Annotated in this window: 41 protein-coding genes; 24 read left to right on the top strand and 17 right to left on the bottom strand. The window is 50.5% G+C overall.

Features of this window, described 5'->3' with window-relative positions:
- The 11 genes from AC6R1O_RS13510 to AC6R1O_RS13460 all read left to right on the top strand — a co-directional run.
- Positions 1-755, top strand: a 755-nt coding sequence (locus tag AC6R1O_RS13510; protein WP_500657204.1) for an ABC transporter permease, incomplete at its 5' end; no start/stop codon positions are given.
- A gap of 296 nt (positions 756-1051) precedes the next feature.
- Complete coding sequence (locus tag AC6R1O_RS13505) at positions 1052-2128, top strand: BMP family ABC transporter substrate-binding protein (RefSeq protein WP_334551951.1); 1077 nt, start codon at positions 1052-1054, stop codon at positions 2126-2128.
- Between the two features lie 93 nt (positions 2129-2221).
- Positions 2222-3634 carry a xanthine dehydrogenase small subunit gene (locus AC6R1O_RS13500; protein ID WP_500657203.1) on the top strand — a complete coding sequence of 471 codons (1413 nt, stop codon included), beginning with the start codon at positions 2222-2224 and terminating at the stop codon, positions 3632-3634.
- Positions 3627-5987, top strand: a complete 2361-nt coding sequence (gene xdhB, locus AC6R1O_RS13495) for a xanthine dehydrogenase molybdopterin binding subunit (RefSeq protein ID WP_500657202.1) — start codon at positions 3627-3629, stop codon at positions 5985-5987. The genes AC6R1O_RS13500 and xdhB overlap by 8 nt, the downstream gene beginning before the upstream one ends.
- Complete coding sequence (gene xdhC / locus AC6R1O_RS13490; protein WP_500657201.1) at positions 5980-6882, top strand: xanthine dehydrogenase accessory protein XdhC; 903 nt, start codon at positions 5980-5982, stop codon at positions 6880-6882. Before xdhB ends, xdhC begins: the two co-directional genes overlap by 8 nt.
- Positions 6869-7387, top strand: a complete 519-nt coding sequence (locus AC6R1O_RS13485) for a 2-oxo-4-hydroxy-4-carboxy-5-ureidoimidazoline decarboxylase (protein WP_500657200.1) — start codon at positions 6869-6871, stop codon at positions 7385-7387. Before xdhC ends, AC6R1O_RS13485 begins: the two co-directional genes overlap by 14 nt.
- Positions 7384-7707, top strand: coding sequence for a hydroxyisourate hydrolase (uraH, locus tag AC6R1O_RS13480; protein WP_500657199.1), 324 nt, complete (start codon positions 7384-7386; stop codon positions 7705-7707). The genes AC6R1O_RS13485 and uraH overlap by 4 nt, the downstream gene beginning before the upstream one ends.
- A gap of 2 nt (positions 7708-7709) precedes the next feature.
- Positions 7710-9077: a guanine deaminase gene (guaD, locus tag AC6R1O_RS13475; protein WP_500637529.1), complete on the top strand. Its 1368-nt coding sequence runs from the start codon at positions 7710-7712 to the stop codon at positions 9075-9077.
- On the top strand, positions 9023-10324 hold the full coding sequence (locus AC6R1O_RS13470; protein ID WP_500657198.1) for a urate hydroxylase PuuD: 1302 nt from the start codon (positions 9023-9025) through the stop codon (positions 10322-10324). Before guaD ends, AC6R1O_RS13470 begins: the two co-directional genes overlap by 55 nt.
- A gap of 129 nt (positions 10325-10453) precedes the next feature.
- Positions 10454-10714: an EF-hand domain-containing protein gene (locus AC6R1O_RS13465; protein ID WP_500657196.1), complete on the top strand. Its 261-nt coding sequence runs from the start codon at positions 10454-10456 to the stop codon at positions 10712-10714.
- 116 nt (positions 10715-10830) lie between these two features.
- Positions 10831-11109, top strand: coding sequence for a putative quinol monooxygenase (locus AC6R1O_RS13460; RefSeq protein ID WP_500657195.1), 279 nt, complete (start codon positions 10831-10833; stop codon positions 11107-11109).
- Positions 11110-11119: 10 nt separating this feature from the next.
- On the opposite strand, the gene AC6R1O_RS13455 is transcribed toward AC6R1O_RS13460, so the two are convergent.
- The 5 genes from AC6R1O_RS13455 to AC6R1O_RS13435 are packed head-to-tail and all read right to left on the bottom strand — an operon-like array spanning position 11120 to position 17432.
- Positions 11120-12385 (bottom strand): allantoate amidohydrolase, encoded by a 1266-nt coding sequence (locus AC6R1O_RS13455; RefSeq protein WP_500657194.1) that lies wholly within the window; start codon positions 12383-12385, stop codon positions 11120-11122.
- 9 nt (positions 12386-12394) lie between these two features.
- Positions 12395-13645, bottom strand: a complete 1251-nt coding sequence (locus AC6R1O_RS13450) for a pyridoxal-phosphate-dependent aminotransferase family protein (protein WP_500657193.1) — start codon at positions 13643-13645, stop codon at positions 12395-12397.
- Positions 13645-15213 carry a gamma-glutamyltransferase family protein gene (locus AC6R1O_RS13445; protein WP_500657192.1) on the bottom strand — a complete coding sequence of 523 codons (1569 nt, stop codon included), beginning with the start codon at positions 15211-15213 and terminating at the stop codon, positions 13645-13647. The genes AC6R1O_RS13450 and AC6R1O_RS13445 overlap by 1 nt, the downstream gene beginning before the upstream one ends.
- Positions 15176-16399: an amidase gene (locus AC6R1O_RS13440; RefSeq protein WP_500657191.1), complete on the bottom strand. Its 1224-nt coding sequence runs from the start codon at positions 16397-16399 to the stop codon at positions 15176-15178. Before AC6R1O_RS13440 ends, AC6R1O_RS13445 begins: the two co-directional genes overlap by 38 nt.
- Before the next feature lie 34 nt (positions 16400-16433).
- Positions 16434-17432, bottom strand: coding sequence for a bile acid:sodium symporter family protein (locus AC6R1O_RS13435; RefSeq protein ID WP_334551965.1), 999 nt, complete (start codon positions 17430-17432; stop codon positions 16434-16436).
- 269 nt (positions 17433-17701) lie between these two features.
- Between AC6R1O_RS13435 and AC6R1O_RS13430 the strand changes: the two genes are divergently transcribed.
- The 4 genes from AC6R1O_RS13430 to AC6R1O_RS13415 all read left to right on the top strand — a co-directional run bounded on the left by AC6R1O_RS13430 (position 17702) and on the right by AC6R1O_RS13415 (position 21667).
- Positions 17702-18376, top strand: coding sequence for a GntR family transcriptional regulator (locus tag AC6R1O_RS13430; protein ID WP_487901424.1), 675 nt, complete (start codon positions 17702-17704; stop codon positions 18374-18376).
- Positions 18377-18385: 9 nt separating this feature from the next.
- Complete coding sequence (locus AC6R1O_RS13425) at positions 18386-19117, top strand: aspartate/glutamate racemase family protein (protein WP_500657190.1); 732 nt, start codon at positions 18386-18388, stop codon at positions 19115-19117.
- Positions 19118-19135: 18 nt separating this feature from the next.
- Positions 19136-20065 carry an allantoinase PuuE gene (gene puuE / locus AC6R1O_RS13420; protein ID WP_500657189.1) on the top strand — a complete coding sequence of 310 codons (930 nt, stop codon included), beginning with the start codon at positions 19136-19138 and terminating at the stop codon, positions 20063-20065.
- A 225-nt stretch (positions 20066-20290) separates the two neighbouring features.
- A complete protein-coding gene (locus tag AC6R1O_RS13415; RefSeq protein WP_500657188.1) occupies positions 20291-21667 on the top strand; it encodes a nucleobase:cation symporter-2 family protein in 1377 nt (458 codons plus the stop codon).
- Positions 21668-21782: 115 nt separating this feature from the next.
- Here AC6R1O_RS13415 and AC6R1O_RS13410 read toward each other — a convergent pair whose 3' ends face one another.
- Positions 21783-24581: an EAL domain-containing protein gene (locus tag AC6R1O_RS13410; RefSeq protein ID WP_500657187.1), complete on the bottom strand. Its 2799-nt coding sequence runs from the start codon at positions 24579-24581 to the stop codon at positions 21783-21785.
- 256 nt (positions 24582-24837) lie between these two features.
- Between AC6R1O_RS13410 and AC6R1O_RS13405 the strand changes: the two genes are divergently transcribed.
- Positions 24838-25023, top strand: a complete 186-nt coding sequence (locus AC6R1O_RS13405; RefSeq protein WP_500629469.1) for a hypothetical protein — start codon at positions 24838-24840, stop codon at positions 25021-25023.
- A gap of 135 nt (positions 25024-25158) precedes the next feature.
- Positions 25159-26958, top strand: a complete 1800-nt coding sequence (locus tag AC6R1O_RS13400) for a choice-of-anchor I family protein (RefSeq protein WP_500637516.1) — start codon at positions 25159-25161, stop codon at positions 26956-26958.
- A 58-nt stretch (positions 26959-27016) separates the two neighbouring features.
- On the opposite strand, the gene AC6R1O_RS13395 is transcribed toward AC6R1O_RS13400, so the two are convergent.
- The 4 genes from AC6R1O_RS13395 to AC6R1O_RS13380 form a co-directional block, all read right to left on the bottom strand.
- A complete protein-coding gene (locus AC6R1O_RS13395; RefSeq protein ID WP_500657186.1) occupies positions 27017-27721 on the bottom strand; it encodes an aspartate/glutamate racemase family protein in 705 nt (234 codons plus the stop codon).
- 169 nt (positions 27722-27890) lie between these two features.
- Positions 27891-30950, bottom strand: coding sequence for an efflux RND transporter permease subunit (locus AC6R1O_RS13390; RefSeq protein ID WP_500657185.1), 3060 nt, complete (start codon positions 30948-30950; stop codon positions 27891-27893).
- Positions 30947-32002 (bottom strand): efflux RND transporter periplasmic adaptor subunit, encoded by a 1056-nt coding sequence (locus tag AC6R1O_RS13385; RefSeq protein WP_500630784.1) that lies wholly within the window; start codon positions 32000-32002, stop codon positions 30947-30949. The genes AC6R1O_RS13390 and AC6R1O_RS13385 overlap by 4 nt, the downstream gene beginning before the upstream one ends.
- The gene (locus AC6R1O_RS13380) at positions 32002-33078 is read right to left on the bottom strand and encodes an efflux RND transporter periplasmic adaptor subunit (RefSeq protein ID WP_500657184.1); all 1077 of its coding nucleotides are present in this window, start codon (positions 33076-33078) and stop codon (positions 32002-32004) included. Before AC6R1O_RS13380 ends, AC6R1O_RS13385 begins: the two co-directional genes overlap by 1 nt.
- Positions 33079-33262: 184 nt before the next feature.
- Between AC6R1O_RS13380 and AC6R1O_RS13375 the strand changes: the two genes are divergently transcribed.
- Positions 33263-33967: a TetR/AcrR family transcriptional regulator gene (locus tag AC6R1O_RS13375; RefSeq protein ID WP_487901414.1), complete on the top strand. Its 705-nt coding sequence runs from the start codon at positions 33263-33265 to the stop codon at positions 33965-33967.
- 118 nt (positions 33968-34085) lie between these two features.
- Here the strand turns inward: AC6R1O_RS13375 and fusA are convergent, their stop codons facing one another.
- Positions 34086-36104: an elongation factor G gene (gene fusA, locus AC6R1O_RS13370; protein ID WP_500657183.1), complete on the bottom strand. Its 2019-nt coding sequence runs from the start codon at positions 36102-36104 to the stop codon at positions 34086-34088.
- Positions 36105-36406: 302 nt separating this feature from the next.
- On the opposite strand from fusA, the gene AC6R1O_RS13365 reads away from it, so the two are divergent.
- The 4 genes from AC6R1O_RS13365 to cqsA all read left to right on the top strand — a co-directional run bounded on the left by AC6R1O_RS13365 (position 36407) and on the right by cqsA (position 41681).
- Positions 36407-37945, top strand: coding sequence for a GNAT family N-acetyltransferase (locus AC6R1O_RS13365; protein WP_487901412.1), 1539 nt, complete (start codon positions 36407-36409; stop codon positions 37943-37945).
- A 200-nt stretch (positions 37946-38145) separates the two neighbouring features.
- On the top strand, positions 38146-38712 hold the full coding sequence (locus AC6R1O_RS13360; protein WP_500629476.1) for a mechanosensitive ion channel domain-containing protein: 567 nt from the start codon (positions 38146-38148) through the stop codon (positions 38710-38712).
- Between the two features lie 591 nt (positions 38713-39303).
- Positions 39304-40266 carry a TDT family transporter gene (locus tag AC6R1O_RS13355; RefSeq protein ID WP_500657182.1) on the top strand — a complete coding sequence of 321 codons (963 nt, stop codon included), beginning with the start codon at positions 39304-39306 and terminating at the stop codon, positions 40264-40266.
- Between the two features lie 233 nt (positions 40267-40499).
- Positions 40500-41681 (top strand): alpha-hydroxyketone-type quorum-sensing autoinducer synthase, encoded by a 1182-nt coding sequence (gene cqsA / locus AC6R1O_RS13350; protein ID WP_500657181.1) that lies wholly within the window; start codon positions 40500-40502, stop codon positions 41679-41681.
- Between the two features lie 80 nt (positions 41682-41761).
- Here cqsA and AC6R1O_RS13345 read toward each other — a convergent pair whose 3' ends face one another.
- The 4 genes from AC6R1O_RS13345 to AC6R1O_RS13330 form a co-directional block, all read right to left on the bottom strand.
- A complete protein-coding gene (locus tag AC6R1O_RS13345; RefSeq protein WP_500657180.1) occupies positions 41762-43804 on the bottom strand; it encodes an ATP-binding response regulator in 2043 nt (680 codons plus the stop codon).
- Between the two features lie 151 nt (positions 43805-43955).
- On the bottom strand, positions 43956-47006 hold the full coding sequence (locus tag AC6R1O_RS13340; RefSeq protein WP_500657179.1) for an AAA family ATPase: 3051 nt from the start codon (positions 47004-47006) through the stop codon (positions 43956-43958).
- A 9-nt stretch (positions 47007-47015) separates the two neighbouring features.
- A complete protein-coding gene (locus AC6R1O_RS13335; protein ID WP_500657178.1) occupies positions 47016-48191 on the bottom strand; it encodes an exonuclease SbcCD subunit D in 1176 nt (391 codons plus the stop codon).
- A gap of 138 nt (positions 48192-48329) precedes the next feature.
- Positions 48330-49415, bottom strand: coding sequence for a ketoacyl-ACP synthase III (locus AC6R1O_RS13330; RefSeq protein WP_500629489.1), 1086 nt, complete (start codon positions 49413-49415; stop codon positions 48330-48332).
- Between the two features lie 95 nt (positions 49416-49510).
- On the opposite strand from AC6R1O_RS13330, the gene trxC reads away from it, so the two are divergent.
- Positions 49511-49945: a thioredoxin TrxC gene (trxC, locus tag AC6R1O_RS13325; RefSeq protein WP_500657177.1), complete on the top strand. Its 435-nt coding sequence runs from the start codon at positions 49511-49513 to the stop codon at positions 49943-49945.
- A gap of 167 nt (positions 49946-50112) precedes the next feature.
- The gene (locus AC6R1O_RS13320) at positions 50113-51273 is read left to right on the top strand and encodes an MFS transporter (RefSeq protein WP_500657176.1); all 1161 of its coding nucleotides are present in this window, start codon (positions 50113-50115) and stop codon (positions 51271-51273) included.
- A 119-nt stretch (positions 51274-51392) separates the two neighbouring features.
- Here the strand turns inward: AC6R1O_RS13320 and nirD are convergent, their stop codons facing one another.
- Together nirD and nirB are read right to left on the bottom strand one after the other, a co-directional pair.
- Positions 51393-51734 carry a nitrite reductase small subunit NirD gene (gene nirD, locus AC6R1O_RS13315; protein WP_500657175.1) on the bottom strand — a complete coding sequence of 114 codons (342 nt, stop codon included), beginning with the start codon at positions 51732-51734 and terminating at the stop codon, positions 51393-51395.
- On the bottom strand, positions 51734-53135 hold a 1402-nt coding region (gene nirB / locus AC6R1O_RS13310; protein ID WP_500657174.1), incomplete at its 5' end, for a nitrite reductase large subunit NirB. The genes nirB and nirD, both read right to left, overlap by 1 nt.

Raw genomic sequence — 53135 nt, 5'->3', positions numbered from 1 at the left:
GCAGCCTCGCGATGGGCGTTCTCCTCGCTATGGTCGCAGGTATGACAATGGCCTTTATTTTTGGTGTACTGACACTCAGCCTGAGTGCCAACCAAGTCGCGACAGGCTTAGCGCTGACCATTTTTGGTACTGGTTTGAGCGCCTTCCTCGGCGGCAGTTTAGTGGGTTCCACCCTTGAAGGCTTTCAACCGATAGCAATTCCGCTGCTTAGCGATCTGCCTTTTCTTGGGCCGCTGCTTTTTCAACATGATCTATTGGTTTACGCCAGCTTTGTTCTGGTCGGTGTTAGTGCTTGGGTGCTCAGTCGGACGCGCGCTGGGTTGGTGATCCGCGCTGTCGGTGAGAACCCGCATTCGGCCAATGCCCTTGGCATTGAAGTGATCAAAGTACGCTACCTTGTCACGCTACTGGGCGGCGCACTTGCAGGACTGGCGGGCGCCTACATGTCTTTAGCCTATACCCCAATGTGGATGGAGAACATGACAGCAGGTCGAGGCTGGATTGCGCTAGCTCTGGTAGTCTTCGCTTCATGGAAAGTGGGCCGCTTGATGCTTGGTGCCTACTTGTTCGGCTTGACGTCGATTATGCACTTAATGATGCAAGGGGTCGGCTTGGACATCTCGCCCAACTTATTAGCCATGACCCCCTACGTCGCCACTATCGTTGTGATGGTATTACTCAGTTCCAACGAGTTACGCCAAAAATTGGCAACGCCAATGAGCCTTGGTAAACCGTTTGATCCTAAACGCCATTGATTGTTTTTATGTTTGTGGTAATAGCGTCCGTGCATTAAAACGGTGCACGGGCACTATTATTTCGCACAACAATGAATCACACCACCCTCATCCACCACGCGCATCACTCACATCCCTCGAAACTAAGAAGCACGTAAACCTCACCCCACACCAGATTTGACGGGCGTTGCGCGATTATTTTCACCCTTAGGCTAAAAATACGACCAATTGGTCAAGTTTTTGCTATGCAGATAAATAAGAATCAGTTTCAGCTTAGGTTCTTACTACTCAAACCAAAAATGAAAACGGAGAATTTCATGAAAATGAATCAGTGGATGACAGCGGTGGCCTTGTCAGTGACCTCGTTGCTCTCAGCTTCAACGCTTGCAGAAGATGAAGTCAAAGTCGGCTTCGTCTATGTGGGTCCCGTCGGCGATCATGGCTGGAGCTATGAGCACGACCAAGGCCGCATTGAGATGGAAAAACATTTCGCTGGAAAGGTGAAAACCACCTTTGTCGAAAACGTACCCGAAGGGGCTGACGCTGAGCGCGTGATCACTCAGTTGGCGAAATCAGGTAACGATGTCATCTTTACCACCTCGTTTGGCTTTATGAACCCAACACTGAAAGTCGCCAAACGTTTCCCAAACATCACCTTTGAACACGCCACGGGCTACAAAATGGCGAAAAACCTTGGCACCTACACTCTTCGTACCTATGAAGGCCGTTATGTATCTGGCGTTGCTGCGGGCATGGCGACAAAGAGCAATACCCTTGGTTACATCGCGTCTTTCCCTATTCCGGAAGTGATCCGCGACATTAACTCGGTCTATCTTGGTGCGAAAAGTGTCAACCCCGATGTGAAACTGAAAATTGTTTGGGTCAACACTTGGTACGATCCGGGCAAAGAGTCTGACGCCGCGAACGCGCTCATCGACCAAGGCGTAGACATCATTATTCAACACACCGACAGCCCGGCGCCTCTGATTGCTGCGGAAAAACGCGGTGTGATGGGGATTGGACAAGCTTCCGACATGAGCCACTTCGCGCCGAAAGCCCACATGTTCTCGGTACGAGATAACTGGGCACCACATTACATTAAAACGGTACAGGGAACGATGGATGGCACTTGGGCACCACAAGACTATTGGGGTGGTCTAAAAGATGAGTTGCTGCAAATTGTCTCGATCAATCCAGACCTGCCAGCTGAGATCAAAGACGCCATTGCCGAAACCGAGGCGAAGATCAAATCAGGTGAGTTCCATCCGTTTACCGGCCCGATGAAAGATAACCAAGGCAACGAAGTCATTGCAGCGGGATACACACTCAATGACAAAGAGCTTGCGGGCGTGAACTGGTACGTCGAAGGTATCGACGCAAAAATTCCTAACTAAACCTATATAGGCTCGCATCTCGCTCACGGGTGCGAGCCTTTTTTTACCTAAATAGTTGACCAGTTGGACAAGATAATAAGAACAGAGGAAGTTATGTTGGAGCTCATGATCAATCGTGAGGTTGTTAAGATTGCGTCCCTCGACGCCGACACCATGTTGCTTAACTACCTACGCGAACACAAACAACTGACCGGCTCAAAAGAGGGCTGTGCCAGCGGTGATTGCGGCGCATGCACTGTTGTAATGGTGGAATCAGACCCAAACGGCGAACTGAGCTACAAACAAATCAATGCCTGTATCACCCCCGTTCACGCGCTGCATGGTAAGCAAATCATTACCGTCGAGCACCTCAAACAAGCGCAAGCCTTGCATCCGGTGCAACAAGCGGTGGTCGACAAAAATGGCACCCAGTGCGGTTTTTGCACGCCTGGGATTGTGATGTCCCTTTACGCACTATCAAAGCAAAAACAGACAGTGTCACACCCGAGTGACTACCTCGCAGGAAATTTGTGTCGCTGTACTGGCTACGGCCCGTTGATCGAGGTCGCCAACACCATCGCAAGCCAGTCAATCGACGATCCGCTGGAGCAAGACACCAGCGCAGTGAAAACCTGGATCGCCAGTGTCGATGACGCCGCTTGCCACCACTACGCTAGACCCAAAACGCGCCTTGAACTGGCGCAAGCCAAATCCCAAATGGTGAGCGCTAAACTGATTGCTGGTGGCACAGACCTCTCATTGGAAGTCACCCAACAAGGTCGCTCACTACCTGAACTGATCGACATCTCTAATGTCGATGATCTTCTCACCATCACCGAGACCACCTCTGGTTGGCGTATCGGTGCTGCGGTGCCGATGGACCGTGTACACGCCTTTGTACGCGAGCATTTCCCCAGTGCCGATGAGGTGATTGAAAGACTGGGCAGTTTAACCATTCGCCACCGCGCAACGCTTGGCGGTAGCTTAGGCCACGCCTCACCGATTGGCGATATTGCTCCTCTGTTGATGAGCCTCAACGGACGTATCGAAGTGGATGATGGCGTCACGAAAACGCTGTTCGCCCCCGAGGACTACATCACGGGCTACCGTGAAACCTTATTGCGTGGCCATCAATGGATCAGTGCGTTTCACCTACCCAGACTCGCGCCCAATCAACATCACGCGATATACAAGATAAGCAAACGCTATGAAGACGACATCGCCACGGTCACCCTAGGCATCAATATGACGATAGATAGCGACCAGCGTGTCAAGAATTGCATCATTTCCGCTGGCGGAGTCGCCGCAAAATCGGTGCGCCTCAACGAACTTGAGAAAGTCTTTGTCGGGCGTCCTCTGAGCCTGCCCATCGTCCATGCGGCGCAAGACAAGGTTCCTGAGGTTATTCAGCCGCTGTCCGATGTCCGTGGCAGCGCGCAATATCGAGTTAAGTTAGTGCAAAACCTGCTCAAACGTTTCTATCTGCAAACAGAGCACATTGATGTGAGGTTGGTGCACCATGCGTAAATTAACCGTACTTGAAGAGGCTCAAAACAGACAGCCATCCAAGATTGTTGGCCGCTCCGTCAAGCATGAAAGCGCCGACCGACAAGTCAGCGGCGAGGCCCGTTTCGTCGACGACTACCCCACGCCAACGGGTTGCTTGCATGCGGCGGTGATCACCAGTCGCGTCAGCAAAGGCCGAATCACACGGTTGGACGTTGAGCGCGTTCGCGCGGCAGATGGTGTCGTCGCTGTGCTGAGTGAGTGCGACCTCCCTGCGCATAAAGACATCGGTGCGATTTTTCCCGGCGATCCACTGCTGACGATCGACCAACACATTCATTTCCACGGCCAGCCCATCGCATTAGTGCTGGCACGTAGCCACCAGCAAGCATGGCGCGCCGCTTCACTCGCTGAGGTGGAGTATGAGGTCGATGACCGAGTGATACTCCACCATCAAGACGCAGTTGGCCAAGCGCCACTTCTGCCACCGCACCAAATGGGCTCAAGCAAAGCGCGCGACTGGCAGCAAGGCGCGGATGTGGTGATTAATGGCGAACTGCATGTGGGCGGCCAAGAGCATTTTTACCTTGAAGGTCAAGTCAGCTTGGCGCACCTGACTGAAGAGGGTGGCATTTTTGTTCAATGTTCCACTCAACACCCCTCTGAAGTGCAAAAGCTCATTGCCGAAGTGCTCGGTCTCGATTTCAACCGCGTCACCGTTGATATGCGCCGCATGGGCGGTGGATTTGGCGGTAAGGAGAGCCAAGCGGCGCAATGGGCATGCTTAGCGTCATTGGGTGCGTACTACACTCGACAAGCGGTCAAGCTGCGCTTGCCGCGCGCGCTCGATATGACGGCAACAGGCAAACGCCACCCTTTCTATCAAAGCTATCAACTGAGTGCCGACCGCAACGGTATCATTCAAGGCGCCAATATTGCCATTCATGGCCTATGCGGCCACTCACCGGATCTCTCTGATGCGATTGTCGACCGCGCGATGTTTCATGCCGACAACGCCTATTCACTCGGTGAAGCGACCATCGTGGGTCATCGCTTAAAAACCGACACTGTGTCTCATACGGCGTTTCGTGGTTTCGGTGGCCCGCAAGGGATGATAGTCATAGAAAAAGCGATGCAAGAGTTAGCGATTGCCACCGGCCAAGACCCGCTCGATGTGCGTCTTAACAATCTCTATAACGAGAATAAGCACACCACGCCTTACGGCATGGAAGTGTCTCAACACCAAGAGATGCGAGAGCTGATAACATCGCTCGAAGATCGCTGTGATTATCGTCAGCGCCGAGAAGCGATTGCGCAATGGAACCTCACTCATCCATATCTGAAAAAAGGTTTGGCGCTTACCCCGGTGAAGTTTGGAATTTCATTTACTGCCAAGCACCTCAATCAAGCTGGCGCCTTGATTCATGTCTACACCGACGGTTCGGTACAGGTCTCACACGGCGGCACCGAGATGGGCCAAGGTTTACACACCAAAGTGGGACAAATCGTCGCGCAAACCCTGGGCGTCTCACTTGATGCCATACTGGTCACCTCAACACGCACCGATAAAGTGCCCAATACCTCACCGACCGCCGCCTCTTCGGGCGCCGATCTCAACGGCATGGCGGCGCACAACGCGGCGGCAGAGATCAAACAAAGGCTGATTGAGTTTGCTAAAAGCCATTATCAAGTCGCAGAGATCGATATCGAAGGCGGTCAATTGATCGGTACCACAACGCCAGTCAGTTGGGCGGAACTGGTACAAGCGGCGTATATGAACCGCGTTTCCCTCTCCGCGACCGGCTTCTATCAAACGCCGAAAATCGGCTATGACAGAGCCAGCGCGAGCGGTCGACCGTTTTACTACTTTGCCCTTGGCGCCTCGTGTTCTGAAGTGATGATCGACACGCTAACCGGTGAAATGACCGTCGAGCGCGTCGACATCCTCCACGATGTTGGCAACAGCTTAAATCCGGCCATCGATAAAGGCCAAATTGAGGGCGCCTTTATCCAAGGTTTAGGCTGGTTAACCTGTGAAGAATTGGTCTGGGCAGACGATGGGCGTTTACTCAGTAACAGTCCAATGAACTACAAAATCCCCACCATTGGTGATTACCCCAAACAGTTTCACATCGATTTGTTCGACAAACCCAACCCAGAAACCAGCATCTATCGCTCTAAAGCGGTGGGTGAACCGCCATTTATGCACGGCATCAGCGCTTGGTGCGCCATTTTTGATGCGATCTCGTCCATTAGCGAACACCAACACGCCGCCTTGCTGCATGCGCCTGCGACCAGCGAGGCGATTCTCTCTGCATGCGAAGACCAACTGACCTGGCTCGAGCAACGAGCGAAGGAGCACAGCCATGACTAATTCGCCATTTCTCCATTCCCGCTCACTCTCATGGCTCAGTGCCTGTCAGCAGCTGGAGACACAAGGTGTGGCTTACTGCATCGCTACCGTGATTGCCAGTGTCGGCTCGGTACCTCGTAATCAAGGCGCTAAGATGGTGATCACCGAGAGCGCCCAGTTTGACACGCTTGGTGGTGGAAACTTGGAATACCAAGTGATTGAAAAAGCGCGTCAAGGGCTCGCAACATCCCAATCGACTCTTACCATCGAACGCTTTTCTCTCGCCGCCGATCTTGGCCAGTGTTGCGGCGGCGGTGTGCAAGTGATGTTGGAGTATTTCCTTACCCAAACACCACACGTCGTCGTGTTTGGGGCTGGGCATGTCAGCCAAGCGCTGTGTCGGATCTTAACTGAGCTGCCCTGCCAGTTGCATGTTGCCGATACCCGCAGTGAGTGGTTAGCTCCGCTCAAAGATGCCCACATTCATACCCATCTAATCGAGGATGTCACGCAAACCCTTACATCGCTACCTAGCCATGCTTACATCGTGGTGATGACGCAAGATCACGCCCTCGATTTCGACATTACTCGCCAAGCCTTGGATGCCAACAGGTTTGCTTTCGTTGGTTTAATCGGTTCAGAGGGGAAAAAGCAGCGCTTTAGCTATCGCCTGAAAGAGCAACTGGCCGACCCGGCCACGCTTGAGCACCTCACCTGCCCGATTGGGCATCCTAATGTCAAAGGCAAACTGCCGATGCAAGTGGCTATTTCGGTCGCAGCGCAGCTCAATGCTTACTTTGCCAGCCACACATCCTCGCCGATAGAAACGAGCCCAGAATCGCTTTGGCGCGAGGCCAACGACGCTCGTCAACTCGTGACCTCCCAACTCAAAAGGAATGCGCATGACCACAGCTAAAACCACAAGTGATACCTCACGTAAACGCCCGATTGCACAGCTCGATGGCTTCGCGCTCAGTCAGATTTGCGCCAGTTTGCGCTGGCAAGCCTTGGTGATGGAATCGGCACCCTTTCAAGACGGTGAAGCACTGCGCCATAGCGCAAGCCGTGCCTTCCAGCAGCTTGAAGAGAAAGATTGGCTTGAGGCCTTTGCCGGGCATCCAATGATCGGCGATCTCGCCAGTCTAGAAAAGAAATACGCGCAAGGCCGAGCACTCAGTGAAAAAGAGCAGAGCCACGTGGCCAGCGCCGATAGAGAGACCCTAGAGCGATTGCTCACGCTCAATCAGCGCTACCGAGAGAAATTCGGCTTCATCTTCATCGTCTGCGCGACCAACAAAAGTGCCAAAGAGATGCTTGCACTGCTTGAATCGCGGATTGGTCGAAGCCGAGAAGTGGAACTGCGCGAAGCCGCGCAAGAACAGATCAAAATCAGTCAAATTAGAATGGAAGCTTATTTATGAACACGCTCAGTTGCCATATCCTCGACACCGCCAGTGGTCACCCCGCAGCAAACATTGAAGTGGCACTCTATCCACTTGGCGCACAGGATCCCATCGCCCGCATGCACACCGACGATGATGGCCGCGCCCGTTTTGAAAACACCACAATAGCAGCAGGCAGTTATACCCTGCGATTTTTAGTCGCCCCCTACTGCCAACGCGTATTTTCCAACGCCTTTTTCCCCTACGTGGACGTGCACTTTAGCGTTTCAGACACGCGTCATATCCACATTCCTCTGCTGCTCTCTCCTTACGCTTACTCCAGTTATCGAGGCAGTTAATCATGGCTAAACAGATTCACCGTGGCGCCTTGTTGCACTTTCCAACAGCGACATCTGAGCCCCAAAAGCACTATGAGTATTGGCGCGATGGCGTATTGGTCATCGAAGAGGGCAAAATCGTTCATGTGGGTGATGCCAACGCCTTCTTCGCCCACTCTGCCAACCAAGATCTCCTCACACAGGGACGAGTCAAGGTTCACTCCGGTTTATTGATTCCTGGCATGATTGACTCTCATGTTCATTTCCCGCAGATTGAGATCATCGCCAGTTATGGAAAACAGCTGTTAGATTGGCTCAACACCTACACCTTTCCCACTGAGCTTCGTTTTAGCGATGCCCATTACGCCAAGCAGCAAGCCGACTTTTTTCTGCAACAGTTGTTTGCCCACGGCACCACCACAGCCAGTGTCTATGCCACAGTGCATCCGCAGTCGGTCAACGCATTTTTCAGCGCCGCGCAAGACTACGATGCGCGCATGGTCTGTGGCAAGGTGATGATGGACCGATTCTGTCCTGACGCACTGCAAGACACGCCTGAGACCAGCTATCGTGATAGCAAAGCCTTGATTGAGCGCTGGCACAAAAATGGCCGTGCTCTTTATGCCATCACGCCGCGTTTTGCGCCGACCAGCACACCGGAGCAGTTAGCGAAGGCGGGACAACTGGCCAATGAGCACCCCGATACCTTCATTCAAACTCATTTAAGCGAAAACATTAACGAAGTCGCTTGGGTTCAATCGCTTTACCCAGACGACAGCGATTACCTTAGCGTCTATGAGCGCAACCATTTGGTTCGTGATAGAGCCCTATTTGGTCACGCGATTCATCTTAGCGAGCGGGAACAACACGCGCTGGCGAGCAGTGGCGCGTCAATCTCATTTTGTCCATCATCGAACCTGTTTTTGGGCAGCGGTTTGTTTCCCTATCAGCAAGCAAAAGAGGCAGGTATTCCTATTTCGATTGCCAGTGATGTTGGCGGCGGCACCAGTTTGAGCTTGCTTAAAAACCAAAGTGACGCCTACAAAATCTGTCAATTACAAGGCATCAGTCTCGATGCATTTGAGTCCTTATATTTGTGTACTCAAGGCGCCGCCGTCGCGATGGGGCTGGATCACTGTATTGGCAACTTCAATGTCGGCACGGAAGCCGATTTTGTTGAGTTAGATCTCAACGCGTTTCCCATGCTCAAGCAGCGTACAGCGCGCTGTCAGGATTTGAATGAGCAACTCTTCGCCCTTGTCACCCTAGGCGATGAGCGTGTCATCGAACGCACTTATGTTCACGGAAATTTAGTTTATCAAAAGGATGTATCAGTATGTGGCCACAACTCTACGAATGGTTTGCGCTCTTTATCAAATGGTTTCATGTAATCTGTGGGGTGGCCTGGATTGGCGCCAGTTTCTATTTCACTTGGCTTGACAATAGCCTAGAAAATCCACCGCAATGGAAGAAAGATAAAGGTATCAAAGGCGACTTATGGGCCGTGCATGGTGGCGGTTTTTACGAAGTAGCAAAATACCAGGTTGGACCTCAAAGCATGCCGACCAACTTGCACTGGTTTAAATGGGAAGCCTACACGACATGGATCACTGGCACCGCGTTAATGATTTGGATGTACTATTTTAACGCCGCCGCCTACCTCATTGATCCCAGAGTCATGAGTTTAACTAGCCTCCAAGCCGTGAGTTTGGGCTTGGGTGGCATTGCACTCGGCGTTGTTGTCTATGAAGCATTGATGCGCTCCCCCCTCTCGCGTCACGCTGGGCTATTTTGCGGCGCACTTATCGCGCTTGGTGCGCTATTCTTCTATGGCTTTACCCACATCTTTAGTGGTCGGGGTGCCTTTATCCATATGGGTGCATTGATGGGTACCATCATGGTCAACAACGTGTTCCATAAAATCATTCCCGGCCAGCGTAAAATGGTGGCGCAAGTAGCGGCGGGTGAAGCGGTCGATCCGGCTCCCGGACTGGAGGGTAAACGCCGCTCTATCCATAATAACTATTTCACCCTGCCCGTGATTTTTCTCATGATCAGTAATCACTACCCGATGATCTACCAACACTCGCTGAGTTGGTTAGTGGGGATGCTGATTTTGGTGATCAGCGCGTATTTACGCCATTACTTTAACCTTAAGCATGCGGGAAAATCGAAGCCAAGCGTACTCATTTCAAGCTCGATAGCCATGCTGCTTCTCGCGGTTTTCGTCAGTTGGGGATCCGTTCAAGCGAATAAAGCCTCGCGCGCAACGGCAACCGCAAGCAGTGTGGCCACGCAAACGACCACTTCCCAGGACTCAGCCCTGCATCAACAGAGCGCGTCGGAAGGAGACACTTCCGGCCTTGCTGATGATATCAATCGTACTCACTATATCGAAATAGCGACGCAGATCATTGAGCAGCGCTGCACTCAATGTCACAGCGCCACACCGACTGACGATGTGTTCACCGTCGCACCTAGTGGCGCAATCTTCGACTCTTGGCAAGATATTGAGCGCTGGAGCCCGCGGATTCTAGCGCGTACGGTCGAGTCGACCGATATGCCCTTTCTCAACAAAACCAATATGACAGACCAAGAACGTCAGCAACTTAAAGAGGCCCTTAGTCACAGCCATTAAGCTTCCCCCCCCCTCCCGCCAGTTCACACTGGTGGGAGCGTCAAATGTAAGAAAATGTAAAGCCACGAACCAAATCCCACTCAACGGCTCCAATGCTGTGTGTCAATCATTGTTAACAAGGAAAATACGATGAAAACTCTCACCATTGGTACCGCGCTACTCGGCGCTCTGTTAATCACCACCGCTTGTGCAAATGACGAGGATCGCAAGGGCCCGCCGCCAAGTTTTAGCGATATCGATTCAAATAGCGATGGCTACATCACCACTGATGAAGCCAAAGGGCCGTTAGCCCGTGATTTTAGCTCTATTGATGCCGATGGCGATGGAAAAGTCACCGAGGCGGAACTCTCGCAATTTATGAGTGAGCACCGTCCACCGGCTCGCGACTAACGAACTTAACGCCCACTTAAGACGCGCTCTTACTGGGCGTTTTTTTATCGCTATCATCCCTATGATTTCACCTATGGGCACGGTATGCTGAAGGCACTTTCGACCAAGGACGCACAATGAACAAAGTCACACTCTCCGGCCATATCATTATTCCCTTCGAAGATCGTAGTATCGTACTGGCCGAACTGGAGACACACCGTAGACTCACTCGAAATGAGCCCGGCTGCCTGTGCTTTGAGGTCACGCAAAATCCTAACGACATCCATCGATTTGATGTGTATGAAGAGTTTGTCGATTATGAAGCATTTCTGCAGCATCAACGACGAGTGCAAGAATCACAGTGGGGAAAAGTGACTCAGAATGTCGCAAGATATTACGACATCACTGAATCCTAGTTAGAGGGCGTTAAGGCGACTTTGCCTTGAGGTTCATTGAGTCAATCATGCCTATCAAGCACTCCAGTGCCACCGCGACATCGTCTTGATTCACTTGTTCTTTAGGATGGTGGCTAATGCCTTTCTCACAGCGGACAAACAACATCGCGATGTCGGTCACTTTCGCCATCACCATGGCATCATGGCCTGCGCCACTCGGTAAACAGCGCGCCGTTTGACCGGTCACCGACTCAACGACTGAGGCCCATTGCTGCTGCAAGGCGGCATCACAGAGGACCGCTTTCGCTTGATATATCTTGTCGCTGTCGAAATGTAGGCGACGTTTTTTCGCAATCAAGTTCAACTCGTTGATCACTACCTCACAACACGCCTCCAGCGTCGGCTGATTGAGCGAGCGAATGTCCAAAGTAAACTCGACTGCACCTGGGATCACGTTCACCGCACCCGGTGCGACGGATAGTTTACCCACCGTCGCGACAATCTCTTGCTCTCTAGCAAAACGTTCAATAAAACTCACCATTTCAGCCGCGCCGCACAGTGCATCCTGACGCAAATCTATCGGCACTGTGCCTGCGTGTCCCGCCATGCCCTCTACCTTGCAGGTAAAACGTTTTGCCCCAGCAATACCGGTCACGATACCAACGGGCAATGACTCCGCTTCTAGCACTGGGCCTTGCTCAATATGCACTTCCAAGTAGGCAAGCAGATCGTTACGCGCATCATTTCCTGCGAGACTCGGTGCTAGTCCAAACTGGCGCATGGCGTCTGCCATGGTCATACCATCGGCGTCCGCGATATCGAGCCAGTTGGGATCAAATTGCCCTGCGACACTGCTCGATCCAATGAGCGTGGTGTTAAAACGCATCCCTTCTTCGTCTGCAAATGCCACCACATCGATGTGGAACGGAAAGCGGCACTCTTTTAGTTGCGACAGTGCTTCTATCGCGAGAATAATACCGAGGTTGCCATCGTATTTACCTGCATTTCTGACCGTGTCACTGTGAGAGCCCAGCACCAATGCTTTCGCCTCAGGATCGCTGCCTACTTTGCGCCCCCACTGGTTGCCTACACTGTCTTGCCAGGTTTCTAGTCCCGCATCGCGCATCCATTTCGCGATCAGATCGTGGGCACTTCGATGCTCTTTGGTCAGGTATCCGCGTGTCAGCGCACCCCGTTCCTCGCTGCATTGAGCGAGTTGGTCGGCTTGAACCATAATGCGCTCAGCACCGATGCTCATCGCTTGGTGCCTCTTATCATCCACTGTATCTACACTCATGGCTGCTCCTTATTGATAATGCGCCATAGCCGCCAGAACTGCCTGACCGGGAATGATGTCCGCTTGGTGTTTGATCAGTACCGCTTCCAGCGCCGCCAAGGTGGTCAATACGCACTCTTGTCTCGCGTTGAACCCCATAGTACCGATGCGCCAGATCTTGCCATGCAGTGGGCCAAACGAGGTACCAATCTCGATACCAAACCGGTGCAGCAGCTCAAGACGCACCGCATCGCCATCGACCGTACCCGCCGCTTTTTTAACGCTCGGTATTGCCACACCGACCACGTTATTCATTTTGTAATTTTGATTGCCAAATAGCTCTAGCCCCATCGCGCGAAGCCCCGATGCCATCGCGTCTCCCGCTTGCTTGTGACGCGCGATGACCTGCTCTGGGCCTTCTTCAAGGAACAGTCTTGCACACTCGCGTGCGGCATAAAGCATGCTGGTGGCTTCAGTATGATGGTTAAGGCGCTCTGGCCCCCAATAATCCATCACCATGGCTAAATCAAAGTAGTTCGATTGGATTGGTGCTTCTTCACCATCAACGTGGTGAGCGGCACGAATGCCCGCTTCGACATGTTTACGACTGTTGATTAGCGCAGCGCAGCGCTCGCTCAGCGTAATCGGCGCTGAGCCCGAAGGCCCGCCTAAACATTTCTGCAGCCCTGCTGACACCGCATCAAGATACCAATCATCGACATACAATTCATTACCGGCAATCGATGCAGTGGCATCACAATAGAACAGCACACCATAGCGCTGACACAGCTCGCCCATCTCAGCCAACGGTTGGTTCATGGTCGTGGAGGTGTCTCCTTGAACAGTGGCGAGCAATGTTGGCTGAAAGGTTTTGATCGCCTGTTCAATTTGCTCTGGCGCGCACACTTCACCCCACTCAACATCGATGGTTTTCACTACAGCGCCAACCCGCGTAGCAATTTCGCACAATAAGTGACCAAATCGGCCAATGACGGGGATCAGCACTTTGTCGCCCGGTTTTAACACCGACACTAACACCGCTTCAATCCCCGCGCGCGCAGTGCCATCCACGAGCATCGTCTGCGGGTTTTGGGTGTGAAAAACGCCGCGATAGAGTGACTGTACTTGGTTCATGTAACCGGTCATCACAGGGTCATACTGACCAATCAGTGACTGGGCGATGGCCTGATGCACGCGAGGATAAGCGTTGATTGGCCCCGGCCCCATCAAAAGGCGTTGCGGTGGGTTAAGTGTTTCAAATAGCTCGTTGGCCTGTGACATTATTGTTCTCCTACAAAACTGCGGCCATCGCTACGCGGATCGCTACTGGCGATGGCTCTTCCTTGTTCATCCAGCACAATGGCGCCAGCATGGCCCATCAGCTCGTTATTATCGTCGACGGTGGTAACGTCGTGACCGAGCGCCACCAACTCAGCGCCGCAGCGTTGGTTAAGTGAGCGCTCTAAGCGTAAGTTGTGTGTGGCATCGCCCCACGTGCGCCCCAACAGCCAGCGAGGCTCTGAGATCGCCTTATCCAAGGGATAAGATTGATAGTGGTAGCGGCTAAATAGACACGCTTGCGTTTGGGGCTGACCTTCACCGCCCATCGTGCCGTAGCTCATTCTGCGGCCATCACTGAGCTCAGCATAAGCAGGGTTGAGGGTATGGAAAGGCTTCTTGTTGGGTGCCAATACATTGTGATGCTTTGCATCCAGAGAAAAACTCTTGGAGCGGATATTCCATAGCACTCCGGTCTTTGGCAGCACAACACCGGACCCAAACTCCCAGTAAATGCTTTGAATAAAGCTGACCATGGTGCCGTATTGATCACTGGCCCCCATCCAGATCGTATCGCCGGGTTTGGCTTGGTGAGGCCAAGCTAGGGCGCGGTTAGGATTCACGGCAGCAGTACATTTAGCCACCTCGTCGTCACTGAGCCAATGCTGCAAAGGCTCTCGCAATGACGCCTCATCACACACCTCGCGATCACGAATCAAAAACGCTTGTTTAGTGGCTTCAACAAGGCAGTGAATGTGCTCCACTTCGGTCTGAGCGTTGACCGCTATACGATCGTAGATAGCCAAAATCAGCAGTGACGCCACCCCTTGGGTTGGCGCACCAAAGTTATACAGTGTGCCTTTAGAGGTCGTGACATGCAGTGGCTGCATCACTTTAGCGCGAAATTGATGAAAATCTTCAAGACGGATTGGGCTACCCATCGCGGCTAGATCATCAGCCATCGACTGCGCCAAATCACCGCGATAAAAATCCTCTAGTCCCTTTTCTGCCAGCATCGATAGAGTATCGGCCAGCGCCGGATTCCGGATACGATCGCCGACCTTGAGCGTCTCACCTTGATTGAGATAAATATCGGCAAACCCGTCTAGTGAAGCCAGTCGCTGATAGGTTTTTTCACTGGCATTGACCAAGCTCTGCGTCGCGGTGATCCCCTCGCGCGCGGCATGGATCGCGGGGGTAAGTAATCTATCCAGTGTCATATTGCCATGATCATACTCAAGCGCTGCTTGCCAACCTGCGACCGTGCCCGCCATCGTGATGGCCGAAAGCGCGCCATGATCGGGCAGTTCATCACCCAGAGATCGGTAGGCGTTAACATCCACCTGCGCCGCCGCATCGCCGCTACCATCAATCGCGACTGGGGCTTGGCCTTGTTTCGCAATCAACCAAAATCCATCCCCTCCGATGCTATTCATATGGGGGTATTGGACTGAGATCATCGCAGCGGCAGCGACCATCGCTTCACTAGCCGTGCCACCGGCGTCTAAAATCGCTTGGCCAACTTCGGCTGCTTTATGATGTGGGGCGGTAAACGCGGTTTGATGCTTCATCGGCCACTCCTTGGCTCGTGTCTAGGTTGAGTTGCATGGCAGTCTGGATAAGGGCACGTTCACTGTGCGCACTGCCAAGAAAAGAGAGTCCGCACGGCATCGCTGCTGCGGCGTTAGGGAGATGCAATTGCGGTAAGCCAGAGAGCCCAGCAAGACTCGTCAGACCCATAAGCTGGCTGCGATAAACGGCCAATTCATTAGCTGGCATGGTCAGTTTCGGTGCACCGGCGGGCGTAGTTGGCAGTAGCCACCATAACGCATGCTCTTCCATATGCTCCACTAACGCCTGTTTGAATCGCTGTTGCTCATCACAAGCCGCTGTATACTGTGACTCGGTCAAGGTTCTTGCCCACTCGACGCGCGTTGCAATCGCCGGGTCCAAGCTCTCCCCATAGCGTTCTAACCACTCACCGTGTTGGCGAATGATCTCGAAACCTTGCAGGGTACGAAACAGGTGACTTAACTGATCGAGCGTCCATCCCGCACGCGCAAGATAGTCACCTTGTTGAATCTTTACACCCGACGCTTTGAGGCGCGTTAACTGCTCGGTGTGATCGGCACTCATAAGAGCACGGCACTGCTCATCAAGATAGAAGGACCATTGGAGAGGTGCTGCACCGTGGTCAGTCGACAAGCTCCTCCATACTCGCTCCATCATCGCCAAATCTCTGGTGAAAATACCGGCAGTGTCAAAGCGAGCCGCCAGTTCGAAGCAGTGTTGAAGGCTCAACGCACCATGCGTCGGCCTCAACCCATACAGCCCACAATAACTGGCCGGGACACGTACTGAACCACCGGTATCCGTACCGATTGAAAAATCGCAATCGTCACTTGCCACCGCCACCGCACTGCCGCTCGATGAGCCACCTGGAATCGCGTCAGGCGTTTTGGGGTTCACTGGCGTGCCGTAATGGATATTTTGACCGTTTAAGCTGTACGCCAGCTCATCGGTCTGTACTCGCCCAACACACTCTGCACCACTCTCAAGCAAAGTGGTAATGAGCGGCGATGTCTGGCTAGCAACATCATGAGTGGCTAACCACTGTGGATTGCCTGCCCCTGTTCGGTAGCCTTTTACATCAAACAGATCTTTAAAGACAAACCGAGTGCCACTCAGTCGGCCTTTTTTTGTCGGCGCCAAAGAGTGTGGCCCTTGCGCGCAATAAATTCGAGTATCCTTACTCATCATCTTTCCTTAATGGTTGCACCGATTAGCGCGCTTAAAGCGCGGCGGCTTTTACCCCTTCGCTCTGCTTGGCGTAACGGTTAGCCAGCACGGCGCAATAGAAAATCTGGATTGGGTGATACAACATGATCGGCAATAACAACATACCGAGCGTTGGATCGGTTCCAAAAATGACTTTCGCCATCGGGATCCCGGCCGCTAATGTCTTTTTGGTACCACAAAACACCGCCGCCACTTCATCAGGAAGATCGAAACCGGCTTTTCTTGCACCCCACTGAATGGAGTGGACCATCACCAACAAAATCACCACACACAGCGCAATCGCCGTCAACAGCAACCCCGCAGAGAACTCACTCCAGATACCGTTAATAACAGAATCACAAAAGGCGTTGTAAACGATCAAAAGAATCACATACTTGTCGACTTTATTGACTACCGCTTTGTGTTTCTCCGTCCAAGCCAGCAGGTAAGGACGAAGAAGCTGGCCTAAAATCATCGGAACCAAAAGTAACTTAGCGATCGACAACACGGAGTCGAGCAGATTGAGTGACACCCCTTCAAACCCCATAAAGAGCTGAATCAAAGCTGGGGTGATCACCACACCAATAATGCTCGATAGCGACGCGTTAAAGATCGCCCCTGGCACGTTTCCCTTACCGACACTCGTCATCGCAACCGATGACGAGATGGTGCTCGGCAGAACCAAGAGATAACAAAACCCAAACGCTAGAGCCGCTGGCATGGTTGCGATAAAGAGATCGCCAAACACTACCCATAAAATTGGGTATGCCACAAACGTCGCCACCTGGATGTAAATATGCAGACGCCAATTGGTCAACCCCGCTTTAATCGCTTGTGGCGATAACCCCAGGCCATGAAGAAAGAAGACAATGGCAACCCCCACCGCCGTCAATTGGTCCAAGTGAATCGGCCCGCCGGAGCGTCCAATCTCTGCCGTGATCGTCGCAAGCGCTATCGCGACCACCATGCCGACCAAAAACCACTCTTTCTTAAGTTTTGCTAATAGATTCATTTTGTTTGTTGAGCTCTCAATCAAAGTTAAATAATCATTGTATACAATCATCAATACAAAGATTGTGCCACAATTAAATGGCAGCAGAGCTACACCGAACCACAAATTACTCATCGCTCATTGCACTTAAAGTAAACATTTATGCTTTATAAAGGTGCAAATCGGGCCGATTTATCACTCGATGGCGTACCTGATTGAGTTTTGAAGGGATCACAACATGGTATACATATTGCTACCTTGAATTGTATACAAACAAATAGAGAGTCATCATGTCGAACGACGAAAAGATTTATCAAAAGATGCTCAAAGCCATTGTCGAGCATCAGCTTCCGCCCGGTGAGCGTTTGCCCGAAGACAAGTTATCGGAAGCGTTTGGGGTGAGCCGTACCGGGATACGCAAAGTGCTACAGCGCCTCGCGATTGAACGTTTTGTCGTGATTCAGCCGAATAAAGGCGCACAGGTCAGTCGTCCGAGTCGTCAAGAGGCGGAAGAAGTCTTGGATAGCCGCATTACATTAGAGCCTCTGTTGCTCGGTGACATTTCGGACAATTGGGATCTCAAAGTGTCGCAGCGTTTTCGCGATATGGTAGCGCAAGAGAAGCAAGCCGAACAAGACGGCGATTTAGCCCGTTCCATTCAATTGACGGCGAAGTTTCATTATGAGCTTGCTCATATGGGCAACAACTCGGTCTTGGCTGAGTTTATCGAGCAGTTGTGCTACCGCTCATCCTTGGTTATCGCCGCCTACGGTACCAGAGAGAGCGTGAGTTGTGATTGTGGCGATCATCTTGAGCTGATTGATTTGCTCGACACCCATCAAGTCGACAAGGCGCAGCAGTGGATGCGACACCATTTGATCCATATTAAGCGCTCGATTTCATTAACAGGTAAAAAAGATGCCCACGTTGATTTCACTCAGCTGTTTGCCAACATGGACTCGTAAAGGTGTGCTATGAAAATCCAACTGATTAACCCAAACACCAGCGTTACCATGACAGATAAAATTGCCCAATCGGCTTTGACTGTCGCGCTGCCCTCCAGCGACATCCTCGCTCGCTGTCCTGAGCACGGCCCTGAAAGCATTGAATGTGCGTTGGATGAAACCATCGCCTCTGCGGCCTTACTCGATCTCATCACTGACGGGGAGAAAAAAGGCGTCGATGCACATATCATTGCGTGCTTTGGCGATCCCGCGCTTGATGCTGCGCGCGAAATAGCGCAAGCGCCTGTCATCGGCATCGCCGGTGCAGCTTTTCAAATCGCCAGTTTGGTCTCGCATCGATTTGGTGTGGTCACCACGCTCTCTCGCACCGTCCCCACCGCCCACCATCTGTTGCAGCGCTACGGCTACGCGCATCTCTGTACCGGTGTGCGCGCAACCGACATTCCCGTGCTTGCCTTGGAATCCGAGCATACCTCGCTGTATGAACAGTTGCGCCAAGAGTGCCGTCAAGCGCTTTCGCAAGATGGGGCTGAAGCCATCGTATTGGGCTGTGCGGGCATGTCAGATCTTGCGGCGGAACTGAGTCAAGATCTCCAAGTTCCAGTGATTGATGGCGTCACTGCCGCGGTCAAGCTTGCGGAGTCTTTGTACAGCTTACAACTTAACACGGCCAAGTGCGGTCATTATGGCGCGCCGATAGGGAAAGCCTTTCACGGCCGCTATCAGCACTGGAGTCAATAAAAAATTTGAGGGATACAAATGGATATGGATAATCCAAGAAATTATACAGGCTATGGACGCGATAACGTCCCTGATGCTAAGTGGCCAAATGGGGCAAAGATTGCGCTGCAATTCGTCTTGAACTACGAAGAAGGCGGCGAGAACTGCGTATTGCATGGCGACGCGCATTCGGAAACCTTCTTGTCCGAAATCGCTGGCGCGAGCGCTTACCCTGATAGACACATGAGTATGGAATCCTTGTACGAATACGGCTCTCGGGTCGGCGTGTGGCGAATTCTCGATGAGTTCAAAGCGCGAGGTCTTCCTCTCACCGCCTTTGCCGTTGCGACAGCCTTGCAAAGAAACCCAGATGTGGCCAAGGCATTACTCGACGATGGCCATGAAATTGCCTGTCACGGCTTGAAATGGATTCACTATCAAGACGCGCCGATTGAGAAAGAGCGTGAAGATATGGTGCAAGCGCTCCAAATCATAGAGTCGCTCACAGGAAAAAAACCGATCGGCTGGTACACAGGACGTGACTCCCCCAATACGCGCGCTCTCGTGGCCGAGCATGACCACCTCCTCTACGACTCTGACTATTATGGGGATGACCTGCCGTTTTGGACGCAAGTACCCGATGCACAAAAGCCCAGACAGACGCGGCCTCATCTGATTGTGCCGTACACACTGGATACCAATGACATGCGATTTGCCTCCCCTTATGGATTCAGTCATGGGGAAGAGTTTTATCAATACCTCAAGGACAACTTCGATTGCCTCTATCAAGAAGGGCAAAGCAAACCGAAAATGATGTCAATTGGCCTGCATTGTCGCATCATAGGTAAACCTAGTCGCTTTATGGCGCTGAAAAAGTTCCTCGACTACGTGCAATCCCATTCGGATGTGTGGATCGCCACGCGAGAGCAAATCGCCCGTCACTGGTTAGAGCATCATCCGCCAACCTAATTTCTGTTTTGCCGCTGCGGTGCCTTCCTACCCGGCGGTTTTTTCTTTCTCTACCCCCAAAACGGGTCAACTGCACCAACGCTATGCAACTTAGCGACTTCGTTGACTGACCACTCTGACATAACTCACTGTATTTATTAACTTATCGATCCAATTCATGAATGGCACAATGGTTGCTAACTTGATCAATACAATGTCAACAATATTGTATACAAGGAAGTCAACATGTCTCACAAGGAAAACAGTGACCTGATTTATGCACTGGAAGATCGCCCCGCAACGGGTCAAGCGCTCTATGCAGGTCTGCAACACGTACTGGCGAGTTTCGTCGGTATTATTACTCCAACGCTTATCATTGGTGGCGTGCTCGGCCTTGGCCAGCATATTCCCTATCTCATTAGTATGGCGTTGATTGTTTCGGGTGTCGGTACCTTTATTCAGGCTCGCCGTATCGGTCCGATTGGCGCTGGCATGATCTGTGTCCAAGGGACCAGCTTTGCGTTTCTTAGCTCCGTACTAGCGGCCGGGTTCATTGCTAAATCTCAAGGGGGTGGCCCAGAAGAGATTCTCGCGATGATCTTCGGTGTCTGTTTTGTCGGTGCGTTTATTGAAATTGTGTTATCTCAGTTCATCGACAAACTGCAACGTATCATTACTCCTGTGGTCACAGGGATCGTCGTCACCACTATCGGCATCTCATTGATTAAAGTCGGCATGACGGATTTAGCCGGTGGCGTCAAAGCGCCCAACTTTGGCGATTGGCACAACTTAGTACTCGGCGCACTGGTTCTTGTCACTATCATTGCGCTTAACCGTTCAAAAAACCTGATGGTACGTTTATCGTCCATATTGGTGGGTATGGTGGTCGGTTATCTCGCCGCCGCGTCGATGGGTATGGTCAATTTCGACAATGCCTTTAATCAGCCGCTACTTAGCATCCCTCAACCGTTCAAATACGGCTTCGATTTCGAGTGGTATGCCTTTATTCCCGTTGCCGTTATCTACGCGATTACCGCGATAGAATCGACAGGTGACATTACCGCCAATTGCATGATCACCAAACAACCGGTCTCCGGTGAAGGCTATTTGAAGCGCATTAAAGCAGGGATTCTAGGGGATGGGGTCAACTCCATGCTGGCGGCGATTTTCAACACCTTCCCAAATACCACCTTTAGCCAAAACAATAGCGTCATTCACTTAACTGGTATCGCCAGTCGTTACGTGGGTTATTTTGTGGCACTGATTTTGGTGGTGCTAGGCCTCTTCCCCATCATTGGTGGCGTGTTAACCACCATACCGAAACCCGTCATCGGCGGCGCAACGCTGGTCATGTTTGGCACGGTGGCAGCGGCTGGGATTAAAATCATCGCGCGCGAGAAGTTGGATCGTCGCAACTTGATGATTTTGGCTGTCTCGCTTGGCTTTGGTCTCGGTGTCATGCTCGTACCAGACATCTTGGGCCAAATGCCTAAACTGGTGCAAAGCGTGTTTGGCTCTCCCGTCACAACCAGTGGCATTGCTGCAATCATTATGACGTTGGTCCTGCCCACTCAGACAAAGGCGGAAGCTACGCCCTCTACCGACGCTGAATCGGTCGCTTAACGACACTTTAACTAAAAAACGCCCGCCTCTTTTTCAGAGGCGGGCGTTTTTTAGTGGTGTCAATGCTGATTCATCGAGCACTGGTACTTATGCAGTAGTACTTATGCAGTGGAATTCAAGCACTGGAAAGATTAGCCGGTTGCGCTTTTACTCGCGCGATAAAGGCATTCTCTGTCACTGGTTTTGAAATCAAATAGCCTTGAATGTAATCAAAGCCCACCTCATTCAAGCGCTCCAACTCTTGCACTGTCTCGACCCCTTCAACAATCGGGGTGATGTGCAGTGCATGACAAAACACCAAAATTCCTTTCAGTATCCCGATGTCCACTTCACTTAGCCCGTGGCGCACAAAACTTTGGTCAACTTTTAGGGTATCGACCGGCAAACGCTGTAAATAGGTCAATGACGAATAGCCAGTGCCGAAATCATCTATCGAGAAACGAATACCCAACAAACGGCACTTCTTAATCATGTTCGACACGTGATTCAAATCTTCAAGCGCATGCGTCTCTAAGATCTCGATTTCAAGCAAACCTTGTTTGATGTTTGGGTAACGCGCCAGTTTGCCTTGTAGTATCTCAAACAGGTCGGTTTGACTGAAATATTCGTGGCTGAGGTTGATACTCAAGTTAAGCGCTAACCCGGCTTCACACCAGGCATCTAACGTCTCCATCGCGCGCTCAATCACCCAATCATCGATCTGTTTAAAGAGGCCTAAACGATGCACTTCTGGCAAGAACATATTGGGGGTTAAAAAGCCTTTGACCGGATGATTCCAGCGAATAAGGGCTTCAGCGCCGACGATTTTCTTCTGCTTAGAGCTGGCTTTGGGTTGGAAGTAGAGCTCCAACTCATTGCGGTGGATCGCGCCGATTACCTCAGTGATGAACTCATTGTCGGACGCTTTTTGATCCTGACTATTATCAAGGCATACCGCTTGGTTCCCGCCTCGCATTTTTGCTTCATAGGAGGACAGTTCCGCACGGCGCAAAAGCTGCTCCGGCTCGGTCACCCCTTCTGCTGGGTAGAGTGAGATCCCGACACTGACACTTAGCGGTATCGTATTGCCTAAAATATTGACCGTTTCTGGCAACTGGCGCTGAATGTCTCGGATGGTTTGGCTAGCGTGCGTCTCGCCATAGACGACCAAATAAAATTCATCGCCCCCCAATCGCAGCGCTTGACCGGACTCGCCCACCAGACGGTTCAATTTATCCAACACGATGTCAATACAGTGATCCCCAGCAGTGTGGCCATAGGTTTCGTTGATGTAGCGGAAATTATCGATATCAAAAAAGCCCACCGCAGTTTGACCGCCGACAAACTCGCTTTTGGACATCACATCCGTCAAATAGGTAAAGAGTTTGACGCGATTTCCCAAGCCGTTGGTCGGATCTTGATAAGCAATCTGCTCGATGATGCGCTCTTGAGTTTTACTTCGGGTGATGTCGATGGATGAACCACAGATGGCGTAGATTTCACCCTTGTCATTCATCAAAGGGACTTTACGCGTATGCACGATCATCTTCTTGCCGACATCTTCATGCCAATAGGTTTCTTCACTGCTGTAGGGCTTTTTCGAATTGACCACTAACTGATCGACGCTTGAAATACGCGTTGCGACGTTTTCATCAAATAAGTCATAGTCGTCTTTGCCCAGCACCTCGTCTTCGTCCAAAGAGAGGTTTTGGCACATTTTTTTATTCGCAAACAGATATCTACCATGCTCATCCTTGAGGTAGATGTAGGAGTCTAAGCTGTTCAATATCGACTTTAATTTGTCTTCATCTTGCTCTGCGGTGCGCTTTTTCACCCATGCAAGCAGCGCCAAGGTCGTTAAGATGATAAATACCAAGCCAAACAGCGTCATGACTTCGACATAGTAGCGACTTAATATTGGCTCGGGTTTGCCCAATATGTGGCTGCCAGAGGGCAAATCACGCTCTTTAATACCAAAACGTGTGAGCTGAGCATAATCAAACAGCGCCTTAGTAGGCGGCTGAACCACCATGTCCTCTTCAATAAAATAGCCGCGATGAAAGTATCGGTGAGCAAGCTCTCCCGCCAGTACCGCATGAGCGCGGTGATCCACCACTAATCCACCCAGTAACCCTTGACCAATACCGTGTTGAAAAGGATGGACGATCGGCGCAGTGGTAGCATCAGTGATAAGATCCACCGACTCATCAAAAGAGAGGGCCACGTTGTTCTTGTCTCGATAAGCCGAAATCAGCAGGACTACACTGTTGTGTGCATCAATCGACGCCATGTCCTCTATCAATTCACCCCAAGCAAGCGTCGCTAAATCGAGTTTCTTCCAATTAAAATCGGGGTAGTCTGCGATAGTGCGAGACAGTTTCTCAAAGTCGGCACGCCCTGTGGTAGTACCATCCACTAACAGATGAATGTTCTCAACATGGGGCATCGCCTCTTGGATAAACTGTATATTTTCATCAAATGACACAGCTTCAATCACGCCTGATACCTGCTTGTCTCCTTTGAGAGATAAGGCAAGCTCAACATTGTTGACACCCAAAAACACAATCGGCAGGTCACGAAACAGCCCTTGCCGCTCAGAGAGTGCAAATCTTAGCGCATTGTCGTCCACAGTGATCACCATGTCGTATTTCTGGCTGTTGAGAAATTGGTAGGAGATCGCTCTTTTATAATTGGCGACACTGACGACATCATAAACGAGTTTACTGTGCATATAAGAGACATCGAGAAGGACTGAATCTCGGTCTAACACTTCGTTTAAGCCATAAGAGATATCGGCGTAGGTAGGAAAGTTGGGATCGTAGGATTTGATCACAAGAATGCGAGCATGATCTATGTCACTGGCTAAACTTTTCAGTGAGACCATTAGGCACATCAGTACACACCAGCAAGTAAAGCGTCCACGGCCTAGATTCATCCATTACTCCAGTTTTGCGCGTTATCCTTTATCATCTGTCACTCAGCATTTGATGTTTAGCGTATTTCATTTTTGCAATGAATCTACGCAATTTATGCGATTTCCTCAATAAATGAATAGCCTATAACCTTCATTTTCGCAACGCAAGCGGCGCGAGTCTGCCACATTTCCCCTAAGCTTGAGCCAGGTCATTTTTTCTGTAGAAAATCCAAGTTAGGTTAAAAATTGTAACAACAACCAAACAGGGACGAAACATATGGAACTCAAAAAAGATCCTCGCTGCTATACAGACGTGTGTATCGACGGTCGTTGGTTTCACCACGATCACTGCACGACTCGAGTCTACATGCTTAAGGGCGGTGCAGAGTGCGAGCTGGAGCTTGCAAAAACCCCCTCTACCGAAGATGAGCTTGTGCACTTAATTACTCAACAACAAAGTTAGTTTGTAGAAGTCGCTCTCACTCTTTGGTTTATCCGTCTATATCAACTTTTCTTTCACATTGATGAGACAAAAGCGACACGGTTTGTTCATAAGTCCTCCTTAGACTAGAGCCACATTCATCAAGGAGGATTTACTTTGTCTTTTCAATCTCATACCGCGCCTTTTGCTCTTCGTACATTGGCGATCACCGGCGTGTTGACCGCCCTTTCCGCTTGCTCATCACCTACAGAACAAAACAGTACGCTTGTTCCTGCGCTAAGTTGTACAGCAACTGTCGCACCTTCGCAAAGTGAGACTTCTATTGCAGGTTTAACGCTTGTGGGTCGATACGCGGCCGATGCGCCGTTTGCCACCTCGGCCGCTGAAATCGTCAAATACGATGCCTGCACTGACCAACTATTTGTTGTTAACGCACAGGCCAAGAAAGTCGATGTACTCACGCTTAGTCACGATCATGCCCCCAGTTTGAAGACGCAACTCGATCTTCAGCAAGCGGCGACACACGCAGGCATTGAGATTGGCGCAGCCAATAGTGTCTCAACGCATCAGGGGTGGATCGCGGTCGCGATTGAAAACAGCATCAAGCAAGAAGCGGGCATCATCGCGCTCTACCGCGGTGATACGTTTGAGCTGCTGACCACCTACCCTGCTGGCGCACTGCCAGATATGGTGAGTTTCTCCAAAGACGGTCGATATATCGCGGCCGCCAACGAGGGAGAACCCAACAGCGATTACAGCGTCGATCCAGAAGGCAGTGTCACCCTCATCGACCTTTCAACGGGTTATCACAATGCGATTGTCACGCAAATTGGCTTTACCGATTTCAATGAAGGTGGCGTCCGTCACGACGAATTGGGTAGCGATGTTCGACTCTCCGCTCCGGGTGCCAGCGTGCCCCAAGATCTCGAGCCGGAATACCTTGCCTTTGATGACAAAGGTCAGCTATTTGTGGCGCTGCAAGAGAACAACGCCCTCGCTAAAATTGATGTAACCACACGCCGAGTTGAGGCCATTTATGGACTGGGCGGCAAATCATGGTCTACTGCCACTCTTGATGCTTCAAATAAAGATAAAAGGCTCGGTTATTTTCAATCCTACCCACAGTTGGTTGGCCTTTATATGCCCGACTCCATTGCCACCTATTCAGTCGATGGCGTCAGCTATATCATCACGGCGAACGAAGGGGATGGCCGCGAGTATGGTTTCGATAGCACTCAACAGCAATGCGATACCAAGGGCTACCAATGGGATGGCGACGATTACTCTGGCACCGCTGATTATGGTTCAAAATTCGATTTTTGTATCGCGTATAGCGATGAATCACGAGGCAAAAAACTCAAGGTGAGTGACGATCATCCTCTGACTCTCGCGTTAAAAGATAATCAGCAGCTCGCACGATTAAAGGTGATCGACCCAGGCAAGACGTTACAGAAAGATGAGGTTGTCGAGGCGTTTGGCGCGCGATCGTTTTCTATTTGGAATGAGCAAGGCGAACGCGTTTACGATAGTGGCGATCAATTTGCACAGATTGTCTTCGCCACGCAGCCGGAGCACTTCAACAGCACCAATGACAACAACGACAGTGCAGACGACCGCAGTGATGATAAGGGCGTAGAACCTGAAGCGATCGAAGTGGCTCAGATTAACGACCGTCACTACGCGTTTATTGGCTTAGAACGTCAAGGCGGTATCATGGTGTATGACGTCACGGACCCTAGCGATGCGATGTTCCTTCACTATGTGAACCCGCGTGATTTTAACCAACCTGTCTGCACCAAAGTCGATGAGGGAGAATGTGACAACGAGACCTACAACCCTAAAGCCGGTGATTTAGGCCCTGAGTCGATTCATTATTTCACTCGAGCTGGCGAGCACTTTATCGCGGTCGGCAATGAAGTCAGCGGCACAACCTCGATTTTTCACATTGATTTGTAACTCTGCTCAATTGAGGCCGTCGTAACAGACGGCCTACTTAGCCTCAAGAATTCGCTGTCTAAAGCGAGCCTTCCTCAAGCGCCATTGCCACCGCTTCTGCCGCGTGAATGGCGACGGTGTCGAATAAAGCCACTGAGGTGTCTTGCTGTTTGACCAACAATCCTATTTCGGTGCAGCCCAGAATCACCCCTTGTGCGCCGGCTGCCGCTAACTCATCAATAATGGTGTGATAATCGTTTTTCGAGCGTGGATTGAGCGTTCCCAAGCAGAGCTCTTGATAAATCACGTCATGTACCAATCGGCGCTGCACGCCGTTGGGCACCAACACCTCAATACCAAATTTATCCGTTAACCTTTGTTTGTAGAACGCTTGTTCCATCGTAAATGCGGTGCCGAGTAATCCCACTTTTTCGATACCTTGCGCCTGAAGTGCACGCCCCGTTGCATCGGCAATGTGTAAGAGAGGAATCGACACGGCGCGCTCAACCTGCTCCGACACCTTGTGCATCGTGTTGGTCGCTATGATGAAAAAATCGGCGCCAGCACGTTCGAGCGATTGCGCTGCCTGCGCCAATATCCCCCCCGTTGCCTCCCACTCACCTTGGTGTTGCAACGCTTCAATTTGTGCAAAGTCGACACTATGGATAATCACTTTTGCGGAGTGCAAACCACCAAGCGCGGCTTTCACTCCCTGGTTGATCTGCGCGTAGTAGGTTGCCGTTGACTCCCAACTCATGCCGCCAATCACGCCTATGGTTTTCATACTCTGTCCTTGTGAATTCGAATCATGCTCTTAGCCCACTCTATAGCAGGCATAGATCGCTCGCAAGCACCCGTTGGGTTGGTCGAATGCCAGGCCAACCCATTCTAAGTGCGTAAAAAAGCCCGGCTTAACCCCGGGCTGCCTAACTATCGAATCAAGGTATGGTTCACTATCCGGCAGTGGATGGTTTAATTCGATATAAGAGGGCAAAAAGTACCGGTACTACAATTAACGTGAGTACCGTCGCAAAGCCAAGCCCTGCCATAATGGTGATAGCCATTGAGCCAAAGAAGGCGTCAAACACCAGTGGAATCATGCCAAGAATGGTGGTTAATGCCGCCATACTGACCGGGCGCACACGGGAAATGGCACTGTCAAACACCGCTTGATAAGGATCTTTGCCTGCCGACAGTTCTATGTTGATTTGGTCGAGCAACACAATGCCGTTTTTCAAAATCATGCCACTCAAACTCAGTAACCCAAGAAACGCGGTAAAACTGAACGGCATATCCGTCGCCAGTAAGCCAATCGACACCCCGATAATCGAGAGCGGCACGGTAAACCAGATCACCAATGGCTTACGCAGCGAATTAAACAGCAGCATAGTGATGATGAACATCAATAAGTAGCCCATCGGCAACGAACCAAACAAGGCCTGCTGGGCATCTTTTGATGACTCATACTCGCCGCCCCAAGAGATCTCATAACCCTGTGGCAACGGCAGTGCTTCCACTTTCGGTTGTATGCGGGCAAAAAGGCTGGCCGGTGTTTCATGACCCAACACATCGTGATCGGCGAGTACGGTCAAGGTGCGTTTTCTGTCTCGACGCTGGATGAGCGGCTCTTGCCAATCCAATGCGACACCGTCAATCACCTGCTCCACTGGCACGTAAGTTTGCAACGTGGGGCTGTAAATTTTGACATTGGCTAACGATTCAAAATCAATGCGCTCTTGCTCGGGCAAACGAGCCAAGATCGGCAGCATATGCGTGCCATCCCGCAATAGGCCGATGGCTTTCCCGCCAAATGCCATTTGCAACGTATCGGAAAGGTCTTGTTTCGAGATACCTAATCGGCGCGCCTTCGATTCGTTGAACTGCGGCACCAACTGCTTGGAGCGTTCACGCCAATCATGACGCACATTTCGTGCCCCTTCATCTTGGAGCAGTACGTCTTCCACTTGCAGCGCAATATCACGCAATACTTGAGGATCTGGGCCGGTAATACGCGCTTCAATTTTTGAAGCAGGCGATGGCCCAAATTCCATCAGCTTAAACTGGAATGTCGGCTTGTTGAAACTCACAGCCAGAGTCTGATCTAACTCTTCCAGCAAGGTGAACATCGACTCGCGATCGTGGGTGCGCACTTGCAGCTGAGAATACGCTTCATAGCTTTTCTCAGGCTGGTAGGTCAACGCGAAACGTTGCAAGCCTTGACCCGTCGTGGTCGAGACAAACTCGACGTTCTCTTTTGAGCGAATAAACTGCTCAACTTTCTGCGTCTCTTGCAAGGTTTCACGAATGTCGGTGCCTTCCGGCATCCACATATCGACGTAAAACATCGGCGTGTTGGACGGTGGGAAAAACTGCTGTTTAACCAGGCCAAAGCCTCCGACCGCGACCACCAACAGACCAATCATGCTGGCGACAGTCAACCAACGAAAACGCAGGGCGAATTTAAGGCTCACACCAAAGATGGCAAACAATACCCCTTGGTATGGGTCAGCGTCCTTGTCGTCACTTTGCGGCGCTTCTTTGAGCAGCAAGTCAGCCAAGAATGGCGTGAGGGTCAAGGCCGTCACCCAACTTAAGAACAGCGAATAACAGAGTACCCAAAATAGAGAACCCATAAACTCGCCTGTTGCATCTTCGGACAATCCAATCGGAGCAAACGCGGTAATCGCAATGACCGTCGCACCAAGCAATGGCCACTGGGTTTGTTTGACAATGTCGGTGGCCGCTTCAAGCTTAGATTTACCGCGCTTGAGACCGACCAAAATCCCCTCAACCACCACGATAGCGTTGTCCACCAGCATGCCGAGCGCAATGATCAGTGCCCCTAGCGAAATTCGGTGCAACTCAACGTCATTTTGCTTCATCATAATGAAGGTGCCGAGCACGGTCAGCAGCAGCACAGCGCCAATAATCAACCCGCTACGCAGCCCCATCGCAAATAGCAGTACCACGATCACAATCGCCACGGCTTGGCCTAAGCTGACAATAAAGTCATCGACGGACTTTTCTACTTCCGCCGCTTGATTGTAGAAATACTGGATATCCACACCCGCAGGTTTGATGGTTTCAAGCGATGACAACTCCGCCTGCAAGGCTTTGCCTACTTCGACAACATTGACGCCCGCGCCAAAAGAGATGGCTAAGTTGATCGCTGGTTCACCATTGAAGGTCAGCACATTGGTCGGTTTCTCCTCAATGCCACGACTGATGGTCGCGACATCCTTGAGACGGATCAGATTCCCCGTATCTCGGCCATGAATGATCAAATCTTGCAGTTCTTGTTCAGAGGTCAATGAACCGTTCGGTCGAATGGTCAGCACTTGACCATTGACCATGACCTCCCCCGCCGATTGCACGCTGTTTTGCTGGTCGAGCAAGCTCACCACGGAGTTCAAATCAAGATTCAATGCCGCCAATCGCTCCAAAGAGATCTCAACAAACAGTTGCTCTTGCTGATCACCACTGATCGCAACTTTGCCCACCCCAGGCACCAACTCCAGTTCGCGACGTAAATAATCGGCGTAACGTTTCAGTTCGATGTAGTCGTAATCCTGACCGGTCAACATCAACATGACGCCGTAGACATCACCAAAATCATCAATGATCTGAACAGAAGTGACGCCACTGGGCAGATTGGGCTTCAAATCATTGATCTTTCGACGCATTTCATCCCAGATTTGCGGTAATTCATCCGGTCCGTATTCCATTTCCATGCTCACGGTGATTTGTGACATGCCAATGGATGAGGTCGAGGTGATTTTATCGATATACGGCAGTTGACGAATCTCTTTCTCCAGCGGATACGTCAGCTCCTCTTCGACTTCTTGTGAGGTCGCGCCCGGATAGGTGGAGATAATCATGGCGTCTTTGATCGTAAAAGCCGGGTCTTCCAAGCGGCCTAAATCCATGAAAGAGGTGTAGCCACCCACGGCTAAGATGATCAGGAACAACCAACTGATCACTTTGTTCTTGATTGAATATTCGGCAATACTCACAGCTGCGCTCCTGAAATGTCCATGCCTTCTCGTAATTTGCGTAGGTTGGAGTTGATTAATACATCGCCTTGCTCAATACCACTGGCCACCAGCGCGCCTTGTCCTGTAATTTGGTCCACATTGATGGCGTAGCGATGCGCCTTGCCATCTTCCAGTTTCCAGACATAAAAGGCTTGCTGATCACGCCCGGCATCAATGGCCGTCATCGGTACTTGGTACGCGTTGATTTGACTCAAACCCGCTTTGACCAAATCGACGGATATTTTGGCGCTAGTGCCCGGAAGTAACCGCTGATCCAAAGCGGGCATGCTCAGCCATAACTGGTAAGTTTGTGTTTGCGGGTGTAGCTCACTGGTGTGCTCAAGATAGCGCATCGGATAACTGCCACTTAAGCCAGAAAAGGTCGCGACAGGTTGATATTGCTTAGCGTTCACGGTCGGATTTAGCATGGCGAGCACAGAATCGGATACTTCGATTTTCACGTAGACATTATCCGACTGATACAGTGACACCACAGACTCGCCCGGTGTGGCATTTTCAAATTTCTTCTTCTCAACCGACGCAATCACACCATCAAACGGCGCTTTCAAGCGTGTATAGTGCATTTGTGCCTTTGCCAAGCCCAAGTTTGCCTGCGCCAGTTGTAAGTTGGCGCTCAGTTGATCAAGCTCCGCGCTCGAAATCATGTTCTCTTGGCGCAGATTTTCACCGCGTTTTTGCTGTTTAAGCGCCAATTCGTAGCGAACTTGAGCATCAATCAAGGCTTGTTTCGCTTTCGAATCATCGAGCAGCGCGACCACTTGACCTTTAGTGACACTGTCACCCTCTTTCACCAACATGGCGCTGATTTCGCCATCTAAACGAAAGGAGAGTGGTGTCAGTTCTGCGGGCATCACTTGGCCATTGAAATTGCGAAATTGACTCTCGACGGAGTGGTTCACTTCGTATGTTTCAACCAACAGATCATGGCGCGGACGATGCGCATTGTCTGGCGTGCATGCTGCCGTCAGACTGGCCGCCATCACTACCAATGAAAGATGAGAAAACTTCATCAGATACCTCCCTCTTTGGTCCACGCTTTGACTTGTTGGCCGGGCATCAAGCGTTCCACTCCGGCTTGCACAATCAAGTCTCCTTGGTTAAGACCCGAGGTAATATGGCCTTGCGCATCCACCATCACTTGCACGATTTCCAGCGTTTGGGTTTGGTCATCAAAACGATATAACTCACCATGATGCTGATCACGGCTCACCCAGGCACTTTCATCAATAGCAAACTGACCTTGCAACTGCGCATTGTGAAGTTTCACCTGACCTGTCATCCCCGGCAGCAAATTAAGCGTTTCAGGGCGAGTGAATGTCAGGCTAGCGCGGTAACTGTTGGTGTCGTTGTCTGGCTCGGTCGAAATCTCTTTGAATTGGGCAGGAATCATCACGTCACGGTGACTATCCATCACTAACGCAAAGTCAGAAGAACCAATATGAGACAAACCATAGCGCTCGGCGTAGCTCACAGGAATGGTGAACACCACATCCAGCACATCGTTATTGATGACATTGAGGACCACTTGGTTCGCCGCAACCACTTGATTCTCTTTGCTGAACGTAAGGGACACCACCCCATCAAAAGGGGCGACGATCTTCGTGTATTGAAGATCTGTCTTTGCCTGCTCTAGGGCGGCGGAGGCGGCTTTGTATTCTGTCTCACTTTGATCAAACGTATCCACACTGATGAGCTTCTTCTCGTGCAATTGTTTGGCGCGCAAGTAAGCGGTTTTCGCCAACTGGTATTGGGCCAGTTTCGCGTCGTAGGCCAATTGGTAATCGGTGTCATCAAGCTCGGCCAATACCTGACCTTTTTTCACTTCACTGCCCATGCGTACTGCCAAGGTGTCAATTTCACCGGCCACTTGAAAGGACAACTCTGCGCGGTCAGTGGCATCAATATTGGCAATAAACGAGTCAAAACGCTTTTTGTCCAAATCAGGCACTTCCAACAGTTTGACGGGTTTGACCACGGGGTTGGTGACCTCTGAATTAGCGGGATTGCACCCGGCTATCCACGAACTCACCGCAGCGACAAGCGCGAGCTTTGCCAAGGTAGGCATAGACTGTATCGATGTATCCATTATTATCACATCACGATTTATTACACACCCGTGCAGTATATGAGTTTTATTGGCGGGATCAATGTTTATTTTCCAGACGTACAATATAAAATTTGTTATAGTGTCTCGGTTTGTCACGCCGCTTAATGAAAGTTGAACTAAGATCTGGTAAAACTGCAGTGTTGCAGATGTATGAAAGAAAACGATGACAGAAAGAAAACAAGGTAGACGCAGCGCACAAGACGCTGAGCAAACCAAATGTGAAATCATGAACATCGCCACTGAGCTGTTTTGCGAGCTGGGGTACGAACGCGTGTCGCTACGTAATATCAGTGAAAAAGCGGGCGTGTCTCATAGCCTGATCCGCCATCATTTCGGCAGCAAAGAACAAATTTGGTACGCCATCAGCGACGGCCTGCACCGTTACATGGAAAAGTACATGCGTGCCATCTTGGACAACATGCCCGAAGGGGCACCGCCGAATGTGCAGCTCTATCGTTTTGCGGTCCACTTGTTGGCAAATATGTTGCACTTCAAGCAACCGATCCAACTGATCGCAGACGCCGTGCGCCAAGAAGATGCGCTGTTTGATTACTTTATCGATAACAGTGGTGAAATTGAGAACATCGTCAAATCGCTCGAAACCGAGTACAACCAAGCGCACCCTGAGGCACCCATTAAGATTTTGGAAATGAAGTGGCTGATGATGATGTTTGCCCACGGCGCCGCTAGCCTGACCCCATTTATGAAAGAAACTTGGGCAGATGAAACCAGTGATTATCAGCAGTGTTTACTCAATCACTGGCGCATGTTCAATACCATGATGTCGCGTAAGTTCCATGTGGATCCACAAGACATACTCCACCCCACCAGCGTGGAAGCGCTGATTTTCGATGTGCCGTGTGAGTAATCACGCCTAGCCAACCCAAGGGCTTGTCGGTAACCGCATTCACTTCATAACCAAAACTTCAGAATCAAAAAAAGCGCCAACTCAGGTTGGCGCTCGTTTCAACTTAAACTCCACCCATTTAGGCGTTCGACGATTGGCATACCTGCTGCTGCACTTGAACCGGCGCTGGCTCGTAGTGGCTGAGCGTCATGCTAAAGCTGCCTTCGCCTCCGGTGAGGGCGCGGAGACGGCGCGCGTAATCTTGCAGCTCATTAACCGGTGACTTGGCTTGCAAGCGCGTGAAGTTACCGTCAATTGGCACCGTCCCCTCAATCAAACCGCGATTACCCGACAGGTCGCCCGACACATCGCCGACGTTTTGAGTAGGAATTTGCAACTCCATCTGGACGATAGGCTCAAGCACAATCGGATCCGCTTGATTGACCGCATCAAGAAACGCCTTTTTCCCTGCGATGACAAACGCGATCTCTTTGGAGTCCACCGAGTGATATTTTCCATCGTGCACAGTCACTTCGATATCACGAATAGGATTGCCTGAAATCGCACCCTCTTCTAGCGCTTGACGGATACCCTTTTCAACCGCAGGGATCAACGAGGTAGGAATCGCGCCGCCAACCACTTTATTAACAAAGGCAAAGCCCGCGCCGCGCGGCAGCGGTCGAACCGACAAACTTACCTCACCAAATTGCCCCGCGCCGCCACTCTGTTTTTTGTGTCGGTAATGGCCTTGCGCTGGCTTGGTGATGGTTTCAAAGTACTCAACGCTAGGTTGACTGGTTTCCACTTTTAACTTGTAGACGCTCTCCATTTTCTCCAGCGCAACTTTAAGGTGGAACTCGCCTTGACCACTGATGATGGTCTCATTGGTGCGCGCGCGGTGCTCAATTCGCAGAGAGGGATCTTCACAGGCGATTTTGCTCAGTACATCACCCAGTTTCTGCTCGTCGCCACGCTTGGTCAGTTTTAGGCACAGTGAGTACATAGAGTCTGGGAAATCGAGCGTTTTTAGGCTCACGCCATCTTCATCATGAGAGTCATGAACAATCGCATCAAACTCCAGCTCATCGACTTTCGCGAGCACGCAGAAATCCCCTGCTAACGCTTTTGAAATCTCGCGCCGCTCTTTTCCTTGCAACTGATAGAGATGCCCAACTTTGAACGGTTTATTACCATCGCCGATAAAGAGTTGGCTCCCGGCATTAATTTCACCTTGGAACACTCGTAAATAGGCCAGTTTGCCCATATAAGGGTCAACGCTGACTTTGTAGACGTGTGCCACGCAGTGCGACAAGGTCTCACAATCGACGCGCACTTGTTTACCGTCTTTGACGAGCAGCGGCGGGTTACCTTCGTTTGGCATGGGCATAATTTCACTGAGCGTACGCAGCAGCAATTCCACACCCGCTCCGGTTTGGGCAGAAACAAAACAGATCGGGATAACGTGCCCGGTACGCAATGCCTCTTCAAAAGGGTCATGCAGTTGACCCGCCGTCAACTCTGAACCTTGCTCAAGGTAGAGTTCCATCAGCTCTTCATCGACTTCGATAACCTGATCAATCAAGGTTTCGTGCGCCGCTTCGACATCGGTAAGCAGTGTTGATTGCTCATAGTTGGGCTCAAAATAGCAATCGACGACTGTCTTACCATCACGGGAAGGCAGGTTAATCGGCAAACAGTAATCACCGAAATGTTCGATTATCATCTCCATCACTTGCTCAAGCCTGTCACCATGATTATCCAGCTTGTTGATGATGATCATCTGACATTTTTTCTGCGCCTTAGCGAAGGCGTAGAGACGGTCAGCGGTTTGGTTGATGGGCATCTGCGGGTCAATCACTAGCGCCGTCGTTTCAACCGCAGGGTAGACACTGAATGTGCGCCCGAGCAGCTCTGCTTGTCCCGGGGTGTCGATAATATTGAGTCTGTGCTGCTGCCAACTGAGGGTAACAGGGGTCGCTTCGATGCTGTGTTGATATTGGATCGATTGAGCGTCGAAATCAGTGACAGTATCGCCTTTTTCAACGCTGCCAAGATGTGTGGTGGCATCGCAGGTGAAGAGCAGTTTTTCGATCAGCGTGGTTTTACCGCTACCTGCCTGACCGACAAATGCAATATTGCGTATCTTATTAAGTGGCATAACGCCTCCTAGCTTCTGTACGTGGTCATATCCCCAAGAGTGGGGTCATCGGCGTGGGAGTGTGGGCGGGATTACCGCCGAATCGTCTTCCATGTGAGTTTTCGAATAACGCTCTGCATAGGACCACCTAAGGGCAAATACATCGGGACTTCAACTGGGATACCGATTCAGCATGCCGCAATAACCACATTTTTTATGTGACTTATTTCAAAACGTTAAAGGGACTTTTTGCATCAGTTATGTTTATGTTAACTCGCGCTTGTGGCATGCTGATTTCGTTGTGGTAACAAGGACATGATTAAATGGATAGCACTACTCCAAGACTCTCTTTACGTACAATTGAATCGGGTGATTATCCTCAGCTTGCAGAGCTGATGGACCTCGTCTTTCCCGATGTGGGTGGCGCATGGCCACGAATGACCATCATGGACCTGATTCACCAATTTCCTGATGGGCAAATCTGTATTGTCGATAACGATAAAATTGTTGGCGCCGCGCTGACGATCAAAGTCGATTACAATCGCTTCTCTCTGCCGCACACCTACACAGACATCATTACCGAGCAAAACGTGATTCAAAACCAGTCCTCGGGTGATGCCATGTACGGGCTGGATGTATTTGTCCACCCAGATTATCGCGGCCTACGTTTAGGACGCCGCCTCTATGACGCGCGCAAAGAACTGTGCCGAAATAAAAACTTCAAGGCGATTTTGGCGGGGGGACGCATCCCCAACTATCACAAATACGCCGACAAAATGACCGTGCCCGAGTACATCGATCAGGTCAAACGTCGCAAACTGCACGACCCGATTCTCTCTTTCCAGCTGGCCAACGATTTTGATGTAAAGCGCTTGATGCGTAATTATCTGCCTGAAGATGACGCATCGAAAGGCTACGCTACCCTGCTTGAGTGGGACAACTTCTTCTATGAAGAGGACATCATCTCTGTTCACGACATTGAAAAAACCTTGGTCCGCATTGGCGTGATTCAGTGGCAAATGCGCGCCATGCGCGATCTCGACGATTTGATGGACCAGGCCGAGTACTTTGTCAGCTCACTCTCTAACTACAAAGCGGACTTCGCGCTGTTCCCAGAGTTTTTTAATGCCCCATTAATGGGCTTGCAGACTGGACAAAACTCCGTCGAAGCGATTCGTTTTCTCGCCAGCTTCAGTGAAGAGATCAAAAACCGCTTCTCACAAATGGCCGTCACGTACAACATCAATATCATTGCCGGCAGTGTGCCAGTGGTGGAAGACGATCAGCTCTACAATGTCTCCTATCTGCTGCACCGTGATGGCGACATTGACGCGCAATACAAAATCCACATCACCCCGCACGAACAAAAAGACTGGGTGATTGATGGCGGCGACAATGTGAAAGTGTTCGACACCGATGCGGGTCGAGTCGGCATTTTGATCTGCTATGACAGTGAATTCCCAGAGCTGGGCCGAATGATGGCCGAACAAGGCGTGCAAATCATCTTTGTGCCTTTCTGGACCGACACCAAAAACGGCTACCAGCGAGTGCGGATCTGCTCTCAGGCTCGGGCGATTGAAAACGAATGTTATGTCGCCATTGGCGGCAGTGTCGGCAACTTGCCAAGGGTCGATAATGTCGATATTCAATATGCTCAGTCTGCGGTCTTCTCGCCGTCCGACATCTATTTCCCTCACGACGCGACCTTAACCGAAGCGAGCGCCAACACCGAAATGATCATCTTTGCCGATGTCGATTTGACCAAGCTTAAGCAGCTTAACACCGAAGGTTCGGTCACCAACCTCAAACATCGCCGCAGTGATATTTACGGCACCTTCATTAAACCCGACAACGAGTCGTGATCTCTCGCTGAGAGTCGTCTCTTTTGCCCATCACTGAGCACATGGTTACACCGCGCTCAGTGATGGCAACCTTGAACTTCCACTCTGCTATATTTATTCAGCGTTTGTGAGCCAAACCAGTATCGCTAGACAAGGAGACCGGATTACCACATGATGGCTCCACTGTGCTCACGGCTTAACCCAACGACATTACTGACACTATGCAAATTTTCGGCTTCAACGTCTCTGAATCGCTTCTTGGTAAACTTCTGTTCGCCTTCCTTCTATTCATCGCCTTAAAACTCATCAAACACATCCTAGTGAAAACCATTCACGCCATGGCGCGTAAAAAGCAGGCGAAGAATAATCGTACCTTTTTTATCATTCGCGGCTTGAACATTGCCCTCTACTTTGTGTTTATTTCGCTGTTTTTGATTGCCTCAGGGATTGGATATGGCGATGTCTCGCTGTTTCTCTCGTCGATTTTCGCTGTGCTCGGCGTCGCCTTGTTTGCTCAGTGGTCGATACTCAGTAACGTCACTGCCAGCTTTTTAATTTTCTTTGTCTTCCCATACCGCGTCGGCGATTTGGTCAAAGTGATCGATAAAGATGAGGACGTCACCGGAGTGATCGTCGACATCACCACTTTTCATGTTCACATCAAACACGAAAAGGGCCACATCATCACCTACCCCAACAACCTGATTTTGCAAAAAGGCGTCCTTAAACTGCCGCCAAAACCCAAAGTAACTAAAAAGCCCCGTTTGTATACGCGGATTAAAAAATGATTCGCAAGAGAGAACATTTAGTGAAAAAAGATAGTGACCAGTTTTTTGGGGAGGGTTACACAAGCACAGTGGTCACAAATTGGCGCACTTGCGTTACCATATCGCCATTGACGAGAACATTCGTTTAACGGGCTCCTAAACGACAAAAGGCGCACTTGGTTGTGCGCCCTATCCCTCGTTACTCAATCGTGAGTCTGCGAATCTTGAAGTCTATGTCTGCTTCGAGATCTAAAAACGAGGCTACTGAATTGACTTGTTGAATCCATCCAAATTGTAGGTAAGGCGGTATATTCCTCCATGCGGGTCGGGTCATTTGCCTTACACTTTAACTATGGTCGATTTCGGCCAGTTCGCAAGTTTTCTGCGGCACTATTTTCTCGTGTATCGATTAAAAGTTGAACTTTTCTCACAAAATTGCAATTCAACTTTGCACGATTATCGATTGGGCTAACGCTAACCACAGGTATAATGACCACTTGTGCGGCGAAATCACGCTAACGTTCGTCAACACTTGCTTGGCAACCGTTTGGCTTGATACCATTCGCCCTCAATCAATCCGCAATACTCACGCACAATAGAAACGGAAATCCGGTGAACTGGAAACGCCTAACACAATTTCACAACGTCCCTCCTTCTCAGTCTTCTTTGGCACTTGGCATGATAGGCCTTGGGCAAGCATGGGCACTCTATATGCCCGACGTTGGTGACATACTTAGGCCCTATTTTGCGTTTGCCGGCGCACTGCTCCTGACTCCCGTTCTGATCAAGTATTCGAACTACCATACCCTCATGAATGACATTCGCCACCCTCTTAGTGGCAGTCTAATGGCACCGATGAGTATGGCGTTACTGATCTTGTGTGACTATCTGGCGATCATCTCGCCTATTATCGCCTACCCGCTTTGGTTCGCAGCGTTAATGCTGCACTTAACCATGATGGTGCTGTTCTTTGGCTTTCAACTTCGCAACTTTAAAATGTCCAACATTGTGCCGAGTTGGTTTCTCTATCCTGTTGGCGTGATCAGCAGCTCGCTCGCAGGTTCCCAATTTGGTTTAACGCTATTTTCTGAAACCATTGTTGCCATCTGTATCACCATCTACTTTTTTATGCTGCCGCTCGTGCTCTATCGCCTAGTGTTCGAGGGGATGTTACCGCGCCGAGCCAGGCCCACCTTGGCAATTATGGCTGCGCCTATCAACCTCACCCTAGCCACCTATTTAGTCAATTTCAGCGAGCCAGACCCTATCCTCACCGGCGCGCTAGCGGGGATTGCTATCACCATGACCCTGCTTATCTACCTGTGCTACATCCGTTTGCTCAGGCTCAAGTTCCAACCATCCATTGCTGCGGTGACTTTTCCTTCGGTTATCAGCGCTATCGCTATGCACCGCTTGACGTCATTCTTTGAACAAGCTCACCCACACTGGCACTGGCTGCATAACTTTGGTCTGTTTGAGCTCACCATTGCGACCGTATTGGTGATTTGGGTTTGCATTGGCTACATCAAGATGTATTGGCCAGAACTGGATCGCAATCACACCTCACAATCTTGAATTTACCCTCAAGCGTCACCTAAATATAGAGACTGAGATACGCTAACGTTTAATGATTTTGCATGAGTTAGACCCCAAAAGGGTAATAAATATTAATTAATAGTCATTACACACTTTTTTTGTTTGCTAATACGCTCAAAAAACAAACTATTTTACTAGACGGAATAATCTATTAGGTTCATACATATCCTTGTCAGCTGGCCATTCACTTGTTTTGAGAAAAGGATATGATTATGTTTACACTTGATAAGTGTTCGCCACTTCCGACGTTCGTTAATGAACGTATTTCGCACTATGTTGATGACCTAATTAAAACAAAAGATAATGGTCGTAATTTAGTGTTGGGTAAGAAGCCTAAACAAGGAGATATTCTTCTCCAATCCAACGATTATTTATCACTCGCCAATCACCCTAAGATTATTGACGCGCAAATCAATTCTCTCAGACAAGGGCAAGAGAGTGCGTTTATGTCGAACGTCTTTCTTCATAGTGATGCCCTCGACAAAACGGTGCAGCAGAGAATGGCGGATTATACCGGTTTTGAACACTGCACCATCGCCCCTTCTGGCTGGATCGCGAATATCGGTCTATTACAGACCCTATGTGATTCAGATACCAAGGTCTATATCGACTTTTTCGCCCATATGTCGCTTTGGGAGGGCGCGAGAATCGCCGGTGCTGATATCCATCCTTTCATGCACAACAATGTGAGACACCTTAAGCGCTTAATCAAACGACACGGTCCAGGCATCGTCCTGATAGACTCCATTTACAGCACCCTTGGCACCATTGCCCCACTTACAGAACTGGTTGAGACCGCGAAAAGTCTGGGTTGCGCCATTGTTGTCGATGAATCCCATTCATTGGGTACACATGGCCCGAAAGGTGCAGGGTTGGTGGCTTCACTCGGTTTAACGCAGCAGGTTGACTTTCTCACTGCCAGCCTTGCCAAAACCTTTGCCTACCGTGCTGGAGCCGTTTGGTGTAACAACGACACGGGCGAAGTGATGCCCTATGTCTCGTTCCCATCGATATTTAGTTCGGCGATGATGGCGTGTGAACTCGACAGAATCGATGCAACCCTCGCGGTGATCAAGGCAAGTGATCCAGCGCGTAAACAGTTGCATCAAAATGCGGCCTGGATGCGCCGAGCGCTGGCAGATGTCGGATTTGATATTCGTAGCGAATCACAGATCATCGGCTTAGAAACCGGAGATAAGACCAATACCCGCAAAGTTCGTGATTATTTTGAGCAACGTGGCGTGTTCGGATCGGTATTCTGTACGCCAGCAACGACCGACAATAAAAATATTTTGCGCCTGTCGCTGCACAGTGCGTTAACAGCAGAGGAGTTGCACAAAATTGCGTTAGTGGCTGAATCGGCATATCACGATCCAAATTTACGTTTTATCTAAACAGTATTAATTAAAATTAAACAAGGAAAGGTGTCATTTCGAACAAAAAATAGGGCGATAAATTCGCCCTATTTCTATTCTTACAGGTACTCAGATATTTTATCAAATAAGTGTTCTTTATCGGCCGGTTTAATGAGGTAGTCATTCATACCCACCTCTTTTATGCGCGCCATGGTTTCTTTACGATTATCACCGGTATGGCCGACGATCGGCACATTGGCGTAAGACTGCTGAGAGTGACGAATCTTCTGCGTGGTATCAAAGCCATCTAACTTGGGCATTTCAATATCCATGATGACCAAATCAACCGGCTCTTGGTCGAGTTTCTTCAACACATCATTACCGTCTTGCGCTTCAATGACTTGATAACCTTGTTTGCTCAACAAAATCGCGGTGAGCGAGCGTAGCGAACTGTTGTCATCAGCAATCATAATCCGCTTCGCTGCCGTAGGTCGCTTGCGAGGAATGAGGTTACGATTCCCTTCTCTTGAATCAAAAATCACTTCATCGATGAGCGCGATGCCCTCTGAGATCACCCGCTGCTTTTCCAGAGGATAAAAAGTGAGGTAACGATTAAACGCGTCATGATAGACGCGATTAGGTTCAAACAGATACACCAGTTTGGCTTCGGTAAAGTGCAACTTGGATTCCAAGTGCTTAAACTGCGCTTCATTTAAACCATCCAGATCGACGAAAATCAGATCATACTCAAATTCAAATTCTTCACGTGCGCTGGCTTCACTGTACGACCACCGGATCATTTTGAAACCGGAGTAGAAGGCGTCCTCGTTCAGTTTGCGCATGATTTTAGCGTCTTCGCCAATGTAGACAATCGCTTTGTCTTTCATCAGATCGTGTTTGATATGACTGACTTGCTCAGAGACGTAGTTCGGGAAAAACAGCGTGAATTCCGTCCATTCGCCATACTCGGATTGGCAACTGATGCTGCCACCAAATGAGTGCATTACCCGTTTACAAAACGGCAAGCCTAGCCCATGACTGGAGCTCTTCCCTGAGGTGTAAAAGTCTTTAAAAATATGCTGAAGCTTCTTCGGCTCTATCCCGACCCCGGTGTCTCTCACGGTAATGGTGTTGACATCGTGATGAACCGCGAGCGTTACGGTGATCGAAAAATCTTCGCTATTTTGATAATAAAAAGCGTTTTTCAATAGGTTATACAAGGCATACTTGAGCAATACGTCACTACCAAAGTAGTCAAAATCGTGCTCAATATGGAGCGAGACGAGATTTTTGGAGTGCACGCCGGGGTAAGAGAAACTCTCCAATGTGTCCTCTACCACTTCTGCGGCGCTATGGCGCACGAACGTAGAGCGAGAGACACGATTTTGATCAATGGAAGTGAGCAACAGATCGATCGCTTCATTACCGTTATTGATGATGACGTCTGCGTTGTTCAGGATCTCTTTGATAACTTGAACATTCTGTTTTGACATCTTGACCTCTTCATCTTGATGACTGACATCCGGTAAAGAGGAGTTCACCACATCCACTGAGGCTTTCAGCGCACTGAGCGGATTACGCATCTCATGAGCAATCCCGGCACCAAACGACTTCGCAATCGCCACTTTTGCTTCATGTTCGACCTGATTACGAAAATAGAACAGGTTGCCAAAGACATAAGTGAACAAAAAGATGGGAGTGTATGGCCAAACCACATCCGGTGCGGGGTTGTAGTTAACCATGTTCAAGTCGCCGGCGAACAAATAGGCAAAGCCGACAGCGACAAACGCTTGCGCCAACATGACCCTTGTTTCGTGCACTAGTAAGACATGCAAAAAGATCGAGGCCATAAACGACATCGCCCACACCGTTGACCAGTGGTTCTTAAACAGCATGTAGGAGAAAAAAAACGGTAAACAGACCGCCACACAGCCTAAATAGTAATAGGGCATATAGCGCTGCAATGTGGCCGGAAGAAACTCGCGCAAAGCGAGTACGAGCAGCATCACGGAGCAGACACTTCTCAGCAACAGGTCTTCATAAGGCTGAGGATAAATGTATTGCCAAATCAGATAGTAGAGAGGAAAACCAATCGCCCCCATCCACCCAACAAGGGAGAGATTGGGCTCTGCATACTGGTAGACCTTTTTAACCGCATCCATATCGTGTCGTCACATCCAATGTCGTGTTGTATTCACTCTTCAACTATCGTGCTACTTACTCAATTGGTCACTATGAAACCATCAACGAGTACAATGATCATACAAAACATCCTACTACAGTGAAAGAAGAAACCAATTGCACAACTTAAGTTTAGCTCAACATTGGGCCAACAACGCGAATCGTGCTCCCCGTTTTTGCACTGACCACGTCTATTCTGTGAGACATTTGCTCTTTTAACTCACTGACGTGTGAAATCACCCCCACTGTGCGACCCGTTTGTTGCAAGTCGATTAACGTTTGCACCGCCAAATCCAACGATTCAGGATCAAGGCTGCCAAAGCCTTCATCAATAAATAAGGTGTCGAGTCGAATCCCACCACTGTATGACTGCACTACATCAGATAGACCAAGCGCCAACGAGAGCGCAGCCATAAAAGACTCCCCGCCGGATAAGGTCGCGACATCGCGCGCTTTGCCTGTGTAGCCATCTTCAACCATCAAATCCAAGCCCCTACCGGCGGCGCCGCGAAAGCCGTGCGTTTTACGCGTGAGTATGTAACGCCCTTTGCTCATCAGTGCCAGACGTTGTGACGCTTGAATCAGGACATCATCAAGCAAGACGCCGAGCACAAAGCGATGCAAACTGACGCGGCTGCCCGTTTTACCGCTGGCGACATCGTACAGAGTGCCAAACACCTGATACTCTTTTTCCAATTCGGCATTTTTCTCTTTTAGACGCTCAATCTTGCGCTGCACGTTTTGCAACGTCTCAACTGTCGCTCGTTCGCCATCGAGTTGCTCTCTCATCTGCGCATGACGTTGCTGATGGTGATTGAGTTCGTTTTGCAGAGCTACAAGATCCGGCGTGGTCTGCCCTTCCAACGCGGTGGTGATGTCTTGAATGGTTTGCTCAAGACGAATCGTGGCTTGGTTATAGTCGTCCAATTCACTTTGCCACTGCGCCATTTGCTCGGCTGTGGCTTTCGCGCTGACAAAATCGTCAAGCGTTGCCAGCTCACTTTGCTCTAAGGCCCGCTGCCACTGTGCGTTCGCTTGCTCGGATCGCACTTTGGCCTCTTGCAACAGCGATTGGTGGGTGCCAACTTCAGAGGCGCACTGAGATTGCTTGAGCGTGCTAGCTTGATAATGCTGGTTTGCCCGTTGCTGCTCTTTCTCTATCGCTTCGATTTGGCTTGATAGCGCCGAGCGCGCGGCCTCAATTTCTTCAATATCTTGTGTTGCGCCGCCAAGTTGTTGCGTCATCTCTTCGATGCTCGCCGCGATGGAGCTGACGGTATTGTGATTGGCCGCTATCTGCTGTTTGATCTCATTGATTTTTTGCTCGCCGGTTTCACAGCGCTGCGTCAGTTCATTCACCTGCGCTTCAAGCGCCGTTACATCCAATGACATCAGCACCATTAAGCGAGCCTCAACCTCACTTAGACTCACTTGTGTTGCCGACAGCCCCTGAACGGCGACCTCACCTAACTCGTCTTTAAACGCTTCCACCGCTTGCTGGCTTTGGTTTAACGTCTGCTTAAGATGTGAAACGTGCGCCTGAGCTTTCACCCTCTGTGAGTGCGCCTGCGTCTCTTCACTGCGCGCCTGAGTCACCTGCTCTTTACTGACAGACTCGCCGTCAATTTGCGCAATATTCGGGTGCGCCTCGCTGCCACAAACCGGACAAGGCTCCCCCTCTACGAGTGTTTGCGCCAAAATGGCCGCTTGCGCTTGGTGCCAGCGCAGTTCAACGCGGTTCGCCGCCTGCTGTTGTTCTTCAAACGCTTGAGTGGCGTTGACCAATGCCGCCTCTGCCGATTTAAGCTCTTCGGCCTGTTTGACCGCGTCTTGCTCCAATTGGGTCAGTTTGCGCAGATCGCTTACCGCGCGCGTCAATTCCGACTTTTGTTGCAGAAGCTTAGATTGCTCTAGTCGCTGCTCACTGGCTTGCTTGTGATCGTTTTTCGCACGCGTTAAATCACGCTGGAGTTTCTCTTTGTGAGAGAGGTACTGAGCGAGCTTCTCGTCAAGTACCGCACTGTGCTGCTGCGCCTCTTTCTGGCGTGAGATGAGCGCTTGTCTTTCCAACCATTTTTGTTTGATGGTCTCGAGCTTGTAACGCTCATCATTGAGTGCCGGCAGCTGTGCAGCTGCTTTTTCTGCCTCTTCATGCGCGATTTTCGCTGCTGCTAAGTCGTTATCTAGCGCCTGTTTGCTCTGCTGCAGTTCGGTCAACTTGGTTTCAAAACGAATGACGTCTTGTGCGCTCTGCCATTGATTTTGATAAGGCAATTCAATACTCGCCGCCTGCTTTGCACGCTGCAAGCGGACTTGAGTCTCCGCTATCTGAGACTTTGCCGCTTGATGCTGCGTGAAAGATTGCTTGGCCTGAGACAACTTGGCGAAATCATCGCGTATTTTCTGCCCTTGCTGAAGCGCTAAGGTCGATGCACTAAGCGCTGCTTGCGCTGCGGCTTCTTCTCGTTTTCGCTGTTCAAGAGCGACACACGCGGACCCGTAGCGGGTATTAAGCTCTTCGATGCTAGCGACATTGCCCACATCAAGCGCGCCGCGAATTTGGTTGTCAAACTCATCTTTGCTTTTACTGATCGAGGCGGCTTTGTCTTTGAGCGCGTACTCAATTTTTTTGTAGATATCGGTTTGGAACAGTTGGCCGAAAATCTCTTCGCGCTCTTTCGAACTAGCGAGTAGCAATTCACGAAACTTACCCTGTGGCAGTACCATGACTTGACGAAATTGGGTCTCATTGAGACCAATCAATTCGGTGACCAACGTTTTGACCTGCGCCGTTTTGCTGGTCAAAAGCACCTCTTTGTCACCCAACTGATAGAGCGCAGCGCTGTGTTTACGTGTCGTTGTGCCTTCCCCGCGCGCTTTTGGCGCTTCTTGCTCTGGGGAACGCGTTACGCGAAAGCGTTTGTCGTGCAAGCTGAATTCGAACGTCACCTCTGTCGGCACATCTAACTTAGCGTTATCACTGCGCATCTGGGCGCCGAGTCGCTCATTACTGGTGGTTTCGCCATAAAGCGCAAAACAGATCGCATCTAGCAGGGTCGTTTTTCCTGAACCCGTAGGGCCATTGATCAAAAACAGCGGATTGCTGCCCAGTTGACGAAAATCAATCGATTCGGTGCCCGAAAACGGCCCAAAGGCCTGCATAACTAAGGTGATGGGTTTCATGAGCGTCCCTTACTGCTGGCTCAGTTGTTTGATAATGGCCGAAACCGCGCTCTCTTGCGCTTGAGTAAGCTCATTGCCTTGCGCTTCTTTGAAAAAGTCGCGGAACATATCGACTTCGCTGCGCGATAGCGTCGCTTGCGCCATCGACTGCTCTACCCCCACTAACATGCCGGGCTTCTCCAAATGCAACACATTTGGGTAGACAGTACGCAACTTCTCCATCGGATTGAGAATGGCGTGTTGGTCGGTTAATCGCACCAACAAATAGTCATGGGCGCGAGGATCGGTTTTACCCGCTGTGAGGATCGCTTCCAGCTCCCCTTCGATGATTCGCATTTCATGTGGCGCTTGCAGCGGAATGTGCGTGGTCGCAACCAAACCGTTGTGATCAAGCTCCACTAAAGTCATGCCTTTTTTATGGTGCTGCTCTGAAAAGCTGTATTTCATCAATGAGCCACTGTAGCGAATATGAGCTTCGCCTTTGTATTGCGGCTGGTGAAGATGGCCGAGGGCGACATAGTCAAAATGGACGAAATGCTCATGACTGACACATTCGGAGCCACCAATCGAGAGTGGACGCTCCGACTCTGAGCTGATCGCACCATCAACAAAGCAGTGGCTGATCAACACATGACGTTGTGACGAATTAAGATGAGGCGTGATCAAACCAACCAACGCAGCATGAGCGTCATCGTGAGTAGCAATCGGCTTTTGCGCCTCAGGCGTTGCTTCATCTTGCTGTTGAAAGGTGTGATTAAAGTAGTGGCGCACTGTCTCCGGATCGTTAAACGGCATGCCATAAAATGCCACCTCTCCGGCTTGGTCACTGCTCAACACAACAGGCTCGAGCATCTGCTGAAAATCACTGATAATATGCAGCCCAGCGCCTTTCATGTGTGCAGAGCCAAACCCGAGGCGCTGCGCGCCATCGTGATTACCCGGAATCAAAATGATGGGCGTGTTTAACTCCTGGCAAACACGATTTAGCGTTTCATTGAGCAGTTCAATCGCCGCGGTCGGCGGCACCGAGCGATCATAAATGTCACCAGCGATCACCAATGCATCGACGGGATACTGCGCCATGTACTCCACCATCTGGTCGAGCACCACACGCTGATCGTCAATCAGCGACACATTGTGAAACTGTCGTCCTAAATGCCAATCCGAGGTGTGAAGAAATTTCATCTTACGTCGTTGTCCTTATGTGATACTGCCAACCAGCCATCGGCCATCATGAAAAAAGTCGCGACAATTCGCGACTTCTCATTGTATTGCCCTAAGCGTATTTGTTGAGGCTGCGTTGCCTTGTAAATTTAGGCCTGTTTACTCTGCGTGTGTTTTACAAAACGCGATCGCTTGTTCCAATAACTCAAGTGCAGACGCTTCTACTGGAGGAAGTGTGGCATCGCTTTGGCCTAGTGGCGTAACTCGCTCACCCCATTTTATGTGGCCTGCGCCCCAAGTTAAACCTGCGCCAAAGGCGGCGAGCAGTAGGTTGTCACCAGGCTTAATAAAGCCTTGTTCAAGCGCTTCACACAAGGCAATCGGCACAGTGGCCGCAGAGGTGTTGCCATAGTTCTGGATGTTAACAAACGCTTTATCTTGAGCAATCCCGGAAAGATCACACAAGGTTTGAATGATGCGGATGTTAGCTTGGTGCGGGATCACCACATCAACATCGTCAGTCGACAGTTCGCTGCGCGCCAGCACCGATTGAGCGGCTGCGCCCATGCCTTTCACCGCACGCTTAAAGATCTCTTTGCCGACAAAATCAAACGCCCAATAGCCGTTGTCCGCAGCGAAACGATCCATTGAGGTACCGAACTTGGGCACCGCCAAAATATCACGCCCAGCCGAATCACAGCCAAGCTGCGCCTGTTGCAAGCCCACTTTTTCCGTTGTGCAGCTCAACACCGCTGCGCCTGCGCCATCACCAAATAACACCGCCGTATCACGCTGGGTCCAATCGATAAAGAAAGAGAGACGCTCTGCGCCGATCACGATTGCATGGCGGTAATTGCCTGATTGAATAAGACGAGTCGCCGTTTCTAATCCGTAAACAAAGCCAGTACACGCTGCGTTCAAGTCAAACGCTGCGGCGGCTTGAACGCCGAGGTTTTGGGCGACTTTAGACGCGGTATTGGGAATCAGTGAGTCGGGTGAGCAGGTCGCAACAATAATCAGATCCACCTCATCAACACTGACATTGGCACACGCGAGTGCGTGTTTGGCGGCAACGGTTGCAAGATCTGACGTATTCACATGGCTGATGCGGCGCTGCTCTATACCAGTGCGCGTCTTAATCCATTCATCGGAAGTATCTAGAAAAGTGCTGAGGTCATCGTTGGAGAGCGTGGCTGGCGGTAGGCATTTACCCCAACCGGTAATTTCTGCGTAATAGCTGGTCATTATGTGCCTTTTTACATTCTTATTTGAGTCACTTGGCGTTTTCAGAGTATAACTAGTGTGTCATTGAGTTGAAATAAATAATAAAGAGAAAAGTCATGTCTACCTTCAATACACGATGCCCATCATGTTCTGGTGTCAACCGCGTGCCGCTCGAGCGCGTATCGGAAAGCCCTAAATGTGGTAAATGCCAATCGGCGTTGCTCGATGGCCAACCGATAGAAGGCACGTCGCTGAACTTTAATGCCCTGTTGCAAAGCAGCCAACCTGTGGTGGTCGATTTTTGGGCGCCTTGGTGCAACCCTTGTGTGGGCTTTGCACCTGTCTTTGAAGACGAAGCCGCCGCCAGACAGGGCGAAGTACGATTTGTCAAAATCAACACCGAAGTTGAGCAAGCGTTGGCCGTTCAGTTTCAGATCCGCAGTATTCCAACTGTGATGGTATTCAAAAACGGCCAGCGCGTGGATGTGATTAACGGTGCGCTTCCTGGCTCGCAGTTTAGCCAATGGCTAACTCAAGCCATCAATAAATAACCTTGAGTTCCCACTAACGACTCGACAAAAATCTCTTGTCGAGTCGATTAATTCTTTTCGTTTTACCCACACCACTATTCAGTCCATATTCGCGCGAAAACTCACTGGTTAATTTCTCAATCCTTGGTTCCTTATGGCCAAGGATTGTCCGTTTTGAGGCGACGACGTTGGACAACACTCTAATTCCTACCCGCACTATTCGTGTCACGGTCCCTGTGATTGCATTGGCGCTGTACGCCGTTGCATCGGGCTATTTGATGAGTTTGATTCCACTGATGCTGCCTCACTACGATCTGGATACCTCACTCGCCAGTTGGCTTGCGAGCGTATTTTACGCAGGTCTATTGATTGGCGCGATGGGTGTAGAGCCTTTGGTGCGCCGATTAGGGCACAAAACGGCGTTTGTCTGGTGTTTAGCGCTATTTCTACTCACGATTGTTGCCTTGCCATTAATGCCGTATGCAAGTAGCTGGTTGATCGCTCGCTTTGTCGCGGGCGCGGCAGTTGCAGGCGTCTTTGTTGTGGTCGAATCTTGGTTGCTGCACGGTGACGAACAGTCACGCGCTAAACGCCTTGGCCTTTACATGGGCGCATTGTATGGCGGCGCGGCGCTAGGCCAATTGGGTATTGGCGTCATGGGCGTATCGGGTGGTGTGCCTTTTATTACTATCACTACCCTTTTATTGCTCGCCATCATCGTGCTGATGTTTGGTGACTCTGATCAACCCGAGCACGGAGAGAGTACTTCACTCTCTTTTAAGCAGATGAGCAAATTAAGCCATGCCGCAATCATTGGCTGTGTTGTGTCTGGTCTCACCCTCGGCGCAGTGTACGGCCTGATGCCTGTCGAATTAAATCAACGTGGCATTGCCCATGATGACATTGGCGGCTTAATGGCGCTGATCGTTTTGGGTGGTATGGCGATTCAGCCGTTAGTGCCGACATTGGCGAAAGTGTTCGGTCGCACACCTTTAATGGCACTCTTGTGCTTGGTGGGCGTGGCTGCGATTGCCTTTACCTCTATGGTGCCGGGTCTGCGCGCACTGGGTGCAGGGCTATTTGTACTCGGTATGGCGACCTTCGCACTCTACCCCATCGCGATCAACTTAGGCTGTGATGGCTTGAACGCGCAATACATCGTCTGCGCAACACAAGTGATGCTGTTCAGTTACAGTGTCGGTTCTGTGGTGGGCCCTGTGGTAGCAGATGGGTTTCTTTCTGGCCCTCAAGGCTTGATGGGCTATTTGTTCGCGGCGCTGCTTGCTACTAGCATCTATATGTTGCTTGCCTCGATACGGGGTAAACGCAAAGCCGCGATCGGTGAATAAATTAGTACCGCGTTAATTAAAACATCGCACAAAAAAATACCAACCTGATCAACAGGTTGGTATTTGCCCCCTGGAAGGATAGGGCTAGGGTGAAACGAGAGTCACTCGCGAAAACCTTGTTACGCCTTCGCGTGCCATTCAAGAAACACTTCATCGTTTTCCAGCAAAACTGGCCAATGAGCTAAACGCACGTCGCTGTTTTCTAAACACTCGCCTGAGCGCAGGCAAAAATGCTGTTTGTACAAAGGGGAAGCGACACACAACTTGCCCTTAACATCTCCGACAATGCCACGGCTAAGCACAAAAGCTTTGCCGATAGGATCCCAGTTCTGCACCGCAAACACACCTTTATTAGGGATGAGAAACAGCGCAACTTGTTGGCCATCCACCAAGGCGACTCGCCCTTCGTAGGCGCACAGTGCGCTTAAGTCGCACACCTTGATTTTCTCGAGTACGTCCATCAATTCTCCTCCTTGACTGGAATACGTTGGCCACGAATGCGTTGGTAAGGCAATGCTTGACTCGGTTCGCCTGAATTAATGAATGGACGGAACTTAGTGAGCTTGGCTGGGTTATCCAACGTGCTCTTCCATTCGCACTGATAGGTATCCACCACATGCTGCATTTGCGTCTCCAGTGACTCGCATAAGCCGAGAGAGTCCTCTATCACCACTTGTTTTAGGTACGCTAACCCACCTTCTAGGTTATCCATCCACACCGAGGTGCGTTGTAATTTGTCTGCGGTGCGAACATAGAACATCAACACGCGGTCAATCAGCGTGATCAATTCATGTTTGCTGAGATCGGAGGCAAACAGATCCGCGTGACGCGGGCGCATGCCACCGTTACCACACACGTAGAGGTTCCAGCCGTTTTCCGTGGCGATGACGCCGATGTCTTTACTTTGCGCTTCAGCGCACTCTCGGGTACAGCCTGACACCGCAAACTTCAGTTTGTGTGGCGAACGTAGCCCTTTGTAGCGGTTTTCAAGTTCGATGGCGAGGCCAACCGAATCATCGACACCGTAGCGGCACCAGGTTGAGCCCACGCAAGATTTCACTGTTCGGACCGATTTTCCGTAAGCATGGCCGGTTTCAAAGCCCGCGTCGATCAGCGTGCGCCAGATATCCGGTAACTGCTCAACTTGTGCGCCAAACAGATCAACTCGCTGCCCACCCGTAATTTTGGTGTAGAGATCGTATTTCTTGGCCACTTCTCCTAAGACAATCAGCTTGTCTGGTGTGATCTCGCCGCCGGCAACACGAGGAACGACCGAATAAGAGCCATCTTTTTGCAGATTCGCCATAAAGGCATCATTGGAATCTTGTAAACGGCTGTGTTGAGGCTCCATGATGTGTTCATTCCACAGCGAGGCGAAGATCGAACTGGCGGTCGGTTTACACAGATCGCACCCCAACCCTTGGCCGTGACGAGCGATTAAGGTGTCAAAATCCTTGATCGCTTCGACTTGGCAAATATGGAACAACTCTTGGCGTGACAGCGCAAAGTGTTCACAGACATGGTTGTTGACTTCAACGCCCATCGCTACCAATTCAGCATCGAGCACCGATTTGACCATGTTGCTACAACCACCACAGCCGGTGCCCGCTTTCGTCTGCGCTTTAAGAGAATCCAAATCTTGCGCGCCCGCTTGAATCGCCGCCACCAAATCGCCCTTGGTGACATTGTGACAGGAACAAATCACCGCGGTGTCGGTCATTTCACCATCGAGCATACTGGTATCAAAAAGAAGATTTGCAGCGTGATCGGGCAGCATGGTTTGGTTTAAGTAACATTGCAGTAAGGCGTCGTAGTCACTATTGTCACCGACCAAGATAGCGCCAAGCAGTTGGGTACCCGTC

This window comes from Vibrio sp. R11-SG3-ISO3-SZ, assembly GCF_059834345.1.
This window is presented reverse-complemented; position numbering and strand designations above follow the sequence as displayed.

Coding starts and splice junctions, on each gene's coding strand:
- AC6R1O_RS13425 (WP_500657190.1), top strand. CDS start 18,386: ATGAAAATCCAACTGATTAACCCAAACACCAGCGTTACCATGACAGAT.
- AC6R1O_RS13450 (WP_500657193.1), bottom strand. CDS start 13,645: ATGTCACAGGCCAACGAGCTATTTGAAACACTTAACCCACCGCAACGC.
- AC6R1O_RS13435 (WP_334551965.1), bottom strand. CDS start 17,432: ATGAATCTATTAGCAAAACTTAAGAAAGAGTGGTTTTTGGTCGGCATG.
- nirD (WP_500657175.1), bottom strand. CDS start 51,734: ATGGACGTACTCGAGAAAATCAAGGTGTGCGACTTAAGCGCACTGTGC.
- AC6R1O_RS13465 (WP_500657196.1), top strand. CDS start 10,454: ATGAAAACTCTCACCATTGGTACCGCGCTACTCGGCGCTCTGTTAATC.
- xdhC (WP_500657201.1), top strand. CDS start 5,980: ATGACTAATTCGCCATTTCTCCATTCCCGCTCACTCTCATGGCTCAGT.
- AC6R1O_RS13485 (WP_500657200.1), top strand. CDS start 6,869: ATGACCACAGCTAAAACCACAAGTGATACCTCACGTAAACGCCCGATT.
- uraH (WP_500657199.1), top strand. CDS start 7,384: ATGAACACGCTCAGTTGCCATATCCTCGACACCGCCAGTGGTCACCCC.
- AC6R1O_RS13405 (WP_500629469.1), top strand. CDS start 24,838: ATGGAACTCAAAAAAGATCCTCGCTGCTATACAGACGTGTGTATCGAC.
- AC6R1O_RS13335 (WP_500657178.1), bottom strand. CDS start 48,191: ATGAAATTTCTTCACACCTCGGATTGGCATTTAGGACGACAGTTTCAC.
- fusA (WP_500657183.1), bottom strand. CDS start 36,104: ATGCCACTTAATAAGATACGCAATATTGCATTTGTCGGTCAGGCAGGT.
- AC6R1O_RS13415 (WP_500657188.1), top strand. CDS start 20,291: ATGTCTCACAAGGAAAACAGTGACCTGATTTATGCACTGGAAGATCGC.
- xdhB (WP_500657202.1), top strand. CDS start 3,627: ATGCGTAAATTAACCGTACTTGAAGAGGCTCAAAACAGACAGCCATCC.
- AC6R1O_RS13445 (WP_500657192.1), bottom strand. CDS start 15,213: ATGAAGCATCAAACCGCGTTTACCGCCCCACATCATAAAGCAGCCGAA.
- puuE (WP_500657189.1), top strand. CDS start 19,136: ATGGATATGGATAATCCAAGAAATTATACAGGCTATGGACGCGATAAC.
- AC6R1O_RS13385 (WP_500630784.1), bottom strand. CDS start 32,002: ATGAAGTTTTCTCATCTTTCATTGGTAGTGATGGCGGCCAGTCTGACG.
- AC6R1O_RS13345 (WP_500657180.1), bottom strand. CDS start 43,804: ATGGATGCGGTTAAAAAGGTCTACCAGTATGCAGAGCCCAATCTCTCC.
- AC6R1O_RS13360 (WP_500629476.1), top strand. CDS start 38,146: ATGCAAATTTTCGGCTTCAACGTCTCTGAATCGCTTCTTGGTAAACTT.
- AC6R1O_RS13470 (WP_500657198.1), top strand. CDS start 9,023: ATGTGGCCACAACTCTACGAATGGTTTGCGCTCTTTATCAAATGGTTT.
- trxC (WP_500657177.1), top strand. CDS start 49,511: ATGTCTACCTTCAATACACGATGCCCATCATGTTCTGGTGTCAACCGC.
- AC6R1O_RS13395 (WP_500657186.1), bottom strand. CDS start 27,721: ATGAAAACCATAGGCGTGATTGGCGGCATGAGTTGGGAGTCAACGGCA.
- AC6R1O_RS13375 (WP_487901414.1), top strand. CDS start 33,263: ATGACAGAAAGAAAACAAGGTAGACGCAGCGCACAAGACGCTGAGCAA.
- AC6R1O_RS13365 (WP_487901412.1), top strand. CDS start 36,407: ATGGATAGCACTACTCCAAGACTCTCTTTACGTACAATTGAATCGGGT.
- AC6R1O_RS13455 (WP_500657194.1), bottom strand. CDS start 12,385: ATGAGTGTAGATACAGTGGATGATAAGAGGCACCAAGCGATGAGCATC.
- AC6R1O_RS13505 (WP_334551951.1), top strand. CDS start 1,052: ATGAAAATGAATCAGTGGATGACAGCGGTGGCCTTGTCAGTGACCTCG.
- AC6R1O_RS13410 (WP_500657187.1), bottom strand. CDS start 24,581: ATGAATCTAGGCCGTGGACGCTTTACTTGCTGGTGTGTACTGATGTGC.
- cqsA (WP_500657181.1), top strand. CDS start 40,500: ATGTTTACACTTGATAAGTGTTCGCCACTTCCGACGTTCGTTAATGAA.
- AC6R1O_RS13380 (WP_500657184.1), bottom strand. CDS start 33,078: ATGGATACATCGATACAGTCTATGCCTACCTTGGCAAAGCTCGCGCTT.
- AC6R1O_RS13430 (WP_487901424.1), top strand. CDS start 17,702: ATGTCGAACGACGAAAAGATTTATCAAAAGATGCTCAAAGCCATTGTC.
- AC6R1O_RS13440 (WP_500657191.1), bottom strand. CDS start 16,399: ATGAGTAAGGATACTCGAATTTATTGCGCGCAAGGGCCACACTCTTTG.
- guaD (WP_500637529.1), top strand. CDS start 7,710: ATGGCTAAACAGATTCACCGTGGCGCCTTGTTGCACTTTCCAACAGCG.
- AC6R1O_RS13330 (WP_500629489.1), bottom strand. CDS start 49,415: ATGACCAGCTATTACGCAGAAATTACCGGTTGGGGTAAATGCCTACCG.
- AC6R1O_RS13340 (WP_500657179.1), bottom strand. CDS start 47,006: ATGAAACCCATCACCTTAGTTATGCAGGCCTTTGGGCCGTTTTCGGGC.
- AC6R1O_RS13460 (WP_500657195.1), top strand. CDS start 10,831: ATGAACAAAGTCACACTCTCCGGCCATATCATTATTCCCTTCGAAGAT.
- AC6R1O_RS13500 (WP_500657203.1), top strand. CDS start 2,222: ATGTTGGAGCTCATGATCAATCGTGAGGTTGTTAAGATTGCGTCCCTC.